The organism is Streptomyces sp. NPDC030021 (assembly GCF_055574035.1).
In genome coordinates this window covers 678,385-719,112 of record NZ_JBVIAH010000001.1, presented here as the reverse complement: position 1 = coordinate 719,112, position 40,728 = coordinate 678,385, and the positions used below count along the sequence as shown (strand labels likewise).

Genomic DNA, 40,728 nt, shown 5'->3' with positions numbered 1-40,728 from the left:
ATCAGGCCTTCCTGGAGGCCGACCAGCGCGGTGGCGTGCGTCAGGTTCGGGAAGTACCCGATGCGGACCTCTGCGGCCGAGAGCTTCTTGCCGGCATCGGCGGCGTCCGCGGCCTTCGGCTCGTCCTTCTTCGCCTCGGAACCGTAGCCGCAGGAAGCGAGCGCACCGATCAGGAGCGGCAGAGCGGCGGCGGCGACGATGCCGCGGCGGAGGGTGGTGCGGGCGGTGGCGGTGGCAGGCACGGGAGGGCTTCCTCTCGTGACGGCGTCATCTCATGACGCACGTCTTCGTTTGCGGGGCAATGGCGGGTACGGCTCGTGGGGGGTGTGGGCGCGCATGCGGTGCGCGTACGTCATCGCGCACATCGCGCCACCCCTCCCTGGCCGCTGCCGAGGGCGCCGCTGCCCACGCGGCCGCCCTCCTTCGCGAAGGTGGAGTAGATGTCGGAAAGCATGAGTCAGAAGTCCCAGCCTTCCTCGTCGGCCTGAACGGTCGTCTCGGCCTTGGAGGCGAAGGACTCGCCCGCCATGCCTGCCGCCAGCGTCGTTCCGTCGGCCGGGTCGATCAGCAGGAACGATCCGGTGCGGCGCGAGTCCGCGTACGCGTCGAGCGCGAGCGGCTCGGCGGTACGGACGACGACACGGCCGATGTCGTTGGCCACCAGCTGCCCGGGGTTCGGGTGCTGGGACAGGTCGTCCAGGGTCAGCCGCGAGGGGATCTCCTTGACGATCGCCTTGACCGTGCGCGTCGTGTGCTTGATCAGCACCCGGGCGCCGACGGCCAGCGGCTGGTCGGCCACGTGGCAGACCGTCGCCTCGACGTCCTGCGTGGTGGCCGGCGCGTTCGCGGACGGCGCGATCAGGTCGCCGCGCGAGATGTCGATGTCGTCCGCCAGCCGCAGCGTCACCGACTGCGGGGCCCAGGCGATGTCCACGCTCTCGCCGAGCGCGTCGATGCCCTCGATGACCGAGGTCCGGCCGGACGGCAGGACCGTCACGGCCTCGCCGACGCGCAGCACGCCGGAGGCGATCTGGCCCGCGTAGCCGCGGTAGTCGGGGTGCTCGGCGGACTGCGGACGGATCACGTACTGCACCGGGAAACGCGCCGGGCAGGCCGTGAGGTCGTGGCTGACCGGGACGGTCTCCAGGTGCTCCAGCACCGTCGGGCCGCCGTACCAGTCCATGTTGGCGGACGCCTCCACCACGTTGTCACCGGCCAGGGCCGAGATCGGGATCGCGGTGATCTCCGGGACGCCCAGGTCCGAGGCGTACGCGGTGAACTCCTCGGCGATGGCCGCGAAGACCGACTCCTGGTAGCCCACCAGGTCCATCTTGTTGACGGCCAGGACCACGTGCGGGACGCGCAGCAGCGCGGCCACCGCCGCGTGCCGGCGGGTCTGCTCGATGACGCCGTTGCGGGCGTCGACGAGGACCACGGCCAGGTCGGCGGTGGAGGCGCCGGTGACCATGTTCCGGGTGTACTGCACGTGCCCGGGGGTGTCCGCCAGGATGAACCGGCGGCGCGCGGTGGCGAAGTAGCGGTACGCGACGTCGATGGTGATGCCCTGCTCCCGCTCGGCCCGCAGGCCGTCGGTCAGCAGCGCGAGGTCGGGGGCGTCCTGGCCGCGCTGGGCGGAGACGGCCTCGACGGCCTCCATCTGGTCGGTCAGGACCGACTTGGAGTCGTGCAGCAGCCGGCCCACCAGGGTGGACTTGCCGTCGTCGACGGAACCGGCGGTCGCGAAGCGCAGCAGCGTGGTCGCTGCGAGGTCGTCGAGCCCGGCGACCTGATCGGTGGTGCTGGTCATCTCTAGAAGTACCCTTCGCGCTTGCGGTCTTCCATCGCGGCCTCGGACATCTTGTCGTCGGCGCGGGTCGCGCCCCGCTCGGTGAGACGGGAGACGGCGATCTCGGCGATCACGGCGTCCAGCGTGACGGCGGCGGAGTCGACGGCGCCGGTGCAGGACATGTCACCGACGGTCCGGTAGCGGATGAGACGCGTCTCGGGCGTCTCGCTCTCCTTCGGGCCGCCCCACTCGCCGGCCGTCAGCCACATGCCGTTGCGCAGGAACACCTCGCGCTCGTGGGCGAAGTAGATCTCCGGCAGCTCGATGCCCTCGCGGGCGATGTACTGCCAGACGTCCAGCTCGGTCCAGTTCGAGAGCGGGAAGACGCGCACGTGCTCGCCGGGGGCGTGGCGGCCGTTGTAGAGCTGCCACAGCTCGGGGCGCTGGCGGCGCGGGTCCCACTGCGAGAACTCGTCGCGGAGGCTGAACACCCGCTCCTTGGCGCGGGCCTTCTCCTCGTCGCGGCGCCCGCCGCCGAAGACGGCGTCGAACTTCAGGCTCTGGATCGCCTCGGTCAGCGGCACGGTCTGCAGCGGGTTGCGGGTGCCGTCCGGGCGCTCGCGCAGCTTGCCCGCGTCGATGTACTCCTGGACGGAGGCCACGTGCAGGCGCAGGCCGTGCTTCTCGACCGTACGGTCGCGGTACTCCAGCACCTCGGGGAAGTTGTGGCCCGTGTCGACGTGCAGCAGCGTGAACGGCACCGGCGCCGGCGCGAACGCCTTCAGCGCCAGGTGCAGCATGACGATGGAGTCCTTGCCGCCGGAGAAGAGGATCACCGGCTTCTCGAACTCGCCCGCCACCTCGCGGAAGATGTGCACGGCCTCGGACTCGAGGGCGTCGAGGTGCGACAGCGCGTAGGGCGCATCCGTCTCGTCGTGGACGTGTGCGACGGTCGTCGTCATGCCAGACCCCTCTCGGTGAGCAGCGCGTGCAGGGCCGAAGCCGACTCCTGCACGGTCTGCGTGTGCGACTCGATACGCAGGTCCGGGGATTCCGGAGCCTCGTACGGGTCGTCGACCCCGGTCAGACCGGAGATCTCGCCCGCCGCCTGCTTGGCGTACAGGCCCTTGACGTCACGCTCCGAGCAGACCTCGACCGGGGTGGCCACGTGGACCTCCAGGTACGAGGTGCCCTCGGCGGCGTGCCGCTTGCGGACGGCCTCACGGCTGTCCGCGAACGGTGCGATCACCGGCACCAGCGCCTTGACCCCGTTGCTCGCGAGGAGCTCGGCGACGAAACCGATCCGCTGCACGTTGGTGTGCCGGTCCTCGCGGGTGAAGCCCAGGCCCGCGGAGAGGAACTCGCGGATCTCGTCCCCGTCCAGCACCTCCACCCGGTGGCCCTCGGCGCGCAGCCGCTCGGCCAGCGCGTAGGCGATGGTGGTCTTGCCCGCGCTCGGCAGCCCGGTCAGCCACACGGTGGCGCCCTGGTCGCTCACGCTCATCTGCTCTGTCTCCGTAAGTTCTTCGCCGGTCGTCGTCATCAGCCGTGCAGTCCGCACTCGGTCTTGCCCCGCCCGGCCCAGCGGCCGGCCCGCGCGTCCTCGCCCTCCGCCACGCGGCGGGTGCAGGGGGCGCAGCCGACGGAGGCGTAACCGTCCATCAGCAGCGGGTTGGTGAGTACGCCGTGCTCGGCGACGTACGCGTCCACGTCGTCCTGCGTCCAGCGGGCGATCGGGGAGACCTTGACCTTCTGCCGCTTCTCGTCCCAGCCGACCACCGGGGTGTTCGCCCGGGTCGGGGACTCGTCGCGGCGCAGGCCCGTCGCCCACGCGGCGTACGCCGTCAGGCCCTCTTCCAGCGGCTTGACCTTGCGCAGCGCGCAGCACAGGTCGGGGTTCCGGTCGTGCAGCTTCGGCCCGTACTCGGCGTCCTGCTCGGCGACGCTCTGACGCGGGGTCAGCGTGATGACGTTGACGTCCATCACGGCCTCGACCGCGTCACGGGTGCCGATGGTCTCCTCGAAGTGGTAGCCCGTGTCGAGGAAGACCACGTCCACACCGGGGAGGACCCGCGAGGCCAGGTGGGCGACGACCGCGTCCTCCATGGAGGAGGTCACGGCGAACTCCTTGCCGAACGTGTCGACCGCCCAGCGCAGGATGTCCAGCGCCGAGGCGTCCTCCAGGTCCCGGCCCGCCTGCTCGGCCACGTCTTTGAGTGTCGCGGCTTTGAGCTCCCCGGCCGTGAGACGCACGTCTTGAGTGGTGGTCATATCCCGTCCCCTCCCGCTGATCCCGCTGATCCCGCTGAATCCGACTGAACGCCCCGGGCCAGCAGCCCGAGGTACTTCAGCTGGAAGGCTCGGTTGCAGGCCCGGCATTCCCACGCGCCGTGACCCGTCTCGTTGGGAAACAGGTCCTCGTCGCCGCAGTAGGGGCAGTAGAACGGTGCGGCGCGCTCGCTCACGAGAGGCTCTTCTCGTCCGCGCGGGCGACCCACGCCGCGAAGCGCTCGCCGTCCTCGCGCTGCTCCTCGTAGTGCTTGACGACCCGCTCGACGTAGTCGGGCAGACCGGCCGAGGTGACCTTGAGGCCGCGGACCTTGCGGCCGAAGCCGGCCTCCAGGCCGAGGGCGCCGCCCAGGTGGACCTGGTAGCCCTCCACCTGGTTGCCGTCGTCGTCCAGGACCAGCTGGCCCTTGAGACCGATGTCCGCCACCTGGATACGGGCGCAGGCGTTCGGGCAGCCGTTGATGTTGATGGTGAGCGGCTCGGCGAAGTCCGGCAGACGGCGCTCCAGCTCGTCGATCAGCGAGGCGCCGCGCGCCTTGGTCTCGACGATGGCCAGCTTGCAGAACTCGATGCCGGTGCAGGCCATCGTGCCGCGGCGGAACGGGGACGGCTTGACCCGCAGGTCCAGCGCCTCCAGCGCCCCGACCACCGAGTCGACCTGGTCGGCCTCGATGTCGAGCACGATCATCTTCTGCTCGGCGGTGGTGCGCAGGCGGCCGGAGCCGTGCTGCCGGGCCACGTCCGCGATCTTGGTCAGGGTGGCGCCGTCCACGCGGCCCACGCGGGGCGCGAAGCCGACGTAGAACTTGCCGTCCTTCTGCTGGTGGACGCCCACGTGGTCGCGCCACTGGCCGCTCGGCTGCGCGGGCGCGGGGCCGTCGGTCAGCTTGCGCTCCAGGTACTCGTCCTCCAGAACCCGGCGGAACTTGGCCGGGCCCCAGTCGGCGACGAGGAACTTCAGGCGGGCGCGGTTGCGCAGCCGGCGGTAGCCGTAGTCGCGGAAGATCGAGATGACGCCCTCGTACACGTCCGGGACCTCGTCGAGCGAGACCCAGGTGCCCAGGCGCACACCCAGCTTGGGGTTGGTGGACAGACCGCCGCCGACCCAGACGTCGAAGCCGGGGCCGTGCTCGGGGTGCTCCACGCCCACGAACGCGATGTCGTTGATCTCGTGCGCCACGTCGAGCAGCGGCGAGCCGGAGACCGCGGACTTGAACTTGCGGGGCAGGTTGGAGAAGTCCTTGTTGCCCACGATGCGGCGGTAGATCTCGTCGATGGCGGGCGTGCCGTCGATGATCTCGTCCTGGGCGATGCCGGCGACGGGCGAACCGAGGATGACGCGGGGCGTGTCACCGCAGGCCTCGGTGGTGGACAGGCCCACGGCCTCCAGCCGGCGCCAGATCTCCGGGACGTCCTCGATCCGGATCCAGTGGTACTGCACGTTCTGGCGGTCGGTGAGGTCGGCGGTGCCGCGCGCGAACTCCTCCGAGATCTCGCCGATCACGCGGAGCTGCTCGGTGGTCAGCCGGCCGCCGTCGATGCGGACGCGCAGCATGAAGTACTCGTCGTCCAGCTCCTCCGGCTCCAGGATCGCGGTCTTGCCGCCGTCGATCCCGGGCTTGCGCTGGGTGTAGAGGCCCCACCAGCGCATACGGCCGCGCAGGTCGTTGGGGTCGATCGAGTCGAAGCCGCGCTTGGAGTAGATCGTCTCGATGCGTGTCCGCACGTTGAGACCGTCGTCGTCCTTCTTGAACTGCTCGTTGCCGTTGAGGGGCGTGTGGTGTCCGACGGCCCACTGGCCCTCGCCGCGGTGACGGCCGGTCTTGCGGCGCGCGGCGGCTGCGGGTGCGGCTGCGGGCGTTTCGGGGGTGGCGGCCATGGCGGTACGTCCTTCTTCGGCGGCTCGAGGCAAGGGCAGGGGGAGGCAGCGGCGCTCCCCTGCGGGCTCGGCGACTCCGAGCGGGTGTGGCTGATTCCCGCTCCGCGCCGGGGTTGCCGGCGGGCAGGGCGGTACTACGGCCTCAGGGGGCTAGCGGGTGATCGGCGCGTCCGCGGCGGCGGGGACGACGGCGATGTGCGGCGTGGCTGGTTCCGTCAGCGCGCCGGACAGATGGCGCTGGACATGCGGCCGAGGTCGACGTGCCGCCGACTCACCAAGGCAATTCCAGCTCCATTCATGGCGGAAGCGTGTCATGTGCCGATTGGAGGAGTCCACTACTGTCCACGATTCGGACGAAGTCGTCTCGAAAAATGGGACGACGTGACGGGGGTCACCCATCGAACCTGGCTCCGCCGGCCCTGGGGCTCGGCCCCAGACCCGCGCCTCAAAGGCCGGCGGGGCTTGATTTCAGCCCCTCCGGCGTTTGAGGAGCGGGGGTTCGGGGGCGGAGCCCCCGCAGCGGCGCCGCCCCCGGTGGGCTCGGCCGACCGGCCCCGGAGGGGCTACGCGCCAGGCCAGGGTCCCGGGGTCGGGGTCTCTTCCTTGGACTCCGTCTCCGTCCTGAAGACCTTGAAGCCGCGCCGCTCGTAGTTGCTCATCGCCGTCGGCCCGTCCTGGCTGCACGTGTGCACCCACACCCGCCGGGTCGGCTCCCGGTCCGGCCACCGCTCCGCGAGGGACCACGCGCGGGCGACGCCCACCGACAGCAGGTGCCCGCCGATGCGGCGGCCGCGGAAGTCGGGGAGGAGACCGAAGTACATGATCTCCACCACGCCGTCGTCCTGCGGGTCGAGCTCCACGTACCCGGCCGGCGTGCCCCGGTCGTACGCGACCCACGTCTCCACCCCCGGCCGCTCCAGCTGCTCCACCCACTGCGCGCGCGTCAGGGAGAGCCGGTCCGTCCAGTGGATGTCACCGCCCACCGAGGCGTACAGGAAGCGGCTGAACTCGGGGGAGGGGACCTCCGCCCGTGCGATGGATATCTCCGGGCCCGCCGGAGCCGCGGGGACGAGGTCCGCCGGAGAGGTCATCTCCAGCGACCAGGTGGTGAGAGTGATGGTGCTCATGCAGCTCAGGGAATCATGCCGGACCCCGTCCGGCCCAGGCGGGCCCGGACCACCGCGGGCGCGGTCGAGTGCGGGAGCAGCGCGGCCGGGTCCTCGGGGCGGATCAGCTCCACCTCCACGTCCTCCGCGAACCGGTACGGCCGGTGGGTGAGGACCCCCGCGAGGCGGCGGCGTACGCGGGACAGCTCCGCGCGGACCGTCACCGTGCGCGTCGGATCCCCGAACAGCTCCCCGGCCAGCTCCGCCGCCGAGCGCCCCCGCGGGCTCTCCGTCAGCAGGAACAGCAGCTCCGCGTGGCGCGGGCTGAGCTCCTGCGACCAGCTCCCGGAGGGTCCGTACACCGTCGCCGACCAGCATCCCGCCCGGCTGAGGTCCAGGACGATCCGGGTCGCCGCCGTGCTGTGACGGTCCTGGGCGACCCGCAGCAGCCAGCCGCCGGGCAGAGGCTCCACCACGCACTCCCCGAGCCGCGGCACCCACACCCGGCCCGGCCCGAAGGCCTTCGGCAGCGGGATCCGCTCCGCCGGGGCCAGGCCCGTCACCGCCGCCGTCCAGCCGTTCGGGTCCACGGCCAGCGCCCGTCCCGGCAGCCGGGCCAGCAGCGGGGCCGCCACCGTCCGCAGCCGCTCCAGCGACTCCAGGTGCCGCAGCCGCAGCTCCCGCTCCGCGAGCCGGGCCACCGAGCTCACCCACGCCAGCGTCGCCGGATGCATGGTGGCCAGCGGACCGCTGACGTCGACCACGCCCAGCAGCCGCCCGTCGCGCGGGTCCCGTACGGGCGCCCCGGCGCAGGTCCAGTCGTGGTGGCTGGAGACGAAGTGCTCGGCCGAGAACACCTGCACCGGGCGCCGCGCCACCAGGGCGGTGCCCACGCCGTTCGTGCCGACGACTGCCTCGTCCCAGTCGGCCCCGACCGCGAAGCCGAGCCGGTCCGCCTTGCGCAGGATGGAGGAGTGGCCCTCCCGCCACAGCAGCCGCCCGTCCGCGTCGGCGACGACCATGATGTGCAGGGCCTCGTCCAGGGCGGGCAGCAGCCCCTCGCGCAGCACCGGCAGGATCTCCCGCAGCGGCGACACGTGCCGCCGCTCCTCGGTCTCGGCGGCCGACAGCATCCGCGAGCGCGCGTCCCGGTCCGGGTGCACCCCGCCGGCCAGCATCCGGCGCCAGGACTCCGCGATCTCCGGCCGGGGCGCGGCCGGCGGGCGGTCCCCGGCCAGCGCCGCCGCCCGCACGCCCTTGAGCAGACGTGCCGCGGCCCGCGCGTCCATGGCCGAGATGCGTGCCGCATCGACCGTGCTGCCTGTGGTGTCGGCCACCGGAACCTCCCCGTGCGAACAGGACGTACGACGCAAGCCGCCCGGGCGGTACGCGCGTGCCGCTTCCCCGGGCACCCCGACGGACGGCTGCCGACTCAAAGGTTGCAACGGTATGCAACTCTCGCCAAGTCCCGGTCGGCCGACCGAAACTGTCCGGACGCCGCAGAGCGGCGTCCGGCTCCTCCTCGGGGCTTCGGATCAGGGGTGGTGCCGAGTCGGCGCGGCGCCACCCCTGTACCCGGTCGACGGGCCCGGATCCCGGCTGGGAGCGGTTTGGGGACCGCCGTGGAGCCCGACGGGGGCTCGCCCCTAACCCTGGATCCGCGCCCGTTCCACCACCGATCGCAGGTCGAGGGTGTGCGGCAGCGTGCCGAAGGCCGCGCCCCAGTCACCGCCCAGCCGCGAGGCGCAGAAGGCGTCCGCGACCTCCGGCGGGGCCCACCGCACCAGCAGTGATCCCTGGAGCACCAGCGCCATGCGCTCGACGACCCGGCGGGCCCGTGCCTCGATCCCGTCCAGATCGGCGAGATCCGTCAGCAGGTCCTTGATGGCCGAATCCAGCCGGTGGTCCGCGCCCCGGGCCAGGCCGACCTCCTGGAGGAAGGCGTTCAGCGCGTGCGGCTCGCGCTGGAGGGCGCGCAGTACGTCCAGCGCCTGCACGTTGCCCGAGCCCTCCCAGATGGAGTTCAGCGGGGATTCGCGCAGCAGTCTGGGCAGCCCCGACTCCTCTACGTAGCCGTTGCCCCCCAGGCATTCCAGGGCCTCCGCCACCATCGGCGTACAGCGCTTGGTCACCCAGTACTTGGCGGCGGGCACGGCGAGGCGCAGGAAGGCCTTCTCCTGCTCCGTCCCGGCGTCGTTGGCGGCCGCCAGGCGCAGGGTCAAGGTGGTGGCGGCCTCCGACTCCAGGGCGAGGTCGGCGAGCACGTTGCGCATCAGCGGCTGGTCGATGAGCGGCGCTCCGAAAGCAGAGCGGTGCTCCGCGTGGTGTACGGCCTGGGTCAGGGCCTGCCTCATCAGCGAGGCCGAGCCGATCACGCAGTCCAGCCGGGTCGCCGCGACCATCTCGATGATGGTCCGCACCCCGCGGCCCTCCTCACCGACCCGCCGCGCCCACGTCCCGTCGAATTCCACCTCGCTCGACGCGTTCGACTTGTTGCCCAGCTTGTCCTTCAGCCGCTGGATCGCGAAGACGTTGCGCGTACCGTCCGGCAGCACCCGCGGCACCAGGAAGCACGTCAGTCCGCCCGGGGCCTGCGCCAGCACCAGGAAGCCGTCGCACATCGGCGCCGAGCAGAACCACTTGTGCCCGGTCAGCAGGTACTCGCCGGACGCGTCCAGCGGCACCGCGGCCGTCGTGTTCGCCCGTACGTCGCTGCCGCCCTGCTTCTCCGTCATCCCCATGCCGAAGAGCACACCGCCCTTCTCTGCGGCCGGCCGCAGCCCCTGCTCGTACACGTGCGAGGTCAGGCGCGGCTCCCATTCGGCGGCGAGCACCGGATCAGTGCGCAGCGCCGGCACGGCGGCGTGCGTCATCGAGATGGGGCAGCCGTGCCCCGCCTCGGCCTGCGACCAGATGAAGAACCCGGCGGCCCGGCGCAGATGTCCGGCCGGACGCCCCCAGGCGTCGGTGAGCCCGGACGTCACGGCGTGACCGAGCAGCCGGTGCCAGGCGGGGTGGAAATCGACCTCGTCGATCCGGTTCCCGTACCGGTCGTGCGTCCGCAGCTTGGGCGGATTCTCGTTCGACTGCACACCCCATTCCTGGGCCTGCGCGGAACCGGCCGCGTGCCCGAGGTCGGTGAGCTCCTGCCGTACCTCGCCGAGGAGTTCGGGATCCGCGGACGCCAGGTGACGCTCGACGCCCTCGGTGAGGGCGCGATCGCCGCCGTAGACGTCGTACCCCACCAGGGGCGGGGCCTGGTTGCTGACTGTGTGGGTGGTGGCTGCCATGCGGATACCGTAAGGACGTGCAGCCAGCAAAAGAAACACCCGAGCGGATCCCAGGACGGCTCCACCGGGCCCGTGCCCTTTACCGCAACGTCTCGATGCGGAAGATGGGCTGGCTGCTGCTGAAGGACACCGTCAACTCGTGCATCGAGTACCGGATCCTCGGGCTCGCGGCCGAGGCGGCGTTCTTCACGCTGCTCTCGCTGCCCCCGCTCTTCCTGGGCCTGCTGGGTCTGCTCGGCTACGTGGACGGCTGGACGGACACCCGCACGGTCGAAAGCATCGAGGAGAACATCCTGGCGGCGGTCGGCACGGTCCTGTCCGACCGGGGCGTCAACGACATCGCGCGGCCCCTGCTCGACGACGTCACCGGGCGCGGCCGCCCCGACCTGATCTCGCTCGGGTTCGCCTTCGCCCTCTGGTCCGGATCGCGCGCCGTGAACGTCTTCATCGACACCATCACCGTGATGTACGGGCTCGACGGCCAGCGCGGCATCGTCAAGACCCGGCTGCTGGCCTTCCTGCTCTACATCATCGCCCTGCTGATCGGCGCGATCGTGCTGCCGCTGATGGTGGTGGGGCCGGACGCGGTCGTCCGGCTGGTGCCCTGGGGCACCGAAGTGATCGCGGTCCTGTACTGGCCGACCGTGACCTTGCTGTCCATCGCCTTCCTCACGACGCTCTACCACGTGTCCGTGCCCGTGCGCTCGCCGTGGATCGAGGACGTGCCCGGGGCGCTGGTGGCCCTCGCCATGTGGGTGCTGGGCTCGTTCCTGCTGCGGATCTACCTCACCAACACGGTGGAGGGACCGACGATCTACGGATCACTGGCCGCGCCCGTGGCCGTACTCCTGTGGATCGGCATCTCGGCCTTCGCGGTGCTCGTCGGTGCCGCCGTCAACGCCGCGATCGACCGGGTCTGGCCCTCCGTGGCCACGGCGGCGGCGCGCGAGGCGAACGAGCGGGCCCGGGAGGCGGAGGCCGCCCAGCTGATCGCGCGGGCCGCCGCCTGGCGGGCGATGGCGGAGGGCGAGTCGGAGGACGACGAGGACGACGGGATGCCGTCGGAGTTCCCGGAGCGGTGGTCGAAGTTCCTGCCGCCCGAGGACTACCACTCCCGGCTGCGCAAGCACTGAGCCCACCGGTCCGGACCCCCTGGGGGCTTCCCGGTCAGGCCGGGCCCTTCACACCCCATGCGGTGAGCAGGCCGGGGGAGAGCGCGGCGCAGTCCGGTGACTCCAGGTAGCGGATCGCCGCGTCGATCTCCGCGTCGTCGACCAGCCCGGTGGCCGTCATCGGCCCCCGCGCGCGCTCCCACGTACCGGCCCAGAACCGGCTGATGGGGCTGCCAGGCAGCAGCGGGGGGACGAGGATCTCGGCCCCCACGGACAGCAGACCGGCCTCCCGCAGGTGCTCGGGATAGCCCGGAACCCAGGAGACATCGGTGCCCAGGCTGTCCCCGAGCCCCTGCCACATCGCCCGCATCACCCGGCCGTACGCGGTCGCCGGCGCGGCCGGGGTGGTCAGGTCGACCGCGTCGCCGAGGACCAGGACACCGCCCGGGGCGACCAGGGAGGCGAGCTTGCCGATCATCCGCGGCCAGTTCCGCAGGTGCATCAGCACGAACCGGGCGTGCACCAGCTGGAACCGCCCCGGGCTGAAGTCCAGGGCGGTGATGTCCGCTTCCAGCGGAGTGAGCCCGGGCGCCGGATGTGCCCTGAGGAAGGCCGTCTCCCGGTCGACGGCGAGGACCTCCGAGACCCCGGCCCGGTCCAGGAGGAGCCGGGCGACCGTCCCCGTTCCCGCGCCCACGTCCAGGCAGCGCCAGCCGGGCCCGGCGCCCAGCGCGCGCAGCCGTGCCAGCGTGAAGTCGTCGTAGGCGAGCGCGCCGAGGTCGATGCGGTCGTCCTCGCCCGCCAGCTCCGGCCGGAACACCGCCTCGCCGTAGCGGCCGCCGGCCGCCCCGTCGGGGCGCGGCGGCGGGTCGTCGTCGGGCAGGTTCACGTCCGGACCTCTTCACGGGGCGGGGAAAGGGGATGCCGCGGACGCGGCGGATGCGGCCCGCATCGGCCGCATCCGCCGCCCCACCGATCCTCCACCGGCGCCCTCCCGCCCCACCGAGGCGCGCCGGTCCTGATCCGAAAGAGACGCCCGGTCCTTAACGACGCCCGGTCCTTAACCTGGAGTGGTGTACGAGGAAGCGGTGTCCGCGGCCGTCCCCGGAGCCGTGCTGTGGCACGCCACCGCGGGCGGCGGCTCGGTGGTGCTGCCCGACGGCTGCATGGACCTGCTCTGGGCCGACGGGCGGCTGCTGGTGGCCGGCCCCGACACCGGGCCGCATCCGGCCGGAGAGGTCCCCGGCGGCACCTTCGCCGGGATCCGGCTCGCGCCCGGCACCGCGCCCGCGCTGATCGGCGTACCGGCGCACGCACTGCGGGACCGGCGCGTCGAGCTGGCCGACCTGTGGCCCGCCCGCGCGGTACGCCGGGCGTCCGGGCTGGTCGAGGGGTACGGGGACGCGCGCGCGGGACTCGAAGCGCTGGCCCGCGCCCGCGCCGCCGATGCCGGGGCGCCCGACCCGCTGGCCGCCGAGGTCGTGGCCCGGCTCCGCGCGGGGGAGGCGGTGGCCGCCATCGCCCGCGCCGTCGGCCTCGGCGAGCGGCAGCTGCACCGGCGTTCGCTCGACGCCTTCGGGTACGGCCCCCGGACGCTCGGCCGCATCCTGCGGCTGCGCCGCGCCCTGGCCCTGGCCCGCGCGGGCCTGCCGTACGCCGAGGTCGCCTCGGTCGCCGGGTACGCCGACCAGGCACATCTCTCGCGCGAGGTGCGGGCGCTGGCCGGGACGACCCTGCGGGCCTACGCCGCCGGAGCCGACGGGGCGAAGAGCGAGACCCCGCAGCCGTCCGGGTCGAGGACGACGGCGTAGCGCTGGCCCCAGAAGGCGTCCCAGGGCTTCAGGTGTCCGGTGTGCCCGGCGGCGGTCAGTTCGGCGTACAGCGCGTCCACCTCGGCGGGGGAGTCGCACAGGAAGGCCAGGTCCCGGCGGCTGTCACCGGTGGGCGGGGTCCATGACGGGTCGAAGGAGCGGACGGTGTCCTCCGTGTCCCACGCGATCCGCAGGCCCCCGGGCAGGACGGCCTCCACGTGCGGCAGGCCGTCGGCCTCGGCCGGGACGTCCAGCCCGAGGCGGCGGTAGAAGGCGAGCGAGGCGGCCATGTCGGAGACCGCCATGCCGATCAGGTCGAGTCGAGGAGTCATGGCAGCAGGCTAGGCGGGCACCGGGCGTCCGTCTTGAACGAATCGGACACGGGCCGGATCGTGTCCCGCCGGGCCGCACCGCACCGCACCGCGCCGGGTCGTGTCCCGGCCCGGAAAGGGCGGGCCGCCCCGGCCGTGGGAGGGACCGAACTCGGCTGGTGACACGCCCGGTTGTCCGGCATCAACGCGGGCGGCGCGCCGCCACCACCGCGCAGGCGACCGCCAACGGCAGCTCCGCGCCCGCCGCCAGGAGCAGCGCCATCCCCTGACCGCCGGTCCCGGCCGAGGTCGTGACGTCGAACCAGGCGTCCATCACCAGCAGCGCGGCCGTCGCCGCCGCGACCGGGGACGCCCGGGGATCTCGCCTGCGCAGCAGCGCCCCGGTCCCGGTCAGCCCGGCGGCCAGCATCAGGTCCAGGCCGATCCACGCCGCGGACCAGTGGGAGACCTCGGTGGTCTGCGGCATCGTCTTCGCCAGCACCACCACCCAGGGCAGCAACACCAGTCCGGCGCCGGTGAGTACGGCCGCCGTCCGGGGAGTGCGGGGCGAGCGGGCGGTGCGGGCGGCCCGGGTGGCCCGGGTGGTGCGAAGGGTGCGGGCGCTGCGCCAGGCGCGGGGCTGCGGGGCGGCGAAAGCCATGACGAGGGTCTCCTTCGGGCCCGGCGGTCCGTCCCCCGGGCACCCCACCAGCCTCGTCGGCCGGGCCCGCCGGATCAGTAGCCCCTTGATCCGGATCGGGGGTGGCACCAGGTACACCCCCGGGCGGGTGCCCGCATGATGGCAGGCCTCTGATCAGTGCGATTACCGTATGGGCATGGCAATTCGCGGGGGCGCGCCGAGGCGTACGTACACCTGGATCACGGCGCACGCACCGTGGTCGGCATGGGCCTGGCGCAACACGGCCTTCACCGCGGCCGCGATCCCGGCCGCCCTGCCCGTGCTCCTCGGCCTCACCGCCACCGTCATGGCGCCCGGGCCCGGCACGATCCCACCGCTCCTGATCCTGCTGCTCGGGTCGCTCCTGACCCGGCTCCAACGCAGCCGGTTCCGGGCCTTGCTCGGCCTCGACGTGCCCAAGGTCGAACGGGAGGGCGGCCGGTTCACCCCGCTCGCGGTGGCGCGGCGGCTGCGCTCCGAGGCGACCTGGCGGCAGTACGGCTACCACCTGCTGGTCAGCCCGCTCGCCGCCGTCGCCGGCGCGCTGGTGGTGCTCGCCTGGGCCTTCGGCGTCGCCGCCACCTGCGTCTACGGCTGGATCTGGATCCTGCCCGCCGATACCCGAACTCCCGGCTGGACCAACGACTGCGACGCCGTCACCGTCGGCGGCGTCCTGCTGCTGCTCGCCGCGCCCTGGCTCGCCGCCCTCTTCGCCCGGCTGGACTCCGTGGCCGCGGCCGCCCTCCTCGGCCCGAACCGGGCCCGCGAACTGGAGCGGCGGGTCGAGGACCTCGCGGAGAGCCGGGCCGGGGTGCTGGACGCCGCCGACCTCGAACGCCGCCGGATCGAACGGGACCTGCACGACGGGGCCCAGCAGCGGCTGGTCGCCCTGGCCATGAACCTCGGCATCGCCCGCGCCACCCTCACCGACCTGCCCGCCGAGGCCAAGGCCGTCATCGACGAGGCGCACCGGCAGGCGAAGGAGGCCATCGAGGAGCTGAACAACCTGGTACGGGGCCTGCATCCGGCCGTGCTGGAGGACCGCGGGCTCGACGCCGCGCTCTCCGGGGTCGCCGCCCGGGCCCCGTTCCCCGTCGAGCTGACCGTGGACATCGGGCAGCGGCCCGGGGCCACCGTGGAGGCCGTCGCCTACTTCGTGGTCTCCGAGACCCTGGCCAACGTGGCCAAGCACGCCCGGGCGGAACGCTGCCGGGTGCACGTCGTACGCGGTCCGGCGGCCGACGGACCCGGCCGCGGCGGGGACCTGCTGCGGATCACCGTCACCGACGACGGGGTGGGCGGCGCCGACCCCGCCCGCGGCACCGGTCTGGTGGGGCTGCGCAAACGCGTAGGGTCCGTCGACGGAACCATCAAGATCGAAAGCCCCCTCGGGGGTCCGACCGTCATCACCGTGGAGCTGCCGTGCGGGCTGTGATCGCCGAGGACTCCGTCCTGCTGCGCATAGGACTCGTCAAAGTCCTCGAAATGGCCGGATTCGAGGTGGTCGCCGAAACCGGCGACGCCGAGGGTCTGCTCGCCGCCGTCGGAGAACACCGACCCGAACTGGCCCTCGTGGACGTGCGGATGCCGCCCGGCTTCACCGACGAGGGCGTCCGGGCGGCCCTGATGATCCGCCAGGAGAGCCCCGGCACGGCCGTGCTGCTGCTCTCGCAGTACGTGGAGGAACGCTACGCCGCCGATCTGCTGGCCACCCAGACCCGCGCCGGCATCGGCTACCTGCTCAAACAACGGGTCGCCGACGTGGAGGAGTTCATCGACGCCCTGCGCCGCGTCGCCTCCGGCGGCACCGCACTCGACCCGCAGGTCGTCGCCCAGCTCCTGCTGCGCCGCGGCGGCGGCCCGGACCCGCTGGGCCGGCTCACCCCGCGCGAGCGCGAGGTACTGGCCCTGATGGCCGAGGGCCGCTCCAACGCCGGGATCGCGGCCGAACTCGTCGTGAGCGAGAGTGCGGTGGCCAAACACATCAACAGCATCTTCGCCAAGCTCGACCTGCCGCCGGCCGACGGCGACCACCGCCGGGTCCTCGCGGTCCTGCGCTTCCTGGAGCGCACGCCGTGACCCCGGACGAAGGGCCCCGCCGCAGGCACCGCACGGCCTGGATCACCGCAGCCCTGCTCAGCGCGGTCCTCGTCGTGGCACCGGCCACCTGGCAGGTGTGGTCCTGGGGGAGCACCCGGAGCGACACCCTGAGCGGCGGCAGCGACGGCCGCCCGGTGACCGCGCTGGAGATCGTGGGAGGCGACGCGGACATCACCGTCACCCCCCGCGGGGACGACCAGGTCGGCTACCGGGCCACGGTCAGCTGGTCCCTCAAGGCGCCCACCATCGAGGAGAGCCGGCTCGGCGACACCCTGCGGCTGACCCCGCACTGCTCCGGCGAGGACTTCTGGCCGGCCGCCGGGGCCGGCTGTTCGGTCCGGCTCGCGGTCACCGTACCCGTGGACATCCCCGTCAAGGTGACGACCCGTTCCGGCCGGATCGCGCTCAGCGGCCTGGGCGGCAGCGTCGACACCGAGGCCGACTCCGGCCAGGTCGAGATCGCCGGGCTGCGCGGCGCCCTGCGCGCCAGGATCGGCTCGGGCCACCTGCACGCCACCGGACTCTCCTCGGACCGGGCCGAGATCCGGGTCGGCTCGGGGCGGGCCGTCGCCACCTTCGTGACCCCGCCCGACGAGGTCACGGCCCGCGTCGGCTCCGGCCGCCTGGACCTCACCGTGCCCGCGGCCACCCGCTTCAAGGTCCGCTGCGAGGCCGGAGCCGGCCGCTGCGACGTGCCCGACGCCCTGCGCGACGCCTCGTCGGCCCGCAGCCTGGACATCGAGGCGGGCGTCGGCCGCGCCCAGGCGGCGTACCCGGACGGGCCCTGGGCGGCGCCCGGCGAGTAGTGGCCCGGCCGCACGGGAAGCCCGCCCGAAAAAGAAGTGGCCCCGGCGGGACCGGGCTTGTTACGGTGGATCAGTTCCCGCCGACCGGTGGGGGACGATCAGCATGTGCATGGACCCGGAGGTGAGTTCGTTGATGACTGTCATCGCGCAGGGCGCTGCCCGCACTCAGAAGACCATCAATGTCACTTCCGTGGTCTCCGGCTGACCTCACACCTCTTCGCGCGCCGCCACCGAGCGAGCGCCCGCGGCCGGGGCCACCCTGTGAAGGGTTTCCCTTGTCTTTCTCCGCTTTCCCGTCCTTCCCGCAGACCTCGCTCCCGCACGCCCTCGCCCCCTTCGGCTGGGACGACGCGTGGGAGGCCGAGTTCGCCCCGTACGCCGAGCAGGGCCTCCTGCCCGGCCGCGTCGTACGCGTCGACCGCGGCCAGTGCGACGTCATGACCGCGGACGGCATCGTCCGCGCCGACACCGCCTTCGTCACCCCGCACGACCCGCTCCGGGTCATCTGCACCGGGGACTGGGCCGCCGTCGAGGCGGCCGGCAACCCCCGCTACGTGAAGGCGTACCTGCCGCGCCGGACCGCCTTCGTGCGGTCCACCTCCTCGCAGCGGTCCGAGGGGCAGATCCTCGCCGCCAACGTCGACCACGCCATCATCGCGGTCTCCCTCGCCGTCGAGCTGGACCTCGGGCGCATCGAGCGCTTCCTGGCCCTGGCCTGGGAATCGGGGGCGCAGCCCCTGGTCGTCCTCACCAAGGCGGACCTGGTCCCGGACGCGGCGACGCTCGGGCACCTGGTCCAGGACGTGGAAGCCACCGCGCCGGGCGTCCAGGTGCTGACCGTCTCCTCCCTCACGGGGGAGGGTACGGACGTGCTGGCCGCGATCGTCGGCGACGGCACCAGCGTGCTGCTCGGCGTCTCGGGCGCAGGCAAGTCCACCCTGGCCAACGCGCTGCTCGGCGCCGAGGTCATGGAGGTGCAGGCGGCCCGCGAGGTCGACGGCAAGGGCCGGCACACCACCACCACGCGCAACCTGCTCGCCCTGCCGGGCGGCGGCGTCCTGATCGACACGCCCGGACTGCGCGGCGTCGGGCTGTGGGACGCCGAGACCGGGGTCGGCCAGGTCTTCTCGGAGATCGAGGAGTACGCGGAGCGCTGCCGCTTCCACGACTGCGCGCACGAGGCGGAGCCGGGCTGCGCGGTGCTGGCCGCGCTGGACTCCGGCGAGCTCGCGGACCGCCGCCTGGAGAGCTACCGCAAGCTCCTGCGGGAGAACCAGCGGATCGTCGCCAAGACGGATGCCCGGCTGCGGTCGGAGATCCGCCGCGACTGGCGCCTGAAGTCGGCGGAGGGCCGGGCCAACCACGCCGCGAAGAGGGGCGGCCGGGTCTGAGGCGCAGCCGGGGGCGGGGTGCCGTCGGCCGGGACCCCGACCCCGCCCGGGACCACCCTCACCGGGTGCTGTGGGTGATCCGCCGGAGCGGCGACAGGGCGTACCCGGCCGTCACGTATCCCACGGCGGCCGACAGAGGGACGAGAGCGGCCAGGACCAGCGCGGTGGACGCCACCAGCGAGTCCTGGGGCTGCTGCCGCACGGGGGCCGGACAGGGGGCCGGCTCGCTGTCCGGCGACTCCGGACAGCCGGCGGGCGCCAGTACGATCGCGGACTCCGAACGCAGTTCGAGGACGGGATCGTTGCCCCTGCTCACGGCCTGCACCGCAAGCAGGTGGACCACGGCCAGCAGCGCCGTCCCGGCCAGCATGAACACCCCGCCGTAGAGGCAGGTGAGACGTAAGCGGGTCACGGACGGCCGCTGCGGCGCCATGCCGTGTGAGGCCGCGGAAACGGCACTCCTCACGGCGTCGACGACGACGCGGCCCCTGATCCGGATCGGCACCGGTACTCCCCCCTCAAGGCGTCACAAGCCCCGACCCCTCACTCTCGCCCTTCCGCCCCTAAGCAGAGCGTCAGCACAGGGCGCCGTAGGGGGATGCGGGATGCGCGGCCACCCGCACACCGGCGACCGGCGGAGCGCCCCCCCGGGGCGGTCAGAGCCCCCACGCGTGGACGCGTTCCGGGTGGATCCGGATCACCTCCGGGCTGAAATGGGGGCCCAGCTCGTGCGGGCCCGTCTCCAGCGTGGCGCGGCCCCGGATCTCGATGCCGCGCACCCGCCACGGCCGGATGCTCACCAGGTCGTCCACGACCAGGGACAGCCGGGGGTTCCCGTGCAGGTTGCGCCACTTCTTCGTCGTGCCCATCGCCATTCCGCCCACCAGGATCGTCCCGTCCTCCTGCGGAAAGAAACCCACGGGGTTCGCCTGCGGCTGCCCGGCCGCGTCCACCGTGGCCAGCCGGCCCAGGTGCTGGGAACGCAGATACGCCAGTTCAGCCTCGCTGAAACCCTTGAAGTCCGTCATGCCGTCCACCCTCGCAGCCACTGCCGCTCCCCGCATCGGGCTACGGACCTAGGCCGGGCGGTGGGCCTGGGCCTCCTTCAGGAGTTCCGTGTACGGCATCTGCGCCATTGAGCCACGCACGAATGCCATACCGTATCGGTCGGCGGCCTGCCTCCGCTCGCTGGGGCTGTCGCGGTCGAAGGCCTTCTTTTCATCCGGACTTGCCACACCGACATAGACGTACGGTTGGGGACGGTACACCCACCAGACCGTCACGCGCTCCCGGCCCCGAGTCAGATTCAGGAGCTCACTGCTCTGGGAGATTTTGGCCTGATACCTGACGTAATCCACGTTGGTCGGCCCGGGAGGGTCTTGGTCCTTTCCTTCCTTCTTGAGTTTTCCGCGCCACTCCCCGGACTTCTCGAAGGAGGCGTCTATCGTCATCCGGTCCTGCCTGAATGCGTAAGCCTCGACCTGGGCGGTGACTGCCTCGCAGTCAAACTCCCCGGGGTCTTTGATTTCGACGACCATATCCTCCGAGATTTCCTCGTTCGGGCTCAGCTCCCGCCCTGGCGGCTTGACCAGCTCACCAGGTTTCAGCAGCATGTACGTGTTTTTCCGGTCGCTCGGGAGCTTGCACGTCTTTTTCAGGACACACGGGGGCTTGCACGTGGTGTCCGGGCTGCTCGGAGGCTTGAGCTGGATCCAGTAGATGCTGCCGAGGATGTGGACCGGAACCTCGCCGGAGTTCTTGAGGCGCAGCCGGACCTGCAGGTACATCTTCGTCCCGTCCTTGTTCAGGCTCGGCTTTCCGATCTCGGCCGTACCCTGTACCACCGGACGTGACATGGACGGAAGGTAGATCTGTGTGTATGCCAAGTTGGTGATGACGAGGAGGGTGGAGACGATCGCCCCTACCGCGATGCGCCCCGGATAACGGAGCACCTTCCACACCCGGTGGCGGCAGAGTACCCACAGCGACCATGAAGCGCAGACCGCGATGCCTGCCCAGAACAGCAGGCACAGCGCGTACGACGGCCTGTCCCTGTTGGCGAAGTACATCAGAAGAAGCACCGAACCGACGAAGAGTTCGACCATCGCTCCGAAGAGAAGGGCCGGGCCCGAGTACGTTCTTCTCCGGTTCCGCCAATAGTCGAAACCGGCCGCGAAGGCGATCAGTTCCACTGCGGCCATGAACAGGAAGAGGAATCCGGTGACCCGGCCGGCGAAGGTGAGGGCGTCAACAGAGTCCTTCATGCCGATCCAGGTGCACATGGCTGCGGTCGCCAGGAAGCCGACCGCCATGACTGTGCCGGTGATGCGCCGTTCCCAACTGTGAGCCGGCCACACCGTGGTGTTCCCGCCGTGCCATTCGATGTCGGCCTCGGGTGCCACGCCCGCGCGATGCAGTACTTTCTGCAGTTCGTGGTGGCTCCACACCTTGCCTGCGGGCTTGCCGTTGATCACGATCTTCCGCAAGCCGTTGTCATCCGGTGGCTCCACGGCCACAGGGGGCTTGATCTCCATGGCATCAGCCTGCTCTCGCAGCGGGGCGAACGCCCCTGGAGTGCTTTTCCCAGGAGCGTCTCCCGTGCAATGACGGGGGTGTGGGCGTCACTCGAATGGAGTAACAGGGTGCGCGCCTCGACGCGGTGCGGGGTGAGGCTGGTGACGACCGAGCCGCTCGCCCTTGTTGGAGGTCCTGATGCGTACGCGACTTCTCGGGTTCATCACCGCCGTGATACTGACCGCTCTCGGTGCCATGGCCCCTGCCGCGCAAGCCGCCGTGCACGGCGTCGACGGGCAGACGTGCATCGACGGAGGCGGAGCGGTGGAGTACGAATCCGCCCAAGGCTCGTGGGTCTGCGTCGGCGGTAGCCACGGCGGCCAGCCGATCAACTGAACGGGCTACCCGGCCACCGGGTTCCCGCCGGCGAGCAGGGCGCCGCACCGGGTGCAGTACCGGGCGTCGCGCTCGGCGGCCAGACGTCCGCACGCCTCGCAGACGAGGTGCAGAAGGCAGGCCGGCTCGCCGGCGTCCGACACGAGCTGCGGGGCCGTCTTCAGGGGCGGGGAGCGACGGTGGGCCGTCGTGTACGTCAGGCCGTCGTCACCCGCCCGGACGCGGTACGTGGTGCCGGTCGGCAGCCAGGCTACGGAACCGGGGGCGAGCGTCACCGTACGGTCGGGGGTGCGGACCTCGCCCGAGCCCGATACCACCACGAGCAGCACGCCCAGGACCGCCTCGGTGAGCACCGCCGCGGTGAGCTCGTCGAGGACGGCCCCCGCGCCCATCCGGACCACGTTCGCGTCCAGGTCACGGCCGGGGTCCCGCAGCGTCCGCACGACGCGGAACCGTCCGTCGTCGACCGAGTCGGCGGGTGGCGGGGCGAGGAAGGCAGGTTTGCCCGGGACGGACCTGTTCATGGCGGCTCCACGACCGATCGAGTCAGGGGCCGAGAGCATAGCCACCGATCGCGAGGGCCGCAGCCGGGACGGCGCCCGGCGGGCACCTACTGCGCCACCGCCGCCCCCACCCACGCCCCCACCACCATCAGGCACGCGAACAGCTCCACCAGCACGCTCGTCCCCACCGCCCGCATCACCGCCCGCACCGACGCCCAGGCCTCGCCGTGCGTCCCCAGGCGGAGCCGCTCGCACAGGTAGACGCCGCCGATGAAGCCCGGTACCGCCCCCACCACCGGCAGCAGGACGAAGCCCAGGACCGCCCCGGCTCCCGCGAACACCACCATCCGTGTCGTGATGCCCAGCCCCCGCACATGCCGGGGCGGCAGCAGCCACTTCACCACCTGGACCACCAGCAGCAGGGCCGTCGCCGCGACCAGCAGGGACCACGCCGTCGCCGAGCGCACGTGCAGCGCCCACCACAGCAGCCCCGCCCACACCAGCCAGGTGCCCGGCACACCCGGGATCAGCACACCGACCACCCCGAGCAGCAGCACCAGCCCCACCAGCAGCAGCTGAGGCAGATCCATGCGCTCAGCCTGACCGACCAGGGGCTATCGGGCCACCCAGCCCCGCTCGTACGCGTGCCAGCCCAGCTGCAGCCGTGTCGTCACCCCGGACAGCTCCATCAGGCCCTTGACCCTCCGCTGCACCGTCCGCAGCCCCAGCTCCAGGTGCTTCGCCACGCTCGCGTCCGTCATGCCCGCCAGGAGCAGCGAGAGGATCTCCAGGTCCGTGGCGTCGGGGCTGCCCCCGGCCTCCTCCGCCGAACCGGCCGCCCCCAGCCGCAGCGGCAGCGACTCCCGCCACACCGCCTCGAACAGGCCGGTCAGGGACTCCAGCAGCCCCGACGCGTGCACCACCAGCGCCGCCGGCTCCGCCCCGCGGGCCGTCAGCGGGACCATGGCCAGCGTCCGGTCCGCGATCACCAGCTTGGTCGGGACCTCCGCCGTCACCCGGATCTGCTCGCCGCGCGCCAGCGCCGTCGACGCCTCCCGGATCCCGCTCGGCAGGGTCAGTACCTCCCGCTCGATGACCACCCGGTAGTCGACCCCGCGTACGGAGGCCCGGTCCTCCGCCTCGTTGTCGGTCCCCGTCACCACCTGCGGCCGGCCGGTGACCAGCGCGCAGACCTCCTTCTCCGCACCCAGCTGGATCTGGTGGAAGCGGTGCGCCACCGCGCTCGCCCCCTGCACCACCTCCACGAGGTCGTGCACCGCCGGTTCGGCCGCCTCCGCCCGGTACTCCTCGGCCAGCAGCGCCGCCGCCAGCTCCGCCTGCTCCAGCTCGTGCCGCTGCTGGGTCAGCAGCGCCCCGAGCGCCACCCCCGGCGGGGCCGCCACCCAGCGCCCGGGCCGGGCCGAGGACTGCGCCGCCAGCCCGTGCCGCTCCAGGTGGCGCAGGGCCCGTTCGGTGTGCGGCACCGGCAGGGTCAGCCGGTGCGCGAGGTCGGGTACCTCCGCGGCCCCCAGCGCGACCAGCGCGCGGTACGCCGACTCCTGGCCCTCGTCCAGGCCTATGGCACCCAGCAACCCGTCCACCCACCTTTCGACACGCGCCTGGCGGGAAGCGGCCACGGCGCAAACCCGCCGCGGACATCATCGCCGCCCCCGATGCCACTCTGCCAAGGTGACGCCACCGCAGCACCAACATCCGCCGGCCAGAGGCCATTTACGCGGCGCTTCGCCGTGCAATGCAGTAGTTGGCCGGAATTCACCTGGGGAGAGCGATGCGTCCGATATCGCGTACGGCACTCGGGGCGGCCACCGCGGCCGTCCTGGCTGTCACCGCCATCGGCCCGACGGCGGCACAGCCGGCCGACGGAACGCCCGGAGCGGGGAAGAGACCACTCGTCGGCGGCGAGGCGGCCGGAAAGCAGCCCACGGCCCCCGTCACGGTGACCCTGGTCACCGGCGACCGCATCCTGGTGTCCACCGACGCGGCCGGCCGCACCGCCGCCACCGCGATGCCGCGCACGGACGGCTCGCAACCGCTCGTGCAGACCCGCCAGTCGGGCAGGGACCTGTACGTCTACCCCGAGGGCGCGGTCAAGGCCCTCGCCGCCGGCACGGTCGACCACGAGCTCTTCAACGTCACCGGCCTCGTCCGGCAGGGCTACGACGACGCGCACACCAGGAAGCTGCCGCTCATCGCGGTCTACGACGGATCCGTGAACGTGGCGCGCAGCGTCCCGCCCACGCCCCGCGGCGCCGACCGCTCCCTCGTCCTCGGCTCCATCGGCGCCGTCGCCCTCGCCGCCGACAAGGAGCAGGCCGCCGCCTTCTGGTCGGACGTCACCGGTACGGACCCCCGCGCGCGCTCCGTGGCGGGCGGGCTGAAGAAGCTGTGGCTGGACGGCAAGGTCCGGGCGAACCTGGAGCGTTCCACGCAGCAGGTGGCCGCCACCGCCGCCTGGGCCGCCGGGTACGACGGCAAGGGCACCAAGGTCGCCGTCCTCGACACCGGAACGGACCTGGACCACCCCGACCTCCGGGGCCGCGTCACCGCGTCGGAGAACTTCACCGACTCCGACACCGACGCGGACCGGCAGGGCCACGGCACCCACACCATCTCCACCGTCGGCGGCTCCGGCGCCGAGAGCGGCGGCGCCAAGAAGGGCGTGGCCCCCGGCGCCGAACTGCTCAGCGGAAAGGTCCTGAACGACGGGGGCTACGGCCTCGATTCGTGGATCATCGCGGGCATGGAGTGGGCCACCCTGGCCAAGGCCGACGTGGTCTCCATGAGCCTGGGCGACCCCTCGCAGACCGCCTGCGACGACCCGCTCGCCGCCGCCGCCGAACGGCTCTCCCAGCAGGGCCCGCTGTTCGTCATCGCCGCCGGCAACTCCGGCCCCGGCAACAACACGGTCTCCTCGCCCGGTTGCGCCGCATCCGTCCTGACCGTGGGCGCCGTCGACCGGGACGACCGCACGGCCGTCTTCTCCAGCCGCGGCCCGGCCGGACTCCAGCACACCCTCAAGCCCGAGATCGCCGCCCCCGGCGTCGGCATCTCCGCCGCCGCCGCGGGCGGCCGCGGGGTGTACGCCTACCAGTCCATGTCCGGCACCTCGATGGCCACCCCACACGTCGCGGGCGCCGCCGCCATCGTCAAGCAGCGCCACCCCGACTGGACCGCGCAGCAGATCAAGGCCGCCCTCGTCGGCTCGGCCGCCACCGCCGTCCCCGGCGACGTACGGGAGACCGGTGGCGGCCGCCTCGACGTGAAGGCCGCCCTCGACACCACCGTGACCGGTGCGCCCGCCGTCCAGGGCGGCACGTACAACTGGCCTCAGGACCGCAGCGACCGCACCACCGTCGAGGTCCCGTACACCAACCTCGGCAAGAGCCCCGTCACCCTGAACCTGGCCGTCGAGAAGGTCACCGGCAACGACGGCTCGCCCGTCCGCGCCCAGGTGGCCCGCCTGGAGCGGCGTACGGTGACCGTCCCGGCCGGTGCCACCACCAGGGTGCCGCTCACCCTCGACCCGGCGGCGAAGCTGGAGCGCTCCCAGTACGGGGACGTCACCGGCCGCGTCGTCGCCACCGCGAACGGCGTCCGCGTCTCCACCCCCTTCTCCCTCTACGTCGAGCCCGAGACGGTGACCCTGCGCGTCAAGCTCGTCGACCGCGCTGGCCGGCCCGCCGCCGGGCCCTCCTCGCTGGACGTGATCGGCACCGACGACGCCACCGGCGAGCGCCGCTTCAACGAGGGCTCCGCGGACCAGGTCTACCGGGTGCGCCCGGGCGCGTACTTCCTCTCCGCCTTCGTCGCCACCCCCGACGGGGGCGAGGGAGAGGGCGACAGGCTGCTCGACTCCCTCACCTACCTCGGCCGCCCGCAGGTCGAACTGAAGAAGGACACCACCGTCGTCCTGGACGCCCGTAAGGCCGGACGCCTGGACATCGCCGCCGACAAGCCGGTCGAGGCCCGCAACACCACCCTCGGATTCGCCCGCAGCTGGGACGACGTATGGCTGCACGCGGGCACGGCCATGGGCGGCCGCACCATCCGCGGCTTCTACGCCTCCGTCGAAGGACGCGCCGAGGACGGCGACTTCGAGTTCGCGTCCTACTGGCGGGCGGCCGCGCCCCTCGTCTCCGAGCTCAAGGCCGTCGGCGGCCCGGTCCTGCACCCGATCACCGCGTCCACCGGCAGCGACAACCTCGACGGAACCGGCAGCGCGCCGCTCGTCGACGCCGGCTCCGGCACCCCCGGGGAACTCGCCGCGGCGGGTGCCGAGGGCGCGGTCGTCCTCGTGAAGGCGGTCGACGGCGCACTGCACGAGGTCGCGCAGAACGCTCAGGCCGCCGGCGCCAAGGCGGTCCTCGCCCACCGCGAGGCTCCCGGCCGCTGGACCGGCTTCACCGGCTACGCCGGCGGCGCCCTGCCCGCGCTGACCATCGAGACCGCCGAGGCGAAGGCGCTGCTGGCCAGGCTCGCGACCGGCAAGGTCACCCTGTCCTGGAAGGCCGAGTCGCAGAGCCCGTACGTCTACTCCCTCGCCCTCCCCGAGACCGGCGAGGTCAGGAGCGGTGGCCACACCTACCGGGTGCGCGACCGCGACCTCGGACAGACCGCGTCCACGTACAACTCCATGGGTGTCGCGGCCGACTTCATCGACATGGCCGGGGCCTACCGGCCGATCGGCACCGCCGTCTACTTCGGCGGGATCGAGACCGTCGCGGCTCCGGGCACGCGCACCGAGTACCACTCCGCCGGGGACACCGCCTGGGACCAGCTGCTCTCCAGCAGCTTCCCCTGGGGCGAGTTCATGGTCGGCGAGCAGCGCACCTACACCAAGGGGCAGAAGAGCAGCGCCACTTGGTACGACGGCATCACCGGCCCGGTCGCGCCGCGCGACCTCGCGGGCAGGGAGACCCTCGCCGCCGAGCGGCAGGGCAACCTGATCGGCTTCGCCCCCGCCATGTGGGGCGACAGCGGCCACGCCGCGCAGCCGGGCTCCTTCGGTGACATCGGCTCACTCGTACTCAAGCGGGGCGGCGAGGTCGTCGGGGAGAGCTGGTACCCGTTCGGGGTCTTCGAGGTGCCCGCCGAGGACGGCCGCTACGAACTCACCCAGTCCATCGAGAAGATCGGCCCGCCCGCCCGGGTCTGGCAGCGCTCCACCGCCGTGCAGACCACCTGGGGCTTCTCCTCGAAGCTCGACGCGTCGGCGTACTCGCAGGGGCTGGCGATTCTCTTCCCGCGGTACACGGCCCCGCTCGACGGCATGAAGACGGTCGCGGCGGCGAACGGCCAGAGCATCGGGCTGGCCGTCACCGGACATGCGGGCTACACCCCGGGTGCGCTGAAGTCGGCGAAGCTGTCGTACTCCTACGACGGTGAGCACTGGACGCAGGCGAAGGTGAGCGAGCGGGGCGGCCGGTGGAGCGCGGTCGTCGACCACGCCGGAGCCTCCGGCAAGCCCGTGTCGCTGAAGGCCGAACTGACCGACGCGAAGGGCGCCACGGTCACCCAGACGACCGTACGGGCGTACGACGTGCGCTGACCCGTACGGGTGCAACACGAGGGGTCCACCGGACGGCGGTCCGGTGGACCCTTTTCGTGCATTCGGCGTTTTCCGCCCCCCTGGGAGGCCGACAATGAAGCCATGAGTCAGCAGGGCGCGGACGACTGGTGGCAGAAGCTCTACGAGGGCCCGGACGCGGGAGCGGAACCCGACCCGGGGGACACCCTGGACAACCGGTTCCGCTCGGCGGCGGGCGTGACGACGGATCCGGCACCGGCCACGGGCCCGGCACCGGGCCTCGTGCCGGACCCGGGCCCGCCGGAACCTCCGCGCGCCCCGGAGCCGCTGCTCCCCGGCCCCAGGCAGGGCGAGCCGGCGCCGACTCCGACCCCGACCCTGCCCACCCTCCCGCCGCCGCGGGATCCCCGGGCGGGCGACGCCACGGGGTACGCGCTCGGAGGCGTGGCCGTACCACCGCTGCGCGGGCCCGAGCTGCCGGTGCGGCACCGGGAGGCGCCGAGCCCGGAGGCCTGGTTCGACCCGGCCCCGCAGCCGCAGCAGCAGCCGGCGTCCGTGACCGAGTCCGAACCAGGGCCCGAACCCGAGCCCGGGCCCGAGCCGGTGGCGGCCGGACCGGAGGCCGCCCGGCCCCAGGTCTCGCACCTGGGCGACCGCGCCCCCACCTACGCCCCCGAACCCGGCGCCCTCCCGCCCGCCGACCCGGCCGCCATCGAGGGGCTGACCCCGGACACCGTCCTGGAGGGGGCCCGCTACGGCACCTACACGCTGCGCGCCGCCTCCCTGCGCGGGGACTCCGCCCGCTACCGGGGCGAGGCCCGCCGCGACTTCCTGCTCACCGCCCGCTTCGGCAGCGGCGACGACGCGCTGGTCCTGGTCGCCCTCGCGGGAGGGGACCGGGCCGCCCCCGGAGCCGCCGAGGCCGCCGCCGAACTGTGCCGCACCGTCGCGGCCGCCGTCGGGCGCAGCCAGGAACGGCTGGCCGACGACATCCGCGCCGGGCGCCGCGACGCCCTGCGCTCGGGCCTGCAACGGCTCACCGACCGGGGCTACGGGCGACTGCGGGCCCGCGCCGCCGAGCTGGGGCTCGCGGAACCGGCGTACACCGCCGGACTGCGCGGGCTGCTGTTGCCGGTGGACCCGGCGTGCCGCACCCGGGTGTGCTTCGGCGCGGGCGCGGGCGGCCTGTTCCGGCTCCGCTCGGGGCAGTGGCAGGACCTGGAACCCGACGGGCAGGCCGAGGACACAGAGGGCGGTTTCCGCTTCCGTGCGGCCGTGGCCCGGCCCGGCGACACCCTGCTCCTGTGCTCCGGGGGCCTGGCGGAACCGATGCGGGAGGAGGCCGCCCTCCCGGCGGAGCTCGCCGCCCGCTGGGCCGGTCAGGAGCCGCCGGGCCTCGCGGCCTTCCTCGCGGACACCCAGCTCCGCCTCAAGGGATACGCCGACGACCGCACGGCCGCCGCGGTCTGGGAGGCCTGACCGGCGCGGCACGGCTTCCGATCACCCGGAAGGCGGGAGCTGTTCGCGCACCCATGCGGGATCGGGGGCGGTGTGTGGCCGGCCCGCCACGAGGACGGTCGGCACGGTCTCGTTCCCGTCGTTGACCGCCTTCACCACGGCGGCTCCTGCCGGGTCACGCCAGATGTCGACCCAGTACGCCTGGCGCGCGCTGCGGCCCAGCCGGATGCGCAGTCGTATGCAGTACTTGCAGCCCGGCCGCCAGAAGACGACCGGTCGGCCGTCGGCCGCGCTGCGGCGCTGTGCCTCCTGCGCACCGATCGACCGCGGGAACACCAGAGGTGAGTTCAGGCCTGCCAGCAGCACGAACAGCAGCAGCACTGCCGCGGCCGTGCCCGGGCTCCCGCTCACGAGCAGGCCGGCCGCGACGACCGATCCGCAGCACCCGAACAGCATCGGAACCATCCAAGCACGCGTCATGAGAACGCAGGCTACCGACGAGCCGTCAGGCTCCTCGGACCAGGGGTGGGGCAGCCCCCGTGCTTGATCCCACCGTACGCGGCACACCGCCTGACCCGAGTTCACCGTCGGCACCGGCATGTGCAACAGGTGGGCGGCGCGCTATCTTTCCCCGAACGGTGAACGGCGCATCATCGGCTCCTTCGGCCACGGCTCCACGGCGGGCACCCTTCCGCAGGTGATCGGGGCACAGTTCACCGACCGGAACCGTCAAGTGGTGTCGAGGCCGGGCGACGGCGGTTTCTCGATGCCGAGGGGAGATTTCCTCACCCTGGTGCAGTACGGCCTGCCCGTCAAAGTGGTCCTCTTCACCAGCTCATCCCTCGGAGAGGCCGCGTGGGAGATGCCGGTTTCCGGCCTGCCCTCCTGCGGGGCGACGGACATGAACCCCGGCTTTGCCGCCCTCGCCCGCGCGGTGGGCGCGCAGGGGGGCCGTGTGGAGAAGCCCCAGCAGCTCACAGGGGCTTTGAAGGACGTTTTTCGGCAGTGGGGACCCGTTCCGGTGGACATGGTGACGGACCCGGCCGCCCTGTCGGTTCCTCCGAAGACCGGTGCCGGAACGGTGACCGGATTCGCACGGTCCGACAGCAAGATCGCGTGGGGAGGAGAGGCGGGCCGCATGATCCGGATGGCTCGATCCGGCCTCCGCAACGTGCCCCGCCCGTAAGGCCGCAGGAGTGCGGAACCGCCCGGGGGGCATGCATCCCGTAGACCTGTTCGAGAGCAAGGACACGGGAGGGACATCGCCGTGCGGGTGGGGGCGAAGAACGGGAAGCTGTGGGGGAGAGGGAGGCCGGTTCCGCGCGAGCCGTCCGCCGACGAGGACGGGGAAGCGGTGGACACGCTGCGGATCACCCGGAGCGTACGCCGGGCCGACCTGAAGGCGGTCGGCGAAGTCCGCCGGGCTCTGCGGGAGTTGATGCGACACCGGTGCAGGATCGATGCCGCCGAGGTGGCCGAGCTGCTGATCACCGAGCTCGTCACCAACGCGCTCGTCCACACCGACCGGGGCGCGGAGGTGCACGCGAGTCTCGCCGCCACCCGCTTACGGGTGGAGGTCCGGGACTACGCCGCACGCCGTCCCCGGCCGTACGTACCGACCGCCGACGACGGTACGCACGGCCGGGGACTCGTGCTGGTGCAGGCGCTCGCCGACGACTGGGGCGTGGACGCGCTGGCCCTGGGCAGCGGCAAGGTGGTGTGGTTCGAGCTCGACGGACGGCACGACGCGTCGTACGACGGGCCGTACGGCGGAGGGTCCGCCTGAGCAGGCGGGCCCCGCGGGGCTCCCCGTACGGGCGGACCGGGTCAGCCGAACTGCTGCTCCAGGTCCTTCAGTTTGCGCTCCAGCGAGTCCAGCCGGGGAATGGTCTGGGTGTCGTCCTCGGCGGTGAGGTCCACCGTCCGGGTGCCGGTCACGTCAATGGATTCGGTTCGGTTGACGGCCTGCAGGGAGGGCCGGCGTCGCAGGGGCAGCTGTCCTGATTCCGGTATGGCCGGCTCCGCGCCGACCGGCGCGGAGCCCGCTCCCTGCGTCAGTTCCGGGAGCTCGACCTGGCGGCCGCGCGAACGCCCGAACGCCCGGTTCTGCCGGCCCAGCGCCTTGATGCGCGCCCGGTCCAGCCGGTTCTGATCGCGCCTGCGGTGCCGGTCCTGCTCCCGCTCCTTCTTGTCCTCGCGCACCTCGTCCACGGCCTCGTCGAGGGTGCGCACCCCCTCCAGCAGCATGAGCGACCAGGCGCCGAAGGTCTCCCGGGGGGCCCGCAGCCAGCGGACCATCCGGATCTGGGGCAACGGCCGAGGGATCAGGCCCTGTTCGCGCAGCGCCGCCCGGCGGGTCTGCTTGAGGGCGCGGTCGAAGAGCACAGCCGCCGAGAGCGACATCCCCGCGAAGAACTGCGGGGCCCCGTCGTGGCCCAGGCCCCGCGGAGCGTGCACCCAGTTGAACCACGCGGCCGCTCCGGCGAACAGCCAGACGAGCATGCGCGAGCCGAGGGCCGCGTCGCCGTGGCTGGCCTCGCGCACGGCGAGCACCGAGCAGAACATCGCGGCGCCGTCGAGGCCGAAGGGGACCAGGTACTCCCAGCCTCCGGACAGGTTGAGGTTCTGCCGGCCGAAGCCGACCAGCCCGTGGAAGGAGAGCGCGGCGGCGACCGCCGCACAGCAGAAGAGCAGAACGTACGAAGCGGTCCCGTAGACGGCTTCCTTGCGCCGCCGCCGTTCCTCGCTGCGCTCCCAGCTGTCGTCGGCCGCGGCCTTCTCGCTCTCGCGCTTGCCACGGGCCAGTACCGCAACTGCCGCAAGTACGCCCAGGATCAGCAGGCTGCCGGGCAGCAGCCAGTCCAGCGATATGTCGGTCAGTCTCATGCGGATGTCCCTCGCCTCGCGTATGCGGCTGTACGGCTTTCCGGGCGCCATAGTGGCGTAGCCGGAGAGCCGTGCACGCGGGTTTCGGGGCAAGTGGACGCCATCGGGGGGCGGGGCCCGCCGGATAGGGTGTTGTAACTCGAACTGGCGGCCGTACGAGCTGAGTTGCGTTCGATTACAGTCAGTCGTACGGGGTGGGTTCAGGCGGCGGTCGCCGCGATGCGGGCGATGCGGTCGGCGTCACAGGTCCGGGGACAGGTGACACAGGTGTCCTCGGGGCGGATGGTGTAGAAGAAGCAGCAGCCGGCCCGGTCCCGGGTGGGCAGCTCCTCTCCGGCGGGTCCGGTGAGCGTACGGAACCCCGCGCTCCCGGTGTACGGGGCGGTGGACCCCGGCAGGAGCGCCTCCAGCTCGGCCATGGCCCGCTGCTCCTCGCCGAGCAGGTTGCCGATGTACCAGAGGCTCTCGACGACCTCGTCGGTCACCATGCCCCACAGGGCGCGGCGGCCGCGCCGCATGCGCGGGCCGAAGCCTTCCAGGAGCGGTCCGAGGTGCTGGGCCACCGCGGCCCGTACCTCGTCGCGCAGCGCCTCCTCGTCGGGCACGACGCGGGCGCCCGGGAGTGCGGCCGCCGGATCGTCCGGCAGGCAGGCGAACTCGCCGATGCGCACGCTGAGGCGGCCGAGGGTCCGGTGGAAGGCCACCTCGGTGACCGGGAGGCGGGGGACCCGCCGGTGCAGGAACCACGGCAGGGTGATCAGCAGGCAGGCCGGCCACGCGTAGCGGTGCAGCCCGAAGCCCGCGATCACGTCGGGGCGGGCCTGGGTCCCGTAGTCCCTCAGGACCTGGGCGTTGTCCCAGGCGAGGTAGGCGTCCAGGGCCGGCCCGCCGGCCGCGAGCTCGTCCGCGCCGACCCATCCCGCACCGCGAGGGAGGGGTTCGTCAGCGGTTCGCTCGATCACCCGCAGTCCGCCGTACGCCTCGGCCAGCCTGGCGAACGCATCCGTCACCGCAGAGCCGGGCGGGGCGGATGTGACAGCCGGGAAGGTCGTGACGGTCATGACGGGCCACCGAATCACAGAATCACACGATCGTTAACAGGTTAGCCTTACCTTACCTGATTCGGATCGATCCGCACCCCTCCCCGCGCGCGCCGTCACCTATTCTCAGGACAGGTCGAGACCCGGAGGAGGAGGAGGACCGAGTGCACGAAACGGCCCACGCCCGGGTACCGGCACAAAGGCAGAAGGTGTTGCGCCATTCGGTGCGCGGTCAGGTGCTCGACGCGCTGCGCGCGGCCCTGATCGACGGAGAGCTGGTGCCGGGGGAGATCTACTCGGGACCGGCCCTGGGGGAGCGCTTCGGGGTCTCCGCGACCCCCGTGCGCGAGGCGATGCAGCAGCTGGCCGTGGAGGGGGCGGTGGAATGCCTCCCCAACCGGGGCTTCCGCGTGCTCTCCCGCACGCCGGGGGAGCTCGCCGAGCTGGCCGAGGTACGGGCGCTGCTCGAAGTCCCCGTGATGATCCGGCTGGCCCGGACGGTTGCGGCGGCCACCTGGGAGGCCCTGCGTCCGGCCGCGGCCGCCACGGCCGAGGCGGCGGCCGCCGGTGACCTGCCGGGGTACGCGGAGGCGGACCGGGACTTCCACCGGGCGGTGCTGCGGCTGGCCGGCAACGACCAGCTGGTGCAGGTGGCGGAGGAGCTCCACCGCCGGGCCCAGTGGCCCCTGCCGGGCGCTCCGCGGGTTCGGCGGGCCGATCTCGTCGCCGATGCGGCGGAGCACTCGGCGCTGCTGGAGGCGCTGATCGCGCGGGACCTCCCGGTGGTGGAGTCCCTGGTCCGCGAACACTTCGCAGGCTCCCCCGCCTGACCGGGGCCCCACCCCGGCCCCCGCGCCTCAATCGCCGGCGGGGCTCAAGACCGGGGCTCCGCCCCGGACCCCGCGCCTCAAACGCCGGCGGGGCTCAAGACGCGCTACGCCGCAGGCGACGGGGTCGGGTGGAGTTGGTCCGCCAGCCACGTGGGGATGCCGCCCAGCAGGTGGAACAGGCGGCGGGCCTCCGCGCGGAGCCGGGTGGCCTCCGGTTCCGGTTCGGCCTCGGCCAGCGCCGCCAGCGCCGGGGCCGTGCCGATCAGGAAGCCCAGGTCCTCCCGGATGCGCAGGGACTCCGCGAAGCCCTTGCGGGCCTCGGCCACCTCCCCGTCCCGCAGGGCCAGCGCGGCCAGGTGCCGCCAGGTGAAGGACAGCAGCAGGGTGTCCCCGTGTGCCTCCGCCCCCGCGTGGGCCCGGTGATAGGCCGGCCGGGCCGACTGCGGGGCGTCCGCCAGGTGCTCGGCGACGAGCCCCCGCCGGAAGTCCAGCAGCGGGCGGGTCCGGGACTCCGGGGACAGCAGGGCCGCGGCCCGGCCCAGAGCGGAGCGGGCCTCGTCGGCCCGGTCGCGTACGCCGAGCACGGTGGCGGCGTACGCCAGCTGGCCCCGTTCGCACGCGGCCGCACCCCGGTCGTCGTCGTCCTGGGACACCGCCTCGGCGATCCGCAGCGCGTCCTCGGCCTCGGCCCAGCCCTGCCCGGTGAACAGGCACCGCTCCACCAGCAGCGCGGTCCGCTGCACGGCCGCCCCGGCACTGCCGGCCTTGCCGATGTGCGGCGTCAGCAGCGCCGCCGCATCGGTCCAACAGCCGCGCGAGCGCAGCCGCCATATCGCCCGCTGGAGGGGGTCGTCTCCTCCGGTTGTTCCGGCACCCGACATGGCGGTGTCCGCCACATTGCCCTCCCCAAAGCAAGCAAGCAGCACATCGTTGAGCCCTGGGGCGAAATGAGAGCACGGATCCACGGCATCGGCCAAGGGGTTGGGTGAACTTTTTCACAAAGTCCGGACGGATCATCAGCCGCCCCGTGGCCGAACCCCGCGGCCGCGGGGCGGATCTTCTCAGCTCATCCGCAGTGCCAGGAAGAAGTCGAGCTTGTCCTCCAGCCGGGACAGGTCCCGCGCCGTCAACTGCTCGATTCGCCCGACGCGGTAGCGCAGCGTGTTGACGTGCAGGTGCAACCGCGTCGCGCAGCGGGTCCAGGAACCGTCGCAGTCCAGGAACGCCTCCAGCGTCGGGATGAGCTCCGCGCGGTGGCGCCGGTCGTAGTCCCGCAGCGGGTCCAGCAGCCGGGCCGTGAACGCGCGGCGGACGTCGTCCGGGACGAACGGCAGCAGCAGTACGTGCGAGGCCAGCTCGTGGTGGCCCGCCGCGCAGACCCGGCCCGGGCGTGCCGCGGCCACCCGGCGGGCGTGCCGGGCCTCCTCCAGCGCCCCGCGCAGCCCCTCGGCGGAGTGCACGGCCGCGCTGACGCCCAGCGTGAGCCGGCCGTCGTCGGCCAGACCGGCCGCCAGGGGGTCCCGTACGGCCGCGAGCAGCTCGTCGGCGTGCAGGGCGGAGTCCGGGCCCTTGTCCTCCCCGGCGTCCCCGGAGAGCGAGGGCAGCGGTACCAGGGCGATGGCCTCGTCACCCGCATGGGCCACGGCGATCCGGTCCGAGGGCTCGGGTCCCGAGACGGACGGGTCGACGAGGATCTCCTCCAGCAGCGACTGGGCCACCGGGCCGCCGGGGATGTCCCCGCCCTCCCAGTCCACCCGGGCCACGACGACCTGCCAGTGCGGGGCGGCGCCCAGCCCGGGCAGCAGCACCGGGGCCGCGACCCGCAGACGGGCGGCGATCTCGGCGGGCGGGGCACCCGTCTGGACCAGTTCGAGGACCTCTTGTGCGAGGCGGCGGCGCACGGTGCGGGCCGCGTCGCGCCGGTCCCGCTCCACGGCGATCAGCTGGGTGACGCCCTGCAGCAGGTCGAGGCGCTCGGCGGGCCAGTCGCCCGCGTCCGCCTCGACGGCCAGCAGCCAGTCCGAGAGCACGGTCTCGCGCACGTCCCGGGCCCCCGGACCGGCGGCCCCGCGCCCGTGTCCCCTGATCGGGAAGAGCGAGTAGGTAATACCCTGGATGGAGATCCGATGCGGCCCCCTGCGGCCCGTCCGGACCGCCGCAAGGTGCTCGCTCGCCAGTGCTGCGCACACGCCCGGCGCCAGCGGCTCGCCCGCCCCGGCGATCTGCCGGCCGGTGGGGGACAACACCCAGGCCCGGAGATCGAGGTCGGTGGTGAGCAGATCGAGCACCACGTCGGGGCCGCCGCCGGCCGGACCCGAGGTCATCAGCCGGCGGTGTCGGTCCACGACGGCCGCGAGGTCCCCGGCGCGCTCGCCCGAGACCTGCCGGACGACGTACTCGGTGATCGTGGCGAATGCAACGTCCTCGTTCACGGCGAACAGCGGCAGCCGGTTGCGGACACAGGCCGAAACGAGATCATCGGGAATGGCCTGCAGCTCCGCCTCGCCCGCGGCGAGCCCGGCGACGCCCGCGCTCGCCAGGATTCGTACGAATGGCTCGGAGTCGGCTGAATTTCGTCTCCAGGCCAGGCCGGTCAGGACGAGTTCGCCCCCCGACAGGTACCGGCTGGGATCACGTAGGTCGGTCGTCATGACCCCGCGGACCGTCCGGTCGAGTTCACCCTCGCCGCCGAGCAGCCGCAGCCCCAGCGCCTCGGTTTCCAGCAGTGCGCGCAGCCGCATGATGTCGCCGCCGATCTGTCTCGAATGTTGCCGTTGGAAATCGGGCAGGTCGTCGCATCCTGCCTTTCATACGAATCTACAAGACGAGGGAGGCCGTCAGCCAACTCCTTCATGGTTTCAGTGACTGCACCGGGCGGCGAGTGGCTTGTGTACTGGGTCCACACCGCGTTAACAGCACGTGAACGACCAGTCGAGGACTCTCGGGCCTCCTGGCTTGAAGTAAACGACACGATGAAGAAGAAGAGAGCCGCTCATGGACTTCCTTCGCCCCGCCAGCTGGGAGGAGGCGCTCGCCGCTAAGGCCGAGTTCCCCTCAGCTGTGCCGATTGCGGGTGGCACCGACGTGATGGTCGAGATCAACTTCGACCACCGCCGGCCGGAGTACCTCCTGGACCTGAACCGCATCGGTCTGCTGCGGGAATGGGAGGTCGGCGAGGATGTGGTTCGCCTGGGCGCCTCCGTCCCGTACACGCAGATCATGGAGAACCTCCGTACGGAGCTCCCGGGACTCGCGCTCGCCTCGCACACGGTCGCGTCCCCGCAGATCCGTAACCGCGGCGGTGTCGGCGGCAACCTCGGTTGCGCCTCGCCGGCCGGCGACTCCCACCCCGCGCTGCTCGCGGCGGGCGCCGAGGTCGAGGTGGAGTCCGTACGCGGCTCCCGCCTCATCCCGATCGACGAGTTCTACACCGGTGTGAAGCGCAACGCGCTCGCCGCCGACGAGCTCATCAAGACCGTGCACGTCAAGAAGGCGGACGGCCCCCAGCAGTACTCCAAGGTCGGCTCCCGCAACGCGATGGTCATCGCGGTCTGCGCGTTCGGTCTGGCGCTGCACCCGGAGACCCGCACGGTCCGCACCGGCATCGGTTCGGCCGCGCCGACCCCGATCCGGGCGAAGGCCGCCGAGGAGTTCCTGAACGCCGCGCTCGAAGAGGGCGGCTTCTGGGAGTCCGGCAAGGTCATCACCCCGTCGATCGCCAAGCAGTTCGGTGACCTCGCCTCCGGCGCGGCCAACCCGATCGACGACGTCCGCGGCACGGCGAAGTACCGCCGTCACGCGGTCGGCATCATGGCTCGCCGCCAGCTCGTCTGGACCTGGGAGCAGTACCGCGGTACCGGCAACGGCCGCTCGCTTGAAGGGGCTGCGTAATCATGCGCGTCAATTTCACGGTCAACGGCCGTCAGCAGGAAGCCGACGATGTGTGGGAGGGCGAGTCCCTTCTCTACGTCCTGCGTGAGCGCCTGGGCCTGCCGGGTTCCAAGAACGCCTGTGAGCAGGGCGAGTGCGGTTCCTGCACCGTCCGTCTCGACGGCGTACCGGTCTGTTCGTGTCTGGTCGCGGCCGGTCAGGTCGAGGGTCGCGACGTCGTGACCGTCGAGGGTCTGGCGGAGTTCTCCAAGCAGCGCGACGAGCACGGCCACGGCGGTGCCTGCGGCACCGGCGGCGGCTGCGGCGGCAAGGGCGTGTCCCTGGATGCGGCCAAGCAGTGGCAGGCCAGGCCCGCCGACTCGCAGACCGGCGAGGGCGTGGAGCTCTCCAACATCCAGCAGGCGTTCATCGACGCCGGCGCCGTCCAGTGCGGTTTCTGCACCCCGGGTCTGCTGATCCAGGCGGACGCGCTCCTGGAGGAGAACTCCTCCCCGTCCGACCAGGACATCCGTGAGGCCCTGTCCGGCAACCTCTGCCGCTGCACGGGTTACGAGAAGATCCTCGACGCGGTCCGCCTCGCGGCCGCCCGTCAGGGAGAGGCGGTCTGACCATGGCGCAGAACACCCGCACCGTGCCCGCCGGTACGCCGACGAACGTCACCCAGAAGCACAACAAGGGCGGCATCGGCGAATCGATTCTTCGCCCGGACGGCACCCTCAAGGTCACCGGCGAGTTCGCGTACTCCTCGGACATGTGGCACGAGGACATGCTCTGGGGCCAGACGCTGCGCAGCACCGTCGCCCACGCCGAGATCGTCTCCATCGACATCTCCGAGGCGCTCGCCATGCCCGGCGTGTACTCGGTGCTGACGTACGACGACCTGCCGGCCGAGATGAAGAACTACGGCCTGGAGATCCAGGACACCCCGGTGCTCGCCAACGGCCGGGTACGTCACCACGGTGAGCCGGTCGCCCTCGTGGCCGCCGACCACCCGGAGACCGCCCGCCGCGCGGCCGCCAAGATCAAGATCGACTACCGCGAGCTGCCGCTCGTCACGGACGAGGCCTCCGCCCTCGCCCCCGACGCGCCGCTGATCCACGAGGGCCGCGACGACCACCACATCGGTCACGTCCCGCACCCGAACATCGTGCACCGCCAGCCGATCATCCGCGGCAACGTGGAGGAGGCCCGCAAGCGCGCCGACGTCATCGTCGAGGGCGAGTACACCTTCGGCATGCAGGACCAGGCCTTCCTCGGCCCGGAGTCCGGCCTGGCCGTGCCGTCCGAGGACGGCGGCGTCGAGCTCTACGTCGCCACCCAGTGGCTGCACTCGGACCTCCAGCAGATCGCCCCGGTCCTGGGCCTCCCGCCGGAGAAGGTCCGTATGACGCTCTCGGGCGTCGGCGGAGCCTTCGGTGGCCGCGAGGACATCTCGATGCAGATCCACGCCTGCCTCCTGGCCCTGGCCACGAACAAGCCGGTCAAGATCGTCTACAACCGGTTCGAGTCCTTCTTCGGCCACGTGCACCGCCACCCGGCGAAGCTCTACTACGAGCACGGCGCCACCAAGGACGGCAAGCTCACGCACATGAAGTGCAAGATCGTCCTGGACGGCGGCGCGTACGCGTCCGCCTCCCCGGCGGTCGTGGGCAACGCCTCCTCCCTCTCGGTGGGTCCCTACGTCCTGGAGGACGTGGACATCGAGGCGATCGCGCTCTACACGAACAACCCGCCCTGTGGCGCGATGCGCGGCTTCGGCGCCGTCCAGGCCTGCTTCGCCTACGAGGCCCAGATGGACAAGCTCGCGGCGAAGCTGGGCATGGACCCGGTCGAGTTCCGCCAGCTGAACGCCATGGAGCAGGGCACGATCATGCCCACCGGCCAGGTCGTGGACGCCCCGGCGCCGGTCGCCGAACTGCTGCGCCGGGTCAAGGCCCGCCCGCTGCCGCCGGAGCGCCAGTGGGAGAGCGCAGGCGAGAGCGCGGACGTCCGCGCGCTGCCCGGTGGTCTGTCGAACACCACCCACGGCGAGGGCGTCGTCCGCGGCGTCGGCTACGCGGTCGGCATCAAGAACGTCGGCTTCTCCGAGGGCTTCGACGACTACTCCACCGCCCGCGTGCGCCTGGAGGTCATCAACGGCGAGCCCGTCGCGATGGTCCACACGGCCATGGCGGAGGTCGGCCAGGGCGGTATCACCGTCCACACGCAGATCGCCCGTACCGAGCTGGGTGTCACGCAGGTGACCATCCACCCGGCCGACACGCAGGTCGGCTCCGCCGGTTCCACGTCCGCCTCCCGGCAGACGTACATGACCGGTGGCGCCGTGAAGAACACCTGCGAGGCGGTCCGCGAGGCCCTCCTGGAGATCGGCCGCCGCAAGAACGGCTCGTACCACCCGGCGTGGGCCACGGCCGAGCTGCTCCTCGAAGGCGGCAAGGTCGTCACCGACGGCGGCGAGGTCCTCGCGGACATCGCCGACATCCTTGAGGACGAGGCCATCGACCTTGAGCTCGAGTTCCGTCACGCGCCGACCGAGCCCTTCGACCTGGTCACCGGCCAGGGCAACGGCCACGTCCAGTACACCTTCGCCGCGCACCGCGCGGTCGTCGAGGTGGACACCGAGCTCGGCCTCGTCAAGGTCGTCGAGCTGGCGACCGCACAGGACGTCGGCAAGGCGCTCAACATGCTTTCCGTGGTCGGCCAGATCCAGGGTGGTACCACCCAGGGCCTCGGCGTCGCGATCATGGAAGAGATCATCGTGGACCCGAAGACCGCGAAGGTGCGCAACCCCTCCTTCACGGACTACCTGATCCCGACCATCCTCGACACCCCGACCATCCCGGTCGACGTCCTGGAGCTCGCCGACCCGAAGGCCCCCTACGGCCTGCGCGGTATGGGCGAGGCCCCGACCCTCTCGTCCACCCCGGCCGTCATCGCGGCGATCCGGCAGGCGACGGGTCTTGAGATCAACAAGACGCCGATCCGTCCGGAAGCCCTTACCGGGACCCTCTAGGACGGCGTTGTGGGGGGGGGGGGGGGGGGGGGGGGGAGGGAGGAAGCGATGGGTGCGGGGGGGGGGGGGGGAGGGAAGGGGGGGAGAAA

Annotated in this window: 38 protein-coding genes and 2 pseudogenes; 15 read left to right on the top strand and 25 right to left on the bottom strand. The window is 72.5% G+C overall.

Annotation, left to right across the window (positions count from 1 at the left end; genetic code table 11):
• From ACZ4YL_RS03060 to ACZ4YL_RS03010, 11 genes and pseudogenes are all read right to left on the bottom strand, one after another.
• Positions 1–242, bottom strand: a pseudogene (locus tag ACZ4YL_RS03060) (sulfate ABC transporter substrate-binding protein); the annotation flags it as partial.
• A gap of 215 nt (positions 243–457) precedes the next feature.
• The gene (locus tag ACZ4YL_RS03055; protein ID WP_468113453.1) at positions 458–1,807 is read right to left on the bottom strand and encodes a sulfate adenylyltransferase subunit 1; all 1,350 of its coding nucleotides are present in this window, start codon (positions 1,805–1,807) and stop codon (positions 458–460) included.
• A gap of 2 nt (positions 1,808–1,809) precedes the next feature.
• Positions 1,810–2,748 carry a sulfate adenylyltransferase subunit CysD gene (cysD, locus tag ACZ4YL_RS03050; RefSeq protein ID WP_468113452.1) on the bottom strand — a complete coding sequence of 313 codons (939 nt, stop codon included), beginning with the start codon at positions 2,746–2,748 and terminating at the stop codon, positions 1,810–1,812.
• The gene (gene cysC, locus ACZ4YL_RS03045) at positions 2,745–3,290 is read right to left on the bottom strand and encodes an adenylyl-sulfate kinase (protein ID WP_350993795.1); all 546 of its coding nucleotides are present in this window, start codon (positions 3,288–3,290) and stop codon (positions 2,745–2,747) included. The genes cysD and cysC overlap by 4 nt, the downstream gene beginning before the upstream one ends.
• Positions 3,291–3,328: 38 nt before the next feature.
• Positions 3,329–4,057 carry a phosphoadenylyl-sulfate reductase gene (locus tag ACZ4YL_RS03040; protein ID WP_468113451.1) on the bottom strand — a complete coding sequence of 243 codons (729 nt, stop codon included), beginning with the start codon at positions 4,055–4,057 and terminating at the stop codon, positions 3,329–3,331.
• Complete coding sequence (locus ACZ4YL_RS03035) at positions 4,054–4,251, bottom strand: DpnI domain-containing protein (protein WP_229876770.1); 198 nt, start codon at positions 4,249–4,251, stop codon at positions 4,054–4,056. The genes ACZ4YL_RS03040 and ACZ4YL_RS03035 overlap by 4 nt, the downstream gene beginning before the upstream one ends.
• Positions 4,248–5,954 carry a nitrite/sulfite reductase gene (locus tag ACZ4YL_RS03030; RefSeq protein ID WP_468113450.1) on the bottom strand — a complete coding sequence of 569 codons (1,707 nt, stop codon included), beginning with the start codon at positions 5,952–5,954 and terminating at the stop codon, positions 4,248–4,250. Before ACZ4YL_RS03030 ends, ACZ4YL_RS03035 begins: the two co-directional genes overlap by 4 nt.
• A gap of 215 nt (positions 5,955–6,169) precedes the next feature.
• A complete protein-coding gene (locus tag ACZ4YL_RS03025) occupies positions 6,170–6,253 on the bottom strand; it encodes a putative leader peptide (RefSeq protein ID WP_312847410.1) in 84 nt (27 codons plus the stop codon).
• A 264-nt stretch (positions 6,254–6,517) separates the two neighbouring features.
• Positions 6,518–7,081 carry a GNAT family N-acetyltransferase gene (locus tag ACZ4YL_RS03020; protein WP_468113449.1) on the bottom strand — a complete coding sequence of 188 codons (564 nt, stop codon included), beginning with the start codon at positions 7,079–7,081 and terminating at the stop codon, positions 6,518–6,520.
• A gap of 5 nt (positions 7,082–7,086) precedes the next feature.
• On the bottom strand, positions 7,087–8,349 hold the full coding sequence (locus tag ACZ4YL_RS03015) for a GAF domain-containing protein (protein ID WP_468113480.1): 1,263 nt from the start codon (positions 8,347–8,349) through the stop codon (positions 7,087–7,089).
• 357 nt (positions 8,350–8,706) lie between these two features.
• Complete coding sequence (locus ACZ4YL_RS03010; RefSeq protein ID WP_301365368.1) at positions 8,707–10,350, bottom strand: acyl-CoA dehydrogenase family protein; 1,644 nt, start codon at positions 10,348–10,350, stop codon at positions 8,707–8,709.
• 17 nt (positions 10,351–10,367) lie between these two features.
• Here ACZ4YL_RS03010 and ACZ4YL_RS03005 point away from each other — a divergent pair, with 17 nt between their 5' ends.
• Positions 10,368–11,483, top strand: coding sequence for a YihY/virulence factor BrkB family protein (locus ACZ4YL_RS03005; protein WP_373038628.1), 1,116 nt, complete (start codon positions 10,368–10,370; stop codon positions 11,481–11,483).
• Between the two features lie 34 nt (positions 11,484–11,517).
• Here the strand turns inward: ACZ4YL_RS03005 and ACZ4YL_RS03000 are convergent, their stop codons facing one another.
• Positions 11,518–12,351, bottom strand: a complete 834-nt coding sequence (locus ACZ4YL_RS03000) for a class I SAM-dependent methyltransferase (RefSeq protein WP_468113448.1) — start codon at positions 12,349–12,351, stop codon at positions 11,518–11,520.
• A 184-nt stretch (positions 12,352–12,535) separates the two neighbouring features.
• On the opposite strand from ACZ4YL_RS03000, the gene ACZ4YL_RS02995 reads away from it, so the two are divergent.
• A complete protein-coding gene (locus ACZ4YL_RS02995; protein WP_468113447.1) occupies positions 12,536–13,273 on the top strand; it encodes a helix-turn-helix domain-containing protein in 738 nt (245 codons plus the stop codon).
• Here ACZ4YL_RS02995 and ACZ4YL_RS02990 read toward each other — a convergent pair.
• Together ACZ4YL_RS02990 and ACZ4YL_RS02985 are read right to left on the bottom strand one after the other, a co-directional pair.
• Positions 13,204–13,605, bottom strand: coding sequence for a VOC family protein (locus ACZ4YL_RS02990; RefSeq protein WP_468113446.1), 402 nt, complete (start codon positions 13,603–13,605; stop codon positions 13,204–13,206). The two genes, ACZ4YL_RS02995 and ACZ4YL_RS02990, sit on opposite strands and share 70 nt — an antisense overlap.
• A gap of 181 nt (positions 13,606–13,786) precedes the next feature.
• Complete coding sequence (locus tag ACZ4YL_RS02985) at positions 13,787–14,245, bottom strand: hypothetical protein (RefSeq protein ID WP_468113445.1); 459 nt, start codon at positions 14,243–14,245, stop codon at positions 13,787–13,789.
• Between the two features lie 175 nt (positions 14,246–14,420).
• Here ACZ4YL_RS02985 and ACZ4YL_RS02980 point away from each other — a divergent pair, with 175 nt between their 5' ends.
• From ACZ4YL_RS02980 to rsgA, 4 genes are all read left to right on the top strand, one after another.
• Entirely contained in the window at positions 14,421–15,698 is a 1,278-nt protein-coding gene (locus ACZ4YL_RS02980) for a sensor histidine kinase (protein ID WP_468113444.1), read from the top strand.
• On the top strand, positions 15,686–16,342 hold the full coding sequence (locus ACZ4YL_RS02975; RefSeq protein WP_390799077.1) for a response regulator transcription factor: 657 nt from the start codon (positions 15,686–15,688) through the stop codon (positions 16,340–16,342). The genes ACZ4YL_RS02980 and ACZ4YL_RS02975 overlap by 13 nt, the downstream gene beginning before the upstream one ends.
• Entirely contained in the window at positions 16,339–17,169 is an 831-nt protein-coding gene (locus tag ACZ4YL_RS02970; protein WP_468113443.1) for a DUF4097 family beta strand repeat-containing protein, read from the top strand. The genes ACZ4YL_RS02975 and ACZ4YL_RS02970 overlap by 4 nt, the downstream gene beginning before the upstream one ends.
• A 275-nt stretch (positions 17,170–17,444) precedes the next feature.
• Positions 17,445–18,560 carry a ribosome small subunit-dependent GTPase A gene (gene rsgA, locus ACZ4YL_RS02965; protein WP_468113442.1) on the top strand — a complete coding sequence of 372 codons (1,116 nt, stop codon included), beginning with the start codon at positions 17,445–17,447 and terminating at the stop codon, positions 18,558–18,560.
• 58 nt (positions 18,561–18,618) lie between these two features.
• On the opposite strand, the gene ACZ4YL_RS02960 is transcribed toward rsgA, so the two are convergent.
• The 3 genes from ACZ4YL_RS02960 to ACZ4YL_RS02950 form a co-directional block, all read right to left on the bottom strand.
• Entirely contained in the window at positions 18,619–18,972 is a 354-nt protein-coding gene (locus tag ACZ4YL_RS02960) for a hypothetical protein (RefSeq protein ID WP_468113441.1), read from the bottom strand.
• A 244-nt stretch (positions 18,973–19,216) separates the two neighbouring features.
• Complete coding sequence (locus tag ACZ4YL_RS02955; RefSeq protein ID WP_466834418.1) at positions 19,217–19,588, bottom strand: PPOX class F420-dependent oxidoreductase; 372 nt, start codon at positions 19,586–19,588, stop codon at positions 19,217–19,219.
• A gap of 48 nt (positions 19,589–19,636) precedes the next feature.
• Positions 19,637–21,094: a hypothetical protein gene (locus tag ACZ4YL_RS02950; RefSeq protein ID WP_468113440.1), complete on the bottom strand. Its 1,458-nt coding sequence runs from the start codon at positions 21,092–21,094 to the stop codon at positions 19,637–19,639.
• Positions 21,095–21,272: 178 nt separating this feature from the next.
• Here ACZ4YL_RS02950 and ACZ4YL_RS02945 point away from each other — a divergent pair, with 178 nt between their 5' ends.
• A complete protein-coding gene (locus ACZ4YL_RS02945; RefSeq protein WP_468113439.1) occupies positions 21,273–21,470 on the top strand; it encodes a hypothetical protein in 198 nt (65 codons plus the stop codon).
• A 5-nt stretch (positions 21,471–21,475) separates the two neighbouring features.
• Here ACZ4YL_RS02945 and ACZ4YL_RS02940 read toward each other — a convergent pair whose 3' ends face one another.
• The 3 genes from ACZ4YL_RS02940 to ACZ4YL_RS02930 form a co-directional block, all read right to left on the bottom strand.
• Positions 21,476–21,994 (bottom strand): AraC family ligand binding domain-containing protein, encoded by a 519-nt coding sequence (locus ACZ4YL_RS02940; protein WP_468113438.1) that lies wholly within the window; start codon positions 21,992–21,994, stop codon positions 21,476–21,478.
• 86 nt (positions 21,995–22,080) lie between these two features.
• Positions 22,081–22,563 carry a DUF456 domain-containing protein gene (locus ACZ4YL_RS02935; protein WP_468113437.1) on the bottom strand — a complete coding sequence of 161 codons (483 nt, stop codon included), beginning with the start codon at positions 22,561–22,563 and terminating at the stop codon, positions 22,081–22,083.
• Positions 22,564–22,587: 24 nt separating this feature from the next.
• Positions 22,588–23,565, bottom strand: a complete 978-nt coding sequence (locus ACZ4YL_RS02930; protein WP_468113436.1) for a helix-turn-helix domain-containing protein — start codon at positions 23,563–23,565, stop codon at positions 22,588–22,590.
• A 197-nt stretch (positions 23,566–23,762) separates the two neighbouring features.
• On the opposite strand from ACZ4YL_RS02930, the gene ACZ4YL_RS02925 reads away from it, so the two are divergent.
• Together ACZ4YL_RS02925 and ACZ4YL_RS02920 are read left to right on the top strand one after the other, a co-directional pair.
• The gene (locus ACZ4YL_RS02925) at positions 23,763–27,542 is read left to right on the top strand and encodes a S8 family peptidase (RefSeq protein ID WP_468113435.1); all 3,780 of its coding nucleotides are present in this window, start codon (positions 23,763–23,765) and stop codon (positions 27,540–27,542) included.
• A 102-nt stretch (positions 27,543–27,644) separates the two neighbouring features.
• Complete coding sequence (locus tag ACZ4YL_RS02920) at positions 27,645–29,000, top strand: protein phosphatase 2C domain-containing protein (RefSeq protein ID WP_468113434.1); 1,356 nt, start codon at positions 27,645–27,647, stop codon at positions 28,998–29,000.
• Positions 29,001–29,021: 21 nt separating this feature from the next.
• Here ACZ4YL_RS02920 and ACZ4YL_RS02915 read toward each other — a convergent pair whose 3' ends face one another.
• Positions 29,022–29,459: a glutaredoxin domain-containing protein gene (locus ACZ4YL_RS02915; RefSeq protein ID WP_468113433.1), complete on the bottom strand. Its 438-nt coding sequence runs from the start codon at positions 29,457–29,459 to the stop codon at positions 29,022–29,024.
• Between the two features lie 100 nt (positions 29,460–29,559).
• Here ACZ4YL_RS02915 and ACZ4YL_RS02910 point away from each other — a divergent pair.
• Both ACZ4YL_RS02910 and ACZ4YL_RS02905 read left to right on the top strand, forming a co-directional pair.
• Positions 29,560–30,165, top strand: a pseudogene (locus ACZ4YL_RS02910) (thiamine pyrophosphate-dependent enzyme); the annotation flags it as partial.
• An 81-nt stretch (positions 30,166–30,246) separates the two neighbouring features.
• Positions 30,247–30,765, top strand: a complete 519-nt coding sequence (locus ACZ4YL_RS02905) for an ATP-binding protein (RefSeq protein ID WP_468113432.1) — start codon at positions 30,247–30,249, stop codon at positions 30,763–30,765.
• A 41-nt stretch (positions 30,766–30,806) separates the two neighbouring features.
• Here ACZ4YL_RS02905 and ACZ4YL_RS02900 read toward each other — a convergent pair whose 3' ends face one another.
• Positions 30,807–31,865 (bottom strand): DUF2637 domain-containing protein, encoded by a 1,059-nt coding sequence (locus tag ACZ4YL_RS02900; RefSeq protein ID WP_468113431.1) that lies wholly within the window; start codon positions 31,863–31,865, stop codon positions 30,807–30,809.
• A 200-nt stretch (positions 31,866–32,065) separates the two neighbouring features.
• Complete coding sequence (locus tag ACZ4YL_RS02895) at positions 32,066–32,926, bottom strand: (2Fe-2S)-binding protein (RefSeq protein ID WP_468113430.1); 861 nt, start codon at positions 32,924–32,926, stop codon at positions 32,066–32,068.
• Between the two features lie 143 nt (positions 32,927–33,069).
• Between ACZ4YL_RS02895 and ACZ4YL_RS02890 the strand changes: the two genes are divergently transcribed.
• Positions 33,070–33,735 (top strand): GntR family transcriptional regulator, encoded by a 666-nt coding sequence (locus tag ACZ4YL_RS02890; RefSeq protein WP_468113429.1) that lies wholly within the window; start codon positions 33,070–33,072, stop codon positions 33,733–33,735.
• A gap of 104 nt (positions 33,736–33,839) precedes the next feature.
• Here ACZ4YL_RS02890 and ACZ4YL_RS02885 read toward each other — a convergent pair whose 3' ends face one another.
• Both ACZ4YL_RS02885 and ACZ4YL_RS02880 read right to left on the bottom strand, forming a co-directional pair.
• On the bottom strand, positions 33,840–34,616 hold the full coding sequence (locus ACZ4YL_RS02885; protein WP_373038747.1) for a hypothetical protein: 777 nt from the start codon (positions 34,614–34,616) through the stop codon (positions 33,840–33,842).
• Positions 34,617–34,796: 180 nt separating this feature from the next.
• Positions 34,797–36,476, bottom strand: a complete 1,680-nt coding sequence (locus ACZ4YL_RS02880) for a PucR family transcriptional regulator (protein WP_351154389.1) — start codon at positions 36,474–36,476, stop codon at positions 34,797–34,799.
• Positions 36,477–36,729: 253 nt separating this feature from the next.
• On the opposite strand from ACZ4YL_RS02880, the gene ACZ4YL_RS02875 reads away from it, so the two are divergent.
• From ACZ4YL_RS02875 to pucD, 3 genes are read left to right on the top strand one after another with little or no spacing between them, the layout of a single operon-like run.
• A complete protein-coding gene (locus tag ACZ4YL_RS02875; RefSeq protein ID WP_030715117.1) occupies positions 36,730–37,626 on the top strand; it encodes an FAD binding domain-containing protein in 897 nt (298 codons plus the stop codon).
• Between the two features lie 2 nt (positions 37,627–37,628).
• On the top strand, positions 37,629–38,234 hold the full coding sequence (locus ACZ4YL_RS02870) for a (2Fe-2S)-binding protein (protein ID WP_468113428.1): 606 nt from the start codon (positions 37,629–37,631) through the stop codon (positions 38,232–38,234).
• Between the two features lie 2 nt (positions 38,235–38,236).
• Positions 38,237–40,639 carry a xanthine dehydrogenase subunit D gene (gene pucD / locus ACZ4YL_RS02865; RefSeq protein WP_327738140.1) on the top strand — a complete coding sequence of 801 codons (2,403 nt, stop codon included), beginning with the start codon at positions 38,237–38,239 and terminating at the stop codon, positions 40,637–40,639.
• Positions 40,640–40,728 lie beyond the last annotated feature (89 nt).

Coding starts and splice junctions, on each gene's coding strand:
- ACZ4YL_RS03055 (WP_468113453.1), bottom strand. CDS start 1,807: ATGACCAGCACCACCGATCAGGTCGCCGGGCTCGACGACCTCGCAGCG.
- cysD (WP_468113452.1), bottom strand. CDS start 2,748: ATGACGACGACCGTCGCACACGTCCACGACGAGACGGATGCGCCCTAC.
- cysC (WP_350993795.1), bottom strand. CDS start 3,290: ATGAGCGTGAGCGACCAGGGCGCCACCGTGTGGCTGACCGGGCTGCCG.
- ACZ4YL_RS03040 (WP_468113451.1), bottom strand. CDS start 4,057: ATGACCACCACTCAAGACGTGCGTCTCACGGCCGGGGAGCTCAAAGCC.
- ACZ4YL_RS03030 (WP_468113450.1), bottom strand. CDS start 5,954: ATGGCCGCCACCCCCGAAACGCCCGCAGCCGCACCCGCAGCCGCCGCG.
- ACZ4YL_RS03025 (WP_312847410.1), bottom strand. CDS start 6,253: ATGAATGGAGCTGGAATTGCCTTGGTGAGTCGGCGGCACGTCGACCTC.
- ACZ4YL_RS03020 (WP_468113449.1), bottom strand. CDS start 7,081: ATGAGCACCATCACTCTCACCACCTGGTCGCTGGAGATGACCTCTCCG.
- ACZ4YL_RS03015 (WP_468113480.1), bottom strand. CDS start 8,349: ATGGACGCGCGGGCCGCGGCACGTCTGCTCAAGGGCGTGCGGGCGGCG.
- ACZ4YL_RS03010 (WP_301365368.1), bottom strand. CDS start 10,350: ATGGCAGCCACCACCCACACAGTCAGCAACCAGGCCCCGCCCCTGGTG.
- ACZ4YL_RS02990 (WP_468113446.1), bottom strand. CDS start 13,605: ATGACTCCTCGACTCGACCTGATCGGCATGGCGGTCTCCGACATGGCC.
- ACZ4YL_RS02985 (WP_468113445.1), bottom strand. CDS start 14,245: ATGGCTTTCGCCGCCCCGCAGCCCCGCGCCTGGCGCAGCGCCCGCACC.
- ACZ4YL_RS02980 (WP_468113444.1), top strand. CDS start 14,421: ATGGCAATTCGCGGGGGCGCGCCGAGGCGTACGTACACCTGGATCACG.
- ACZ4YL_RS02955 (WP_466834418.1), bottom strand. CDS start 19,588: ATGACGGACTTCAAGGGTTTCAGCGAGGCTGAACTGGCGTATCTGCGT.
- ACZ4YL_RS02950 (WP_468113440.1), bottom strand. CDS start 21,094: ATGGAGATCAAGCCCCCTGTGGCCGTGGAGCCACCGGATGACAACGGC.
- ACZ4YL_RS02945 (WP_468113439.1), top strand. CDS start 21,273: ATGCGTACGCGACTTCTCGGGTTCATCACCGCCGTGATACTGACCGCT.
- ACZ4YL_RS02940 (WP_468113438.1), bottom strand. CDS start 21,994: ATGAACAGGTCCGTCCCGGGCAAACCTGCCTTCCTCGCCCCGCCACCC.
- ACZ4YL_RS02935 (WP_468113437.1), bottom strand. CDS start 22,563: ATGGATCTGCCTCAGCTGCTGCTGGTGGGGCTGGTGCTGCTGCTCGGG.
- ACZ4YL_RS02925 (WP_468113435.1), top strand. CDS start 23,763: ATGCGTCCGATATCGCGTACGGCACTCGGGGCGGCCACCGCGGCCGTC.
- ACZ4YL_RS02920 (WP_468113434.1), top strand. CDS start 27,645: ATGAGTCAGCAGGGCGCGGACGACTGGTGGCAGAAGCTCTACGAGGGC.
- ACZ4YL_RS02915 (WP_468113433.1), bottom strand. CDS start 29,459: ATGACGCGTGCTTGGATGGTTCCGATGCTGTTCGGGTGCTGCGGATCG.
- ACZ4YL_RS02900 (WP_468113431.1), bottom strand. CDS start 31,865: ATGAGACTGACCGACATATCGCTGGACTGGCTGCTGCCCGGCAGCCTG.
- ACZ4YL_RS02895 (WP_468113430.1), bottom strand. CDS start 32,926: ATGACCGTCACGACCTTCCCGGCTGTCACATCCGCCCCGCCCGGCTCT.
- ACZ4YL_RS02885 (WP_373038747.1), bottom strand. CDS start 34,616: ATGTCGGGTGCCGGAACAACCGGAGGAGACGACCCCCTCCAGCGGGCG.
- ACZ4YL_RS02880 (WP_351154389.1), bottom strand. CDS start 36,476: ATGCGGCTGCGCGCACTGCTGGAAACCGAGGCGCTGGGGCTGCGGCTG.
- ACZ4YL_RS02875 (WP_030715117.1), top strand. CDS start 36,730: ATGGACTTCCTTCGCCCCGCCAGCTGGGAGGAGGCGCTCGCCGCTAAG.
- ACZ4YL_RS02870 (WP_468113428.1), top strand. CDS start 37,629: ATGCGCGTCAATTTCACGGTCAACGGCCGTCAGCAGGAAGCCGACGAT.
- pucD (WP_327738140.1), top strand. CDS start 38,237: ATGGCGCAGAACACCCGCACCGTGCCCGCCGGTACGCCGACGAACGTC.